Origin of the sequence: Acinetobacter wanghuae, assembly GCF_009557235.1 — a bacterium.
Lineage (GTDB): Bacteria > Pseudomonadota > Gammaproteobacteria > Pseudomonadales > Moraxellaceae > Acinetobacter > Acinetobacter wanghuae.
Genome location: NZ_CP045650.1, coordinates 2,074,703 through 2,132,373, shown reverse-complemented (window position 1 = coordinate 2,132,373; position 57,671 = coordinate 2,074,703). Strand labels below are relative to the sequence as shown.

The following is a 57,671-nucleotide window of genomic DNA, read 5'->3' as shown; positions in this document are numbered from 1 at the left end:
AAGCAATGTTTAGATAACATGCCGTCTGGTGCATATAAAGCAGATCATCCACTGGCTGTTCCACCACCAAAAGACAAGACACTACAAGATATTGAAACCTTGATTACGCACTTCTTAAGCGTATCTTGGGGTCCTGTCATGCCAGCAGGTGAAGCATCTGTGATGGCGGAAGTGGTGAAAGGTGCGTCGAACTACTACTTGACTTCAGACAAGTCAACGATGAGTTACCGTACTCGTATTCGTACACCAACCTTCACGCATTTACAGCAAATGCCTTCTGTGATTAACGGCAGCTTAATGTCTGACTTAATCATTTATTTAGCGACCATTGACGTCGTAATGGCTGACGTGGATCGCTAAGGGGTAATCGCATTATGATGATTTTGACTGATAAAAAACCACGTGTGAATGTTGAAGGGATTTTGACTGCGGAAGAAATTCACGATATCGAACATCACATTGGTCATTACCCATACCCACGTGCGGCATGTTTAGATGCACTTAAATGTGTACAACGCCGTAATGGTTGGGTCGATGACGCACAAATGAATGCCATCGCGCAAATGCTTTCAATGAGCGTTGCCGATTTGGAAGGCGTGGCGACATTCTATAACCGTATTTACCGTCAACCTGTTGGTCGTCACGTGATTTTATTATGTGATTCGATTGCGTGTTTCTTGATGGGTGCGGAAACTTTGGCAGAAGCATTCCAACGTGAACTCGGTATCTCGTTTGGTCAAACCACCGCTGATGGTCGTTTTACTTTACTTCCGATTTGCTGTTTAGGTAACTGTGACAAAGGTCCAACCTTAATGATTGATGAAGATACGCACGGTCTGGTTGAAGTGACTTCAATTAAACAGTTATTGGAGAAGTATGTATGAATACTGAACCAAAACCAATTTATGGCGACGGTAACCCAGAAACGCATCCACTGACTTGGCGTTTAAGTAAACAAGCCAATGTTCGCAGTGCAGATGACTATGAAGCTTTAGAAGGTTATGCGGGCTTTAAAAAAGCACTCACAATGCCGCCTAAAGATGTACTTGATGTCATTAAAGCTGCAACTGTAAAAGGTCGTGGTGGTGCAGGCTTCCCAGCAGGTATTAAATGGTCGCTCATGGCGCCAAACGACAATTCAGGTCCACGTTACCTGATTTGTAATGCCGATGAAATGGAACCGGGTACCTTTAAAGACCGTTTGTTGATGGAAGATCTTCCACATCAATTGATCGAAGGGATGTTGATTGCGGGTTATACGCTAGAAGCAACACACGGTTATATCTTTATTCGTGGCGAATACATTGAGGCCGCTCAGTACTTAAATGAAGCACTTGAGCAAATTCGTGCCAAAGGTTACTTGGGTGAAAACATCCTAGGATCTGGTTGGAGCTTCGATTTACACGTGCATACGGGTGCGGGTCGTTATATTTGTGGTGAAGAAACTGCATTGATTAACTCGCTTGAAGGTCGCCGTGCAAATCCACGTACTAAGCCGCCATTCCCGCAAGTGGCAGGTGCTTGGGGGCGTCCTACGATTGTCAACAACGTAGAAACCTACAACAACTTACCTGCAATCATGCTGCGTGGTCCTGAATGGTATATCGGTTTATCTGCGGGTAAATCGAAAGATCCAGGCACAAAAATTTACGGTGCCTCAGGTAAAGTGAAATTCCCGGGTCTTTGGGAGCTTCCATTTGGTACGACTGCACGTGAAGTGATTGAAGAACATGCTGGTGGTATGCGCGACGGTTTAAAACTGAAAGCATGGTTACCAGGTGGTGCATCAACTGACTTCTTGGCAGCAGAACATATTGATTTGCCAATGGATGCTGAAACCATCATGAAAGCAGGTTCACGTTTAGGGACATGTTTGCTCATGGTGGTGGATGAAACCCAATGTATGGTGTCTGCAACACGTAACTTAGAAGAATTCTTTGCACGTGAATCATGTGGCTTCTGTACCCCTTGCCGTGATGGTTTACCTTGGGCGGTGAAAGCGCTGAAAGCATTGGAAAATGGTACAGGTAAACAGGAAGATATCGATCACTTACAAGAACTAACTCGTAAGTTGTGGATTGGTAAGACTTTCTGTGCCCATGCGCCGGGTGCAATGGAACCGCTTATGGGCGCTCTCAAACATTTCCGTGGCGAATTTGAAGCGAAAGTCGTAAATGCGGCCGCTCAAGTTAGCAACACCGAACAAGTTTAAGGAATTCGACTATGGCTACAATTCATGTCGATGGAAAAGACTACGAAGTAAATGGCTCGGAAAACTTGCTACAAGCATGTTTGTCTTTGGGTCTGGATATTCCATACTTTTGTTGGCATCCATCCTTAGGTTCTGTTGGTTCTTGCCGTCAATGTGCCGTCAAACAATACGCGAATCCAGAAGATACGCGTGGACGTTTGGTGATGTCATGTATGACGCCAGCTTCTGACAATTCCTATATTTCGATTGAAGACAAAGAAGCAACGGAATTCCGTGCATCGATTGTTGAATTCTTAATGACCAACCACCCACACGACTGCCCAGTCTGTGAAGAAGGTGGTCACTGTCATTTACAAGATATGACAGTCATGACACAGCACGATCGTCGTCGTTACCGTTTCACTAAACGTACGCATTACAACCAAGAGCTTGGTTCGTTTATTGCGCACGAGATGAACCGTTGTATCGCATGTTACCGTTGTGTTCGTTACTACAAAGACTACGCTGGCGGCACAGACTTTGGTGTCTATGCGAATGCATCACGCGTTTACTTTGGTCGTCCAGAATCAGGTACATTAGAATCTGAATTCTCAGGTAACTTGACTGAAGTCTGCCCAACAGGTGTATTCACCGACAAAACGCATTCAGAACGTTATAACCGTAAGTGGGACATGCAGTATGCGCCAAGCGTATGCCAAGGCTGTTCTTCGGGTTGTAATATTTCTCCGGGTGAACGTTATGGTGAGCTGCGTCGTGTCGAAAACCGTTTCAACGGTGAAGTGAACCAATACTTCCTATGTGATAAAGGTCGTTTCGGTACGGGTTATGTGAACCGTGAAGATCGTCCGCGTCAACCACAGTTCCGTCAAGGTACAAACGTTGAAACTGTGTCTGTAGATACAGCGCTTGATACTGTGATTGCAAAAATCCAAGGCAAAAAAGTGTTGGGTATCGGTTCTCCGCGTGCATCGCTTGAATCAAACTTTGCACTTCGTGAATTGGTGGGTCAGGACAACTTCTCAACAGGTTTATCTCAAAAAGAGCAAAACTTAGTTGAGCTTGCAGCGTCTATTATGCAAACCGAGGGTGTTTACAACCCAGGTATGCGTGAAATCGAAAGCTACGATGCTGTATTGATTTTGGGTGAAGACCTGACACAAACTGCGCCACGTATGGCTTTATCTGTTCGCCAAGCTGCGAAAAATAAAGGCAAGGAAATGGCGGCAGAGCGCCGTACGCAAGAATGGTTGGCTGAACCTGTTCAGCGTATTGCCCAAGATGCGAAATCTCCGATTTACATTTTGGCTGCAACACAAACACGTTTGTCTGACGTTGCGACAGGTGAGGTTGTTGCTTCTCCAAACGACATTGCGCGTTTAGGTTTTGCAGTTGCTGCAAGCATTAAAGGCGAAAGCGTTCTTGGTTTAGACGATGATGCGAAAGCATTTGCACAAACCATTGCAGATACCTTAAAAGCTGCGAAAAAACCACTCATTATTTCGGGTACAAGCTTACAAGATCCAGCGATCATGGAAGCTGCTGCACAAGTGGCGCAAAACCTTGGCAATGCAGGCTTAACTTTGACTGTTCCTGAAGTGAACTCAATGGGCTTGGCAATCTTCGGTGGCAACAGCCTTGAGCAAGCATTTGCACAAGACTATGACACTGTTGTGATTGTGGAAAATGACCTTTATCGTCGTTTACCTGCTGCACAAGTCGATGCTGCACTTTCAGGCAAAGAAGTGATTGTTCTTGATCACTCAGAAACTGAAACTGTGAAGAAAGCGAATATCGTACTTTCTGCTGCAAGCTTCGCCGAAGGTGATGGTACGGTTGTATCGCAAGAAGGCCGTGCACAACGTTTCTATCAAGTGTATGACCCGAGCTACTACAAACCAGAACTTGCGATCAAAGAATCTTGGCGCTGGTTGCATGCCATTGAAACTGGCGTGAAAGGTCAAGCGATTGCTTGGACCGTGCTTGATGATGTGATTGAAGCAGTTGCGAAAAATGTACCTGCGTTAGAAGCAATTCAAGATGTAGCACCAGATGCAGGCTTCCGTGTACATGGCTTAAAAGTGGCACGTGAACCACGTCGTTACTCCGGTCGTACCTCTATGCGTGCGCCGTTGTCGATTCATGAGCCGAAACAACCAACCGATAAAGATTCTGCATTAACATTCTCGATGGAAGGTTATGTCGGTAATCAAACACCGTCTGCGCTTGTACCATTTGCATGGTCTGCGGGTTGGAACTCACCACAAGCTTGGAATAAATTCCAAGAAACAGTGGGCGGTTCATTGAAAGGTGGTGATTCAGGTATTCGTTTATTTGATCGTTTGGCAAAACGTCCTGCACGTAGCTATGTCGCACCTGCGCCTGTACTTGTAAACGCTGAAAGCTTCCGCTTAGTGCCAATGCACCACATCTTCGCGTCTGGCGAATTTACCCTGAAAACACCAGCCATGGAATCGCGTATTCCTGAAGCGGTCTTTGCAGTCGGTGAACAAGATGCAACACGCTTGAACTTAACAGACGGTCAAAAAATCACTGTGAAAGCAGGTGAGGCTTCAATCGTTCTTCCAGTGCAAGTGATTGAATATTTACCAACAGGTTATATTGGTTACCCAATTGGTCTAGCACCAACGGTATCTCTTGCAGAGCCTGTATCAGTCGCGGTAGGAGTGTAATTCATGGAACAAGAATTAATCCGTCAAACGCCGCTTTGGGCTGAAAACTGGCCAATCGCCTATTCAGTTCTGCAAGCAATTGTGATCTTACTGGTTGTGGTATTGATCGCTGCGTTGATGTCTTTTATTGAACGTCGTCTTTTAGGTTTGTGGCAAGACCGTTACGGTCCGAACCGTGTAGGTCCGGGTGGTATTTTCCAGATCGTTGCCGACATGCTCAAAATCATGTTCAAAGAAGACTGGACACCAAAATTTGCTGACAAATTAACCTTCCGTATGGCACCTGCAGTTGCGATGGCAACTGCGGTATTGTCGTTTATGGTTATTCCGGTTTCACCATACTTAGGTGTTTCGGACATGAGCATTGGTCTGTTGTTCTTTATGGCAATGGCGGGTCTTGCTGTGTATGCAGTATTGTTTGGTGGTTGGTCATCAAATAACAAATATGCATTACTCGGTGGTCTACGTTCTGCTGCTCAAACCATTTCTTATGAAGTGTTCTTGGGTATTTCCTTGATGGGTGTGGTTGCAATTGCAGGCTCATTCAACATGCGTGAAATTGTAGAAGCACAACGTGATGTATGGTTTGTGGTTCCTCAGTTCTTAGGTTTCCTTATCTTCATGGTTGCGGGTGTTGCGGTAACGCATCGTCACCCATTTGACCAACCAGAAGCGGAACAAGAATTGGCGGAAGGTTACCATGTCGAATACGGTGGTATGAAATGGGGTATGTTCTTCGTTGCCGAATACGTCAACGTAGTTCTCATCTCTGCTTTAATCGTGACCTTATTCTTCGGTGGTTGGCTTGCGCCATTTAACCTTGAACTTTCGTTCATTCCACCTGCATTCTGGTTCATTATCAAAACAGCATTCTTTGTAATGATGTTTGTATTGGCGCGTGGTTCTTTAATGCGTCCACGTTATGACCAAGTGATGAACTTTGGTTGGAAAATTTGCTTGCCACTCGCGTTGGTTAACCTTTTGGTGACTGGTGCTGTGATTCTGATGAATCATACGGCCTAAGACAGCAGGGAGAACAAAATGTTTAAATTTCTAGCTGGATTCGGGTCAATCGTTCGTTCGTTGTTTATGGTGTTTAGCCATGCAACGCGCAAACGTGACACCATTTTATATCCGGAAGTGAAAGCTGAAGATATCGTGCCACCACGTTTCCGTGGTCGTATTGTATTGACACGTGACCCAGATGGCGAGGAACGCTGTGTGGCATGTAACCTCTGTGCGGTTGCTTGTCCTGTCGGCTGTATCTCACTACAAAAAGCAGAAAAAGAAGATGGTCGTTGGTATCCGGAATTCTTCCGTATTAACTTCTCACGTTGTATTTTCTGCGGTATGTGTGAAGAAGCATGTCCAACGACTGCCATTCAGATGACACCTGATTTCGAACTCGGTGAATATGTTCGTCAAGACTTAGTCTATGAAAAAGAACATTTACTGATTTCAGGTCCTGGTAAATATCCTGACTATAACTTCTACCGTGTAACAGGTATGGCTGTTGCAGGTAAAGACAAAGGTCAAGCGCAACGTGAAAGTGCGCCGGTTGATGTACGGAGTCTATTACCATGATGTGGCCGTTTTATTTGATGGCACTTGTGGCCATCGTCTCTACGATTCGTGTTGTCACTAACACCAATCCAGTACACGCATTACTCAGCTTAATCGTGTCGCTTCTTGCTGCAGCAGGCATGTTCTTAATCGTGGGTGCGCCGTTCGCGGCTGCACTTGAGATCATTGTTTATGCAGGCGCGATCATGGTGTTGTTCGTGTTCGTGGTCATGATGCTGAATCTTGGTCATCAAACTGTTGAACAAGAAAGCAAATGGTTGACATCATCTGCTTGGGCATATCCTGCACTCATGAGCTTCTTGATGGGTCTGATCCTTGTATGGACACTCAACTCGGATTACACACAAGCCACTCAGGTGATGGGTGTTGAAGTGGTGGGTCCTAAAGCTGTGGGTACAGCACTCTTTACTCAGTACTTACTATTGGTTGAAGTTGCTGCGATGTTATTGCTCGGCGCGATTGTCGCTGCATATCATCTTGGTAAACGCGAACCAAGTGCAGAAGAGGACACGGAATAATGGGCAACATCCCTTTAGAGCATGGTCTGATCGTTGCATCAATTCTTTTTGCACTGGGTTTTTACGGTGTGATGGTGCGACGCAACCTACTATTTATTTTAATGAGCCTTGAAATCATGATGAACGCTGCTGCACTCGCGTTTGTTTTGGCAGGGAGTGCATGGGCACAGCCAGATGGTCAAATCATGTTTATCTTGATCTTGACGCTTGCTGCTGCTGAAGCATGTATTGGTCTTGCGATCGTCCTTCAGTTCTATCATCGCTTCCATCACTTGGATGTGGATGCTGCTAGTGAGATGCGCGGATGAGTTATTTATATCTAACAATTTTATTCCCGCTCATTGGTTTTGTCCTTTTAGCGGCAGGGCGTAACAAACTTCCTGAATCTGTAGCTGCGATCATTGGTGTCGGTGCTGTTGGCCTATCCGCTTTATTTGCTTTAATTGCAGGTATTGATTTTAATAACAGCGGTGCAGTTGCCAATGTTCAACATCTTTGGACATGGTTCAATGTGGGTGGTTTTGCACCAGGCATGAGCTTGCACCTTGATGGTTTATCTTTACTGATGCTTGGCATGATCACGGGTGTGGGTTTCTTAATTCATATCTTTGCATCGTGGTATATGCGTGGTGAAGAAGACTTCGCACGTTTCTTCTCTTACTTTAACCTGTTCGTTGCAAGCATGTTGCTTCTCGTTCTTGGCGATAACTTAGCGTTATTGTTCTTGGGTTGGGAAGGCGTAGGTCTATGTTCTTACCTATTGATTGGTTATTACTACCAAAACCCACAAAATGGTTTGGCAGCAATCAAAGCATTTACAGTGACACGTGTCGGTGATGTCTTCTTACTTATCGCGTTGTTCTTGATCTACCAACAGTTCGGTACTTTAAATATTGCAGAAGTGGTTGCTGCTGCGCCAACAGTTTTGGCTCAGAGCTCTTCAATTGCAATTTGGACTGCACTTATGTTGTTCTTGGGTGCTGCAGGTAAATCTGCACAGATCCCATTACAAACATGGTTGGCAGATGCAATGGCAGGTCCAACACCTGTATCAGCATTGATCCATGCTGCAACAATGGTAACCGCAGGTGTTTATCTCTGCTGCCGTATGTTCACTGTATTTGAACAAGCACCTGAAGTCATGGTGTTTATCTCAATCACAGGTGCGGTAACCTTGATCGTTGCTGGTTTTGCGGCACTCGTTCAAACAGACATCAAACGTATTCTTGCTTACTCTACAATGAGTCAGCTCGGTTATATGTTCATGGCTGTCGGTGCTGAAGCATACCAAGCGGGTCTATTCCACATGCTTTCTCACGCATTCTTCAAGGCATTATTATTCTTGTCTTCAGGTGCGGTGATCCTTGCTTACCATCACGAACAAAACATCTTTAAAATGGGTGGCTTGTTCAAACATAACAAATTCCTATTTGCATGTTTCGCGATTGGTGGCGGTGCGTTGGCAGCAATTCCATTCTTAACTGTGGGCTTCTTCTCAAAAGACGCGATTCTTGGTGCAGTGTGGGTTGCAGGTCAATCAGTTGCAGTTTATGACTGCTTGTACTGGACAGGTGTTGCGGGTGCGTTCTTAACCTCTATTTATACATTCCGTTTAATCTGGGTTGTATTCTTTGGTAAAGAAAACACGCCATATCACAAAATTTCAGGTGCCTCTTACTGGTTGCCATTGGGTATTCTTGCCGTGCTTTCAACTTTCGTTGGTGCAGCATTAAAAGCGCCTGTAGAAAGTATTCTTAACGCAGCGCGCATTCCTGCCTTCAACGTGCCTCAAGCACTTGAACATGGTATGCACTCTGCTGAATACACAGCGGTGGGTATTGCACTGGTTGGCCTAGTCATTGGTATCGTGTTATTTGCCTTTGCTTATAAAGCAGTGAAATCTTTTGCAGCCACTTGTTTTGGTGCAGGTTTAGTCAATATCTGCAAAAATGCCCTCGGTTTCGATGCATTGTATGACTTGATCTTCGTGAAACCTTACTTGTTCTTCGCAAAATTGTTTGGTCGTGACCCGATTGATAGCTTATGGCTCGTGCTTCCTGCATTAGTGAAAGGTGGTCATAGCTTTACAAGTTCACGTCAAACAGGTTCATTGCGTGAATACGCATCTAGTATGGGGCTCGGTGTCGTTGTCCTACTGATGATCTTGCTCGTGATTCAGGTAGTGGGGAAATAAAATGGAAGCTCCAAATAATTTAATTTTACCCGCACTGATCCTCATTCCGTTCATTGCAGGTTTTATCTGTTGGTTGGTCGATAAACTCGACCAACATCTACCGCGCTACATTGCTTTAGCCGGTATGTTATTAACTTTGGTTTTAACCATTGTTTTATGGCAAAACGGTAGCTACCAGTATGCGCTTGGTGGTGCTGCACCTTCTTGGGCTGCTGAGTTTAGATTGCCTTGGATTCAAACCCTCGGTATTAACATTCACTTAGCTGTGGATGGTTTATCGCTTCTCATGGTCGGCTTGACTGCACTACTTGGTGTATTGGCAGTGGGCTGTTCTTGGGGCGAGATTCAAAAGAATGTTGGTTTCTTCCACCTAAACCTTTTATGGTCTTTGGGTGGCGTAATCGGTGTCTTCCTTGCTATTGATTTGTTCTTGTTCTTCTTCTTCTGGGAGATGATGCTGGTTCCAATCTACTTCTTGATCGCACTTTGGGGTCACAAAGGGGCAGATGGCAAGTCACGCGTTTATGCAGCAACTAAGTTCTTTATCTATACCCAAGTTGCGGGTTTAATCATGCTCATTGGTATCCTTGGTCTTGTGATCGCAGGCTATACCATGACGGGTCAAATCGCATTTGACTATAACTACTTATTAAAAGTAGCCAATACCATTGATGCGCAAGTGCCAGGTCTGGCATATGCATTGATGATCTGTATGTTTATCGGTTTTGCGGTGAAACTTCCTGTGTTCCCATTACACGGTTGGTTACCCGATGCGCATGCGCAAGCACCGACAGCAGGTTCTGTCGATCTTGCTGGTATTTTGATTAAGACTGCAGCGTACGGTTTACTCCGTTTCGTGATTCCATTCTTCCCAGCGGCTTCTGCACAATTTGCAGACATCGCGATCATTCTCGGTTTAATCGGTATCTTCTACGGTGCTTGGTGTGCTTTCCAGCAAACCGATATGAAACGTTTATTGGCGTATACGTCAATTTCACATATGGGCTTTGTCTTACTTGCGATTTACGCAGGTAACATCTTAACCTTCCAAGGTTTGATGATTATGATGTTGGCACATGGCTTGTCGTCTGCTGCATTGTTCATTATGTGTGGTCAAGTGTATGAACGTCTTCATACGCGTGATTTACGTTTGATGGGTGGTATTCGTGGTCAATTCCCATACCTTGCATTCTTCTTGATGTTCTTCGTTGCAGCACTTGTGGGTATCCCGGGTCTAGGTAACTTTATTGGTGAATTCCTGATTTTAATGGGTTCATTCAACTCATTCCCTGTGTTCACCATTCTTGCGGCAATCAGCTTAGTCTTTGCGGGTCTTTACGGTTTAATCCTGATCCACAAAGCTTTGTTTGGTACACCAAATGAAGCGCAAAAAGAACACTATACAAATCCGTTGAAAGATCTAGGTGCACGTGAAGTGGTGTTATTACTGCTTTGTGCAATTGGTCTACTTTGGCTTGGTCTATATCCACAAAGCTTCCTTGATGTGTCTAATTCAAGCATGGCGTGGTTGGCAAATAGCTATATTCCAGTGTCTGAAGCAGTTGACGTTGCCGATCAAGTCGCGACTCAACTTGAAAATGTGGAGATCCAATAAGCCATGAACTTCACAATGTCTTTTTCTGAGCTTATGCCTTTAGTCCCTGTGATGATCGTGGCTTTAACTGCGATCGTTGTGATGTTGCTGATTGCCATTAAGCGTAACCATAACCTTGTTGCAACAACAACGGTTGTGGGGTTAAACCTTGCAGCGTTCTATATTGTATTTGTGGTGATTGCAGGGCAGTTTGCACCTGCAAATGTGATGAATTTATTCATCGTTGATCCATTTACCATGCTGTATCAGTTCGTGATTTTGGTGGCTGCGCTTGCGTGCAGCACCTTGTCACACGCGTATATCGAAAGTTATAAAGATAACCGCGAAGAACTGTACCTCTTGATGTTGGCATCTGTAACAGGTGCTTTACTGATGGTTGCAAGCACGCATTATGCATCGTTCTTCATTAGCCTTGAGTTGATGTCGATTCCTGTCTATGGCTTATTGGCGTATACACATCAGCGTTCTCAGTCGCTTGAGGCGGGTATTAAATACCTTGTGCTTTCAGCAACAGCATCTGCGATGTTGCTCATGGGTATGGCGTATGTATATGCATACACAGGTTCTTTAAGCTTCGCTGCTGAACCGGGTAAATTGTTCACTGCATTCAGCCAACCCGCTGTAGTGATTGGTCTTGCGTTAATTGTATTTGCTGTGGCATTTAAATTATCGCTTGCACCATTCCACAAATGGACACCGGATGTTTATGCAGGTGCGCCAGCGCCAATCGCGACGTTCCTTGCGACTGTCGCGAAAATTGCCATGATTGGTCTGTTCCTTCGTTATGTGTTGTCTTCAGGTTTAATCCTTGCAGACAGCTTCGTCACGATTATTACAGTGATTGCGGTACTTTCAATTCTTGCAGGTAACTTACTTGCAGTGAAACAAGTGAATTTGAAACGTATTCTTGCGTATTCATCAATTGCTCACTTCGGTTATGTATTGGTTGCGATCGTATCTGCGCGTAATACTGACTTTTTACAAGTTCAAGGTTTTGTAACTTTCGAATCTGTAAACGTGTATGTGATTACTTATGCATTAACGACCATTGGTGCATTCGGTGTTGTGACACTGATGTCGAGTCCGTATAACAATACAGATGAAGCGGGAAGCCTTGCTGAATACCGTGGTCTATTCTGGCGCCGTCCAGTATTGACTGCTGTACTGACCGTCATGATGTTATCGCTAGCAGGTATTCCATTGACTGCGGGCTTCATCGGTAAGTTCCTTGTGATCAAAACTGCCGTTGCAGGTGAATCTTGGTTCCTTGCTGCGATGGTAATTCTTGGTTCGGGTATTGGCTTGTACTACTACTTACGTGTGATGGTTGTGTTGTATATGACACCGCCTGAAACACCACGTCTTGACGCTGTGAATCATTGGGGTCAAAAAGTGGGTGGTATCATGGTATTACTTGCTGCGCTTGCCGTACTCGTGATTGGTGTGTATCCAGATCCAATTATTGCAATCTCTAAATTTGCATTCTTTGCGATCTCACCTGAGCTTCAACAGTTCATTTACACTTTGGTTCAAAGTGGGATTAACTAATTAATCGAAAGATTAAAGCGTTATTACAAAAAAGCCTCCATCATTGGGGGCTTTTTTATTTATACAAAAGTCAAAATGCCCTTATAATAGTCGAAGTTTAATTTAACCTTTTAGGTGTTCTCCCGTGGCTATCCATGAAATTCGTCATCCGCTCATTCGACATAAACTCGGTTTACTTCGTCGTGCAGACATCAGCACTAAAAACTTCCGTGAGCTTGCTCAAGAAGTAACAATGCTTCTTACTTATGAAGCAACGAAAGATTTACCTATGGTTGAACATGAAATTGACGGTTGGAATGGCGCAGTCAACGTAGACCGCATTGCAGGTAAAAAAATCACAGTTGTGCCTATTTTACGTGCCGGCATTGGTATGCTGGATGGTTTCTTAAACCTGATTCCAAGTGCAAAAGTATCTGTTCTTGGTCTAGAACGTGACGAAGAAACTTTAGAAGCACGTACTTACTACAAAAAATTAGTACCTGATGTGCAAAACCGTCTTGCAATGATTATTGATCCAATGCTTGCAACAGGTTCATCTTTGGTTGCTGCAATTGATGTATTAAAAGCAAGTGGCTGTAAAGATATCCGTGTCATGGTTTTGGTTGCAGCACCTGAAGGCATTAAACGCGTTGAAGAAAAACATCCTGATGTCATCATCTTTACTGCATCAATTGACAATGGCTTGAACGAAAATGGTTACATCGTTCCTGGTCTTGGCGATGCAGGCGATAAAATCTTTGGTTCAGTTCAAAAAGATTAATCACTGAAGATCAATTAAAAGAGGCTTCATGCCTCTTTTTTTATATAATATTCTTAAAGCAGTTTTAGAATAGGGCAGCAGCATGAAAGAGAAAGACGAATTACATCAGGGCAAAGTGAAACAATATGACCCTGCAAAAGGTTTTGGTTTTATTGGCACAATCGAGGGAGATGTATTCTTCCACATCTCAGATTTCCCTGCCGATTCAGGCGAGCCAAAACGCAATGAACGGGTGAAATTTGCTGTAGTTGAAAATGGCGATAAATTTAAAGCCGTTCGCATCCAGCGTGTTGAAGATACTTCAGCTAAAGCGAAAAAATCGAAAATTTCGAGCCACAATAAGTCAATTACATCGGCATTATTGAATAACTTACGTGGTTAAAAAACTGGGCAGACTTTTGTCTTGAAAAACCTAATGTCGTGATTTAAAAAGAGACTTTTGAGTCTCTTTTTTATTAGAATAACAATAGATTAAAAAATAATGAGATTGATCATGTTCCAAGAGGGGAAAGTGAAAACCTATCACGCAGATCGTGGTTTTGGTTTTATTCAAATTGAAGGTGAAAAAAAGGATTTATTTTTTCATATTAAGGATTTTCCGAATAAAAATATCCCGCCTGAAGTTGGTGAGGCACTTAAATTTAGAATTGTTGAAGAGAATGGGAAACTTAAAGCAGATCACATTGTCCGCCTCGATATTCAATATCAACAAGCAAACTCAAATGTCATCGGTCAGTATGATGATTTACCGGTACAGGCGTCTTCACGTTATGGCACAACCAAAACTTCCATGACATCTAAAATCATCACGATTGTTGGCTTAATTGTTATCGTGATTTTATTGGGATTGATCTATAACAAATACCAAACCTATAAAGCACAAAAGCAACAACAAGTAGAGCAACTGATGTCACAACAACAAAAAATTGTGGCAGAGCAACGTGCAGCAGTTGGTGAGCTTAAAAATGTGGGTTTATCTGAGCAAGGCAAAAAGAATTTAGAAAAATCGACAAATGCGCCAATCACAGCAGCATCGCCAACATCGACGTCGGTTTCTTCACCCTATCGATGTGATGGAAGACAACATTGCTCACAAATGAATTCACGCGCTGAGGCAGAATGGTTTGTACGTAACTGTTCAGATAATAAGATGGATGGTGATCGAGATGGTATTCCATGTGAAAATGATTCACGTTGGTAATTTATAAAAAATCCAATAAAAAAGCGCCATCTAGGCGCTTTTTTATGATCAAGACTTATTTCGCATCACAGAATTTCATAAATGCTTTAAGTCCAGGACCTTGGTACTTCTGACGATGTACCAACATAAACAGTGGGCGTGCCAATTGCCAGAATGGCGTTTCTAAAATGACCAATTGTCCTTTTTCCAATAAAGGCTCAATTGCAAGTTTAGAAATACATGACATCCCAATACCGCCTGCCACAATTTTTAAAATCGCTTCGTTATGACCGAGGGTCAAACGAATATTGGCATCTGGTACATCTTTTAAAATCGCGTTATCGAACACTTCACGTGTGCCTGAACCTTCTTCACGTAAAATCCATTCGACAGATTTAAAGTCTTCAGGAGTTAAAGCACGATCGAGTTGAGCGAGGGGATGATTTGGCGAACAGCAGACTGCCAGTTCATCATCACGCCAATGAATGCATTGCAATTGTGGAAGATGGCAAGAACCTTCGATTAAAGCCAAATCCAATTGGAATTGATTCACCGCTTCAATCATTTGGCGAGTATTACCAACTTGAAGCTGTAAATGTGCTTGTGGCTGAACTTGTAAAAAATCCGCCATGAGATCAGGCATTAAGTAATCTGAAATCGTTAGGGTCGCGCCCAAACGTAAGTCGATACTTTGAAGCTCACCTTTAGCCGCTTGTTCAAATGACTCACAACGTCCTAAAATTTCAAGGGCTTGTGGTAATAAGAAACGACCGAGGTCATTGAGTTGTAGACGTTTACCTAAACGGTCAAAAAGTGGAGCACCTAAACCGTCTTCAAGGTCCGCCAAAGCCATACTCGCAGCACTTTGAGTGAGTTTTACTGCATCGCTTGCCTTCGTTACGGTACCTTCTTGAGCCACTGCTACAAAAACAGCCAACTGGCGTAAAGTCATGCGCATGAATATAGCCTTAACATTTAAAAAATATTAATAAAATATGCCATCATGCTACCATGAGCGGAGTCTTTCATGCCACGTTGAAATCATGTCAATTGAGAAATTTAGTCTAGAAAAAGTTTTATCTGTACATCGTTGGACCAATAATCTGTTTAGTTTCACCATGACGCGCCCTGCACATTTTAAATTTACGGCAGGTCAATTTGCCCGTATTGGTTTAAAAGTGGGAGATGAATTGGTGGTTCGGGCATATTCTGTGGTGTCATCGCCATTTGATGAAACATTAGAATTTTTCTCCATTGTCGTGCCAGAGGGTGCATTTACCTCGAATTTACAGCATCTTAAAGTTGGTGATGAACTGTACTTAGAAAAAATCCCCTATGGTTATTTAACACTTGCCCGTTATCAGTTGCCATTGCCGAAAGATTTATGGTTATTGGGCACAGGAACAGGTCTTGCTCCATTCTTGTCCATGCTGCAAGATTTTGAAACGTGGCAGAACTACCAAAATATTCATTTGGTCTATAGCGTCCGTACCACTGCTGAGTTGGCCTATCTTGAGCGTATTCAAGAGATTGCAGAGACTTTTGGCGAAGGGCATAAGGGATTTAAATTTATCCCGATTATTACCCGTGATCCAAATGCTGCCTTACATGATCGATTGCCCGTATTGATCGAAAATGGTGAACTTGAAAAAGCTGCAGGTCTGCAATTTAACGCCGAAACCACGCATATTATGCTGTGTGGTAATCCTCAAATGGTTGAGGACACCAAAGAAGCCTTAAAAGCCCGAGGACTCAGCATGAACCGCCGTGGTGAAGGAAATATTGCAGTTGAAAATTATTGGTAACAGTAAGAGCGCGTATTAACTCGGTTTAATACGCTTTTATTTTGCACAATAAAGCGCATGCAAAGTTTGTATAAGCTTTAATACTTTTTCATCAACGCATCGATAATAAATATATTTGCCAATGCGTTCGGTACCGACCAAGTTGGCATTTCTTAAAATGGTCAATTGTTGCGATAAAGTTGGTTGATGAATCTGTGTACGTTCTTCAATTTCTTGTACATTGAATGCATGTTCCATTAATACACATAGAATTTTTAATCGGTCAGGATTAGCCAGAACTTTCAGTTGACTACTGACCGCATCGACTTGATCAAAGTTCATCTTTAGTGGCATATATCATAATCCAATACGAGAAGTGAAAAAAAACAAGATAATATTATATAATAATATATAATATATTTAAATAGAGTATTGAGTAATGCTATGCATGAATATGGGTGGTCATTGTTTGGTGGAATGTTACTTGGGCTTTCAGCTGTCGGGTATCTGTATATTTTTGGGCGTATAGCGGGCATCAGTGGTTTGATTGCACAATTTTTAAATCCCAAACAAATATTTCAAACCCCAGCAATCAGCTTTTTAGCGGGTCTTTTTACTATTCCGTTTGTGTATCAAGTTTTTATCCAACCCGACATTGTACTGACAGCGAGTCCATGGTGGATGGTCATTGCTGGTCTATTAGTGGGGTTTGGCACACGCTTAGGTTCAGGTTGTACCAGTGGACATGGGATTTGTGGCATAAGCCGTTTATCTGTGCGCTCTATGGTTGCCACATTCAGTTTTATGTTGGCGGGATTTATCACAGTTTATATTTTGCGTCACCTGATGGGAGTTGCCTAAAATGAAACATGTCTTATCCTTCGCATTAGGTGGCTTATTTGCTTTAGGACTGATGATTTCAGGCATGGCAAACCCTGTCAAGGTATTATCTTTTCTTGATCTATTCGGTGAATGGGATCCGAGTCTGGCATTTGTGATGATGGGTGCGATAGCAGTGGCTTTTGTTCCTTTTCAAAAAGCGGTTCAATCCAATACAGCGCAAACAGTTTATAAAACGTCCATACAATTGCCGAGTAATCAGCAGATTGATCACAAATTAATTATGGGAAGTCTGTTATTTGGTATTGGATGGGGCATTGCCGGCATTTGTCCTGCACCTGCGCTCACATTGATTGGTTTGGGACATTATGAAGCGTTGTATTTTTTGATTGCGATGTTTATCGGCATGTTGCTGCATCAACGCTGGATGGGAGAAAAATAAATGACTGTGCAAGCATCAGTAAAAGCATTCTTTGATGAGGTCAGTCATACCTTTAGTTATGTCGTGACCGATCCTGAAACGCAAGTCTGCGCAATTATTGATAGTGTTTTGGATTATGACGCTGCTTCAGCACGTACGATGACAACCCATGCCGATCAAATTATTGAATTTATTGAGCAGCATCAGTTACAAGTCGCGTGGATTCTTGAAACGCATGTGCATGCAGATCATTTGACTGCAGCACAATATTTAAAACAGCGACTCGGTGGCAAAATTGCGATGAGCCACAAAATTACGCGCGTTCAGGAAATCTTTGGTCAGATTTATCATGTGGATTATAAAGGCTTTAATTGTGCGCAGCCTTTTGATTATTTATTTGCGGATGAAGAAGAATTTAACATTGGACAATTGCAAGCACGTAATATTCCCACACCCGGCCACACACCAGCATGCTTAAGCTACCTTATCGGGGATGCTGTCTTTGTCGGAGACACTTTGTTTATGCCAGATTACGGCACAGCGCGTTGTGATTTTCCACAGGGGAGTGCCAGTGAGCTGTATGATTCTGTGCAAAAAATTTATGCACTTCCAGAGCACTATCGCATCTTTTTATGCCATGATTATTTACCTGAGTGTCGTCAAACGTATCAGTGTGAAACGCAAGTCAAAACCCAGAAAGCGCATAATATTCATTTGAATAAACACACAGACAAGCTTGAATTTATAGAGATGCGCAGTCAACGCGATGCCACACTCAGTATGCCAAAATTAATGTTGCCGGCGATACAAGTGAATATGCATGCAGGTCATTTTCCTGAACCTGAGGCCAATGGGGTTCGTTACCTGAAAATTCCGCTGAATTATTTTAAATAATGTAGTCACAAAAAAAGAGGAGATGACATCCTCTTTTCATATGAAATTCAGATTTTAATTAATGCACAAGCATATCTAAAGATTCACGGATTTCTTGCAGCGCAGTTTCTACATCTGAGCTAAGCCAAGTTGGTTCAAAGAAACCTGAATAAAATTCAATACGATCCACAGGTACAACCAAACGTACCGGACATTCTTCTTCAAGCAAGCGCCATGGAATAATCGGTACTTCGTTATCAAGCCAAGCTGAAACATTGCGCACATCGATCACCATTGCATTGACGCAATCTGGAAAAGGCATCACTGACATTTCTTCTGTGCGACGACGGAAAAATTCTAGATCTTGCCAACGCAGTACAAAACTTGGTTTGCTAAATTCAATAATTCCAATCAGATGCTGATCACGAGTGTAATGTAAAGCACATTGATAAGTGACGTCGGTGTCTAAATCAAGCGATACACTTTTTTGACTATACGCCATAAAGCTCAGTTGCATAAAAAATGAGGTGGATAATTATAGCGCATTTCGCTTGGATTAGGCAGGGATTGAGGTCGGGTGAAATGTAGCAAGCTTTTACAGATATTAACTACGTTTATGGTTCATTGAATAGATCAAAAGCAGAGACAGAAGACTAGATCAATATTTACACGTATTCACCATGTCACCATGTTTTGTCACAGAGTCTGTTTTTTAGCGTTGCTATGATAATGATCTATATATTTATAAAAAAAGTGAGGAAGGTCATGGTCGACGACTTGAATAAAACATCACCTTCGCATCGTCCAGATGGGGTGCCGAATAGAAAACGAATACCAGTCTATATTCTGATTGTGGTTGGGATATTTTTATTGGCAGTTTTACTTTATATGTTTGCAGATATGAAGCCTAGCCGAAGCGATGCGCCTCCAGGGCATCCAAATCCCGATGCTCAACCGGCAACCATGAACAGTACTACAACGGGTGCACCAGGCGATGAAAAACGAGCATCTCAATAAATTAAATACTCATACAAGCTCTGGTTGGTAACTGGGGCTTTTTACAGTTGAGCTAGCTACTTTGATTTGCTCGATCTAAAAAAGGACAGCTGTATTTCACGTTTTATAAGACTAAATTTCGTATAACAACCACTTATTCAATCAATACAAACAATAGTTTGCTGATAAATAAAAAACAAATGAGGACAACCTATGAATGATTATATCCAAGGATCGCGTGGCGGTTTTAATGCCATGTATTATTGGGATCAGTTTCATCCCATTATCAGTGCAGTTGTCATTTTATTAGTGGGTTGGGTGATTGCCTTACTGGTTGCTGCAGGCATTAAAAAAGTGCTGCAGAAATTGGGCACCAATCGACATTTAAGTACGGCGACAGGGCATCGTTCCAACATTGAAAATATTGTCGCCCGAATTGTGTTTTGGCTCATTTTAATTATTGCCGTCATTGGTGCGTTGAATGTACTGAATCTGACCAGTATTAGTGGTCCATTTAGCAATATGATTCAACAGTTCTTACTGTTTATTCCACAACTTTTAGCCGCTGTTGCGATTGCCTTTATAGGTTGGATCGTTGCCAATTTGGTGAAAGTCGGCTTACAAAAACTGCTCAATCGTACTCAAATTGATGAAAAATTAAGTGCTGAAGTCGGTGTTAGTCCAGTCAGTGAAAATATCAGTGAAATTGTGTATTGGTTAATTCTATTACTATTCCTACCGATTGTACTGTCTATTTTGGGTTTAAACGGACTGCTATATCCAATCCAAAATATGGTCAATGACGTCGTCGGCTACTTACCGAATATCTTCATTGCGGGTGTAATTGTTTTTGTGGGTTACATTCTTGCAAAAATTATTCGCGGTATTGTGGAAGGGCTCATTCGTAGTTTAAATCTACAACAGCAAGCTGAGAAAGTCGGCATCTTCAAGAACTCAAACGTGGCGCAAGTCATCGGTTCATTTATTTTTGCTGTCATTATCATTACTTCATTAATCATTGCATTTGAAGCGCTTGGTATTGAAGCGATTTCACAACCTGCAACAGCAATGTTGTACCAAGTGATGAATGCGATTCCACAAATTATTGCTGCGGCTTTAATTCTGATTATTGCGTATATCGTGTCTAAATTGATTGCCAATTTAGTGACCGATGTCGTTGCTGGTACGGGTGTTGATGATATTCCAGCGAAACTGGATATTCAGCGTTTCTTTGGTGAAACCAAAGTTTCAAAAGTAATTGGTTGCTTAATTATTCTATTCACGATGTTGTTTGCTGTATCTGAAGCTGCAAACCGCCTTGGTTTCGACCAAGTGAGTGAATTAATTGCAATGTTCATCTACTTTGGTGCCAATATCCTGCTGGGTGCTGTCATTCTTGTGATTGGATTCTGGCTTGCCAATATTGTGGCAAACATTGTGCAACGTGGGGAATATAACAGTTCACGCTGGTTAGCCAACTTAGTTCGTGTTTTAATCATGGGCTTAGTGGTTGCGATGGGTTTACGTGCCATGGGCATTGCAGACTCTATTGTGAACCTTGCTTTCGGTCTGACACTAGGTTCTGTGGCAGTGGCATTTGCCTTGGCATTTGGTTTAGGTGGTCGTCAACCTGCGGAACGTCTTCTGACTGACCTGATTGATAAAGCCAAGAAAGAAGCAAATGAGCCGAATCCAGCGCAAACCAAAGCACCCGAAGCATTTTCGACTGTCGCTAAGCCTTTATCCAATACTGCGGATATTCCGGCAAAAGAACGAGATGCAACACCGAATGCAGTCAATGTAGATCCGAATGAATCTAAAGCGAATAATCCATTTGGTTCAACTGGCGAAGTTGAGCCGAAAGTTGATATTAATCCAACAGATCCATCATTAAAGGATGACCCGAAATAACCTGTTTTTCATGCTTAAAATCGACCACGCTTATGTGGTCGATTTTAATTTGAATCTACATTTTAATCATTGCAGGAGAGATTTGATGTCTTCTAAAAAGCCCAACACACTGTTAGCACCTTTAGCCATTGCAGGGATTACCATTGGATTTTTAGGTGCTGCCTATAAATTTATTTTTGTTGATTCAAAGCGGCATAGCCATATGTCTAAGGAGAAAACTCAGGATCAAACACCTCAAGATCCGCCATCGAAATTTGACGAGTCGACAGAGTAATGATTCCTTCTTGATTCTTAGCGTATTTTTTGAATATATTTATCTTTCAGTTTTAGAAAATTGAAAACCAATAACATTCAATAAAAAGGAGTTTAGAAGATGGAGTTTTCTAAATTATTCAATATGCTTCGGCATAGGGTCGCGAATACACAGCAAGATCAATGTCCGACTCATATTCAACACGCACTGATTAAAATGAATATGACGATTGATCGTTTAAATCAAACGACCAATCTCAGCTTATTTAAAACAGATTATTTAGATTAAACCTGAAAACCCATTACACATATTCTGATGCGGCATGTGCTGATGACCATGCCCATTGGAAGTTAAATCCACCCAAATGCCCAGATACATCTAAAATTTCACCAATAAAGAATAAGCCTTTTTGCTTTTTACTTTCCATGGTTTTAGATGACACTTCAGTGGTGTCGACACCGCCTAAGGTGACTTCTGCGGTTCGGTAACCTTCAGTTCCCGACGGTTTGACTTCAAACTGATGAATACGCTTGGCAATATGTTCAAGTTTTTCATCGCTTAAATTACCAATTGCAGTTTCAGCCATGTCTGCCCAGATTAATGCTTGTAGCTCAAGCACGACACTCTTTGGAAAATATTCAGTCAATAAAGTTCTTAATAGGACTTTCGGTTGGCTTTGTTTTTTGGCTTTAAATAATTCGTTTAAATCAACACTTGGTAAGAAATCGATACTAAAACTTTGACCGACATTCCAGTAGTTCGACAGTTGTAATGAACTTGGACCGCTCAGACCGCGGTGGGTAAACAATAATGCTTCGGTAAAGCTGTTGAGATCATTAGAAAGCGTTGCTTCAACGGCATTCCCGCTTAAGCGCGTTGTTACTTCTTTAAAACCATCTGAGAATGTGAAGGGCACTAAGCCTGCACGAGTCGGATAAACATGATGTCCAAACTGTTTGGCAATCTCGTAACCAATGGCAGAACCGCCTAAGGTTGGAATAGACAAACCACCCGATGCCACCACCACAGATTCCACTTCAAAATAACCCAATGACGTTGCGACTTGAAAACCTTGCCCATCTACAGCATTCACGGCTTTGACATCACAATTGGTTTTTATGTCGACCAAGCCCGTTTTATCGCATTCTGAAAGGAGCATCGACAAAATTTCTTTTGCACCATTTAAGGTAAATAATTGTCCATGTTTGCGTTCTTCGTACTCAATGCCATATTCGCAGACCAGACCAATGAAGTCCCAATTGGTATAGCGCGTCAATGCTGAAATCACAAAATGCGGATTATGCGAGATGAAATTTTCAGGCTCAACATAGAGATTGGTAAAGTTACATTTACCGCCACCCGACATCAGAATTTTTTTACCGACTTTATTGGCTTTTTCCACCACAACAACACGACGACCGCGCTGCGCTGCCATATAAGCGGTCATTAAACCTGATGCACCGGCACCAATGACTAAAACATCGTATTGCTTGGAAGACATGAAACGCTCAAAGGAGAATAAAAGAGGGCATTATAGACAATTTTTAAGGCACTTGATGCAAAAATTGAAATGGCAAGATGCTTGTACAAGGACGTACAGATTCGGATGAAATTGATTGTGTGATGGCACTGCCTCAGGCATATTAAAAAATAGTCATGAATGAAAAAAGACAACAACAGGAGACGGGTATGCAAGATACCGCAAATTTAAAACAACATAATTTAATTACTTATATTTTGTATTTGCTTGGTTTTGTATTTGGTGGCTTGACCAATATTATTGCCATTATTATGAACTATTTAAAACGCGATGAATGTCGGGGAACTTGGCTTGAAAGCCATATTGAATGGCAAATTAAAACCTTTTGGGTCACCTTAATCGGCTATATCGTGGGCTTCGTGTTGAGCTTTGTTTTAATTGGTATTCCGATTCTTATTGTGGTGTTGGTCTGGCATATTTACCGTATTGTCAAAGGACTTATGGCACTCAATGACAACAAAGCCATTACTTAATGCGTGACACACAAGGGCAGGTTAAAACGATTGCCCTTGTAAGCCCCCAGAATGAATGACTAAAATTTTACGCGCTTGCAAGCGACCTTTTTGAATCAGATCCGTTAAGCCCATCAGCATTTTTCCCGTATAGATTTGCTCTAGGGGAATGTGATATTTAGCTTCAAACGCTGTAATAAATTGCATAAGTTCAGGCGTGGTTTTGGCATAACCGCCGCAGCAATAATCATCCACAATGGTCCAATTCGTTTTAGTGGTCAGTTTGGCAACATCATCATTTAAAAATAAGCCTTTTAAAGCCGAAAAACCCAAAATCTGTTGATGGGGCTGACTTGCTTCAATTAACCCCGTGATTGTGCCGCCTGTACCCACTGCACAGCAAATCAGATCAAACACAGCATCGCTTGGTTTTAAAATTTCTTTGCAACCTTGAATGGCAAACTGATTTGTACCGCCTTCAGGAATAAAATAAGCCTGAGGAAACTGTTGTTCCAATTCAGCTACAAAATCAGGCTGTTGCTTACGTCGATATTCTTCACGACTCACAAAATGCAACTGCATACCCAAATCTTTAGCGGTTTTTAAGGTGTGATTCAGCGCTTTGGACTTTAATTCTTCCCCACGAATAATCCCAATACTGTCAAAGCCGAATTGCTGTGCTGCAAACGCCGTCGCTGCAATATGATTAGAATATGCGCCACCAAAAGTCAGGACTTGTTTTAAGCCTAATTGTTGTGCGTTGAGAAAGTTATATTTGAGTTTATAAAACTTATTGCCCGAAATCTGTGGATGTACCAAATCCAACCGTCGAATGCTTAAGGTGGTATCAGCAATACAAATGTCTTGGTCAGGTATCTGGTGAGCAAAAGGGTCGAACATAAAATGAGGGAAATTGATGTGGTTGGGATAATCACGAGAATATCACACGATCTTGATCAAATGATTTGCGACAATATTTTTGCTGTTATTTTGGTCAGTTTTGCTATGCTGATAGGAAGGGAATGATCAGGAAGAATAAAATGAAAATCCGATCCTTAATTTTTATAAGTATGTTTGCTGTGTCGTTCACAGCATGCGATCCAATAGACAACCGCAATACGCCACAAACGCGTAGCATGATTATAGGCGGTGTGCCTGTACATGACCGTGATTATCAATTATTAGCAGATCAAGTTGCTATTCAAAAGCAACCTGTAATGCCGTTACCAGCAGATCCTTTAAAGTAAAAAAATCAAGCGATCAGTAATACAGAAGGTGCATTCGTGATGATAGGATGCGCCTTTTTTTGTTCTGAAATATCAGGTTTTGCATAAAAATCATACTTTTTAATATTGTTAGTAAATAATTTTACTGATATCGATTTTTGTAGAGAATAATTTGGTCAATTGATACTTTGTTGGCTAAATATAGGGAGATATTCAGAGCCTTAGCTTGTAAAATGCCTGCCAAATATCATGGTAGGTGGTCTTGTGGAATCATTTTGGATTTTAGGTTCAATCGCTTTTGCGCTGATGTTGGGTGCAATGAGTCCTGGACCAACATCAATTTATGTTGCTAAAAATTCAATTGCGATTTCACGTCAGCATGGTTTATTTACAGCGCTCGGTACAGGTACAGGTGCTGCGATTTTTGGATTGTTGGCTGTACTCGGTTTACAAGCCTTTTTGTTGGCTGTGCCGTCTGCGTATTTAGCGCTTAAAATTTGTGGTGGTTTATATTTACTTTGGATGGCATATAAAATTATTAAACATGCCAAAGAACCGCTTGCATCAGAAGAGATTGCTGGCAAACAAATGTCTTATCGCCGTGCATATACCACGGGTTTAATTACCCAATTGTCTAATCCTAAAATTGCGATTATTTTAGCCAGTATTTTTACAGCACTTTTACCTAAAGACATTCCGTTGTATTTCTATTTTGTTTTGCCATTACTTTGTTTTTGCATTGATGGCGGTTGGTGTTCGTTGGTTGCCGTGGCTTTGTCGGCAGAAAAACCACGAGCAGTTTATTTAAGATTTAAAAGTAATTTTGACCGTGCAGCAGGTGCGGTTATGACAGTGCTGGGTTTAAAACTCATTTTTGGGATGAAGTGATTTTCTAATTTCACTAGCCCTCATCCAAGCCTTCTCCCAGAGAGAGAAGGCTTAACATTATGCTTTTAGTCTTTAAAATGCACCGGCATCCAGTGATAGCTTGTTCCATCTTTAGAATAAATATGACCAAGCCCCGGGAATGGTAAATGCGGTGCTGCAATCAACTGTCCATCTTTGGCATATTCAGCAAAATGCTTTAAACGTGTTTGCACTGCAGTTTGTGGGTCGATATCAAACTCAATCGCTGTTTCAGGTTTATCAAACTGTAAGGTATGTGAATGCACGATGTCGCCAATAAAGACCACATCCTGACCATCCGCTTTAAGTTTAAAGCTGTAATGTCCCGGTGTATGTCCAAAGGATGGTTTAAATTCGATATCGCCAAAGCGCAATGACTTATCTGAAAAGACCTTAATCTGTTCGGCTTTTTCATAAGGGGCAAGTGCCGCTTTGATTTTTTCAACCGTCCCTAAAAAGCCTGCTTGTTTTTCTTTTGGTAATTTTTTAACGGTATTTGGATTCAGCCAATAGTCATATTCCGTTTTTGAAATATGCAGGGTGGCATTTGGATAATTCGCCACACTATTGTTTGAGATCCCGCAAACATGGTCAGGATGTAAGTGAGTCAGGAAAATGCTATTCACTTGTTCAGGCTGATATCCTGAAGCTTTGAGGTTGTTGTAGATTGAACCTAAGTGTGCGCCAAAGCAGCTTGCAGCACCGCTGTCGACCATGAGTAGTTGATTGCCTGTATTGATGAGAAAGGCATTGACTGAGGTTTGGATACCTTTGTCGTTTACTGCTGCGTATTTTTTAAGAATATCGGTTTTTTCACTGTCATTTAAGCCTTTAAACATGGATGGGTTTAAGTAGTTTGTACCATCGAGTAGGGCGGTGATTTGGATATTGCCGATTTGATGATGGTAGTAGCCAGCGACTTGTTTTTGCGTTGGGATGGTGGTGGGTTCAACTGCTTGGGTTGTCAGGGCTGTGGTGCTTAGGGCGAATGCTAGGAATAGGGGTTTTAAAGTTTTCATGGTATTGCCTATAAATTATAATTAAAATATATTTTCTCTTATAACAGCATAAGAGAATAACAATGAATGAAATTAATAAAAAAATTTTAGAAATATGGAAGGAAAATTTTAAAAATGAAAGTGGGAAACATCCTTGTCCTATTTTCTATAAAAAATTTACCCCAGAAGACAAAGATAAAATATTATTCATAGGTATGAATCCATCCTTTAAAGACGAGTACGTAAGAGGTGCAATTACTAATTCTAAGGTAAAAGTAGGATTTGAAGATATTTATAACTGGTCAGCCCACGATGATGAATATATCAATCAAATCAATTTATTGGATTCTTGGGCGTATCAAAAAAATGATAACGAAAAAACACAACATTCTTATTTCAATAAGTTTGAGCAATTACTCCCATTTGAAAATAATGATAAAAAATTGGCATGGAACCATATTGATTTATTTTTCTATAGAAAGACTAGCCAAAAAGATTTTAAACAAATGATTCTTGAGAAGGGTGGAAAGCTAAACTCTTTCGGAGAAGCTCAATTCAAATTATCCACAAGGTTAATTAAGGAATTACAACCTTGTTTAATTGTTGTGGTTAATGCATTTGCATCAGAATTAATAAAAGAACAAATAAATTTAGGTGATAGTGCCGATTGGGGAATTACCTTTGATGAAGACAAGGGATACGATTTACTAAGCTGGAATGAATGTTCAAAAGATGTACCTATATTTTTTAGTTCAATGCTAACAGGTCAACGAGCATTAGATAATCATTCTTTTAAAAGACTACAATGGCATGTAAAACAGGCTTTGAAAGATAAAAACATAATTTGATAATAATAAAAAAGCCCCTACAACGTAGAGGCTTTTTCTTATCTAAGACCTAAATCTTAAGACACTTTATCACCCGGTTTAGCACCAGTTTCAGGTGAAATTACCCAAACACCATCGCCATTACCGGCAGCTAAAACCATACCGTTAGAAATACCAAAACGCATCTTACGTGGAGCAAGGTTTGCCACCATCACCACCAATTTTCCTTTAAGGTCTTGAGGCTCATAGAACTCACGAATACCGCTAAATACGTTACGTGGCTCAGCTTCACCAACATTTAAAGTGAGTTGTAAAAGCTTATCAGAACCTTCAACGTGAGCCGCTTCAAGAACTTCAGCCACACGTAGGTCAACTTTCATAAAGTCTTCGATACCGATAATTTCAGCTTCACCGACTTTAGGTTCAGCTTTCTTCTCTTTGGCTTTCTCTTTTTTCTTTTCTACTTTTGGTGCTTCAGCAGGTGCAGCTAAAGAATCTTTAGATGCATCGACCATTGCAGCTACTGCTTTAGGATCAACACGTTGCATAAGCGGTTGGAACAATGCAATTTCATGACCGACTAAAATCATTTCACGAGAAGCGAAGTCGAAAGATTCCAATTGCAAGAAGTCTTGAACTTGTTTTGCCAGTGTTGGAAGTACAGGCGCAAGGTAAACTGCCAATTGACGGAATAAGTTAATACCAACAGAACATACGTCATGCACTTGTTGTTCTTCGCCTTCAATTTTCGCAAGTGCCCAAGGCTTTTTCTCATCAATATATTGGTTGGCTTTGTCCGCAAGCGCCATGATTTCACGAATGGCAGCAGAGAATTCACGTGACTCATATTGCGCAGCGATTGAAGCACCCGCATCAATGAAGCTTTGCACCAATTCAGGCTCTGCACACGTTGCAGACAATTTATTGTCAAATTTAGTGTTAATGAATTTCGCACAACGACTAGCGATGTTGACTACTTTACCGACAAGATCCGAGTTTACTTTCTGAACGAAATCATCAAGATTTAAGTCAGAATCTTCAACTTTGTCCGAAAGTTTAGATGCGAAGTAGTAACGTAGGTATTCAGGGTTTAAATGTTCAAGGTAAGTTTCTGCTTTAATGAACGTACCACGAGATTTTGACATCTTCTGACCATTAACAGTCAAGAAGCCGTTGACGAATAAACCTGTTGGGGTACGGTAGTTTGCACCTTCAAGCATTGCAGGCCAGAACAATGCATGGAAATACACGATGTCTTTACCAATGAAGTGATATACCTCATTTTTAGAATCTTTTTTCCAGTAATCGTCAAAGCTTAATTCTGGACGCTTGGTTTTAATATAGTTTTCAAAGCTCGACATGTAGCCAATTGGCGCATCGACCCAAACGTAGAAGTATTTGTTTGGCGCATCTGGAATTTCAAAACCAAAGTATGGCGCATCACGTGAAATGTCCCAATCGTTTAAGCCATTTTCAAACCATTCATCCAGTTTGTTGGCAATCGAAACAGGTAGGCGACCTTCGTCACGTGTCCATTTTTGCAGGTATTCACCAAAGTTAGGCAATTTAAAGAAGTAATGGTCTGATGATTTCTCAATCGGTGTTGCACCGCTTAATGTTGATTTTGGATTGAGTAATTCAGTTGCGTTATAGGTTGTACCACATACTTCACATGAGTCGCCGTATTGATCTTCCGCTTTACATTTTGGGCATGTGCCTTTAATGAAACGATCCGACAAGAACATGCTTTTTTCAGGGTCAAACAACTGCGTTACAGGACGAACAGCAATGTTGCCTGCTTCACGGTTTTTGATATAAATCTCAGATGAGCGGTTTTTATTTTCTTCGCTGTTGGTCGAGTCATAGTGGTCAAAGTGCACACCAAAACCATCAAAATCACGCATATGTTCTTTTTGCACATTGGCAATTTGCGCTTCAGGCGTAATACCATTTGCTTCAGCACGAAGCATAATCGCTGTACCGTGAGCATCATCCGCGCAGACATAAGTCACATCATGACCCATTGCACGCATCGCACGTACCCAAATATCAGCTTGGATATAACCAAGTAGGTGACCCATATGGATCGGGCCATTGGCGTATGGAAGGGCGTTGGTGACTAAGATATTACGCACGGATATGACTCTCTCATTCGTATATTATGCAAGGTGGATGATTTTACCTGAGATCAGCAAAACTTGCATAAGGCTTTTGGTGAATTCTTTAAAAATGCTGATCGCTTAAACATAAGTATCATTAAAGTTTGATAATCTGTTTATATATCAATGAAAATAACAACAGATAAAACAATGCTAAATTTTTTTAAAAGAGTATTGAAAGTATTTACATATATTGTGGTCATCCCATGTCTGTTTATGATCTTGAGCTTAACGATTAAATTCAAAATAGAAGATGATCGGCGCTATCAAGAAAGATGGAATCAATCCCTTAAAGCTGATCGAGAACAGTTCCCACATCTAGCAGATCCCATTTTTTACTTTAGCCGTCGTCATGGTGGTGATTGGGGGGCATCGGTGATGGTTTATCCGCTGAATGAAAAAACCAAACGAGCATTCCTAAAGCAATGGCAGCTAAATAAAGCAAAGTCTGTTGAACAGATTGAGTGCATTAGACCAACGGTGAAGAAACGTTGGAAGACATGGCATTCTAATATCCATTATGTGGTCTCAGATCCATGGTTGCAGTTGCTGAGGCAAGAAAGATTTCGAGATTCATTTATCGTATTTGGTTCAGACCAATATCTTAAAAATGTAGAACAAGCTTGTCAGGAGCCTATATTTAAAAAGCTTGAACAAGCTGCTCCACGTTATGGTAATCCTGATTATTGGGCGGTTATAGAAGAACAAAGGCTATTATTTAGTGTGAAGCACTTTTATTAAAGGTCACGCAATAAAGTTAAGTTAAATCGTTAAAACTTCTGACTTAAGAATGCCAGTGTGCGTGGATTCGTGGATAATAGCTTTATTGCATTGATGAAAAGAGTAAGCCGTCCATGAATGATTATGACGACTATGAAGACGACCAACCTGTCACGCGTATTAAACAAAATGCCGCGAGTCAAAAACAATTGGGTCAGCAAATTTTAAAAGATGCCGCACAATATCTTGAAGAGATCTCGGCCGACGAACATACGCTGCTCATCAAAACTTTAATGGATTTATCAGCGCAAGATGCCTACTTCCAAGTGCTTGCCGATGAACTTGATCAACCGATTGGGGCTAAGTTTGCCAATGATGCATTAAACCTCATGCATTTTTGGCCGATGATCCATCAATTTGAAGCTATTGAGCAATTTGACTTGCTCGATATGATTAACAGTGAATATTTTCAAACCGAAATACTCAAAGCTTTTGATGCCTTGGAAATTGATGAAGAGATCAAAGCCAAGCGCCGTTTGGTGCTGCTTGAAAGCTTGAAAATGTACAAACTTGGCTTCTATACGGGTTGTATTCCAAATGTCTATGCACAGCTTGAAGGCATCTTGACTGATATTTTACTCAAGACAGGCTTCTTAAAACAGAACGGTACCAAGTTTGTCGATGTTTATAAAATTGTGCCGGGTTTAAAAGCAAACGAGATTAAAAGCTTGTGGCATAAGTCAAAAATTGCGATTGAATTGAATCCGTACTTTGCCGAACTTGCGGCTTATAAAATGGACTCAAGCTCGAATGTGACCATGACGCGTCATAATATGCTGCATGGCACAGATGTAGAAAACTTTAACCAAGCACGTAGTTTTATCTTATTTATTTGGTTGTTCTCTGCGGTCAGTTTCATGAGTACCGTCAAAGCCTAAGCAAAACGACAAATCTCTTGGTCAAATGCAGATGCTATACATGCAACATTGTGTAGCATCTCTGTTGCAAAATGCAGTTTTCACATGAATTGGCTCGGAATTGCGCTATACCTAATAGGGAAATGAAGTGAACTTGCGACGGAGTATTTTGCATGAGTAACAATAAGCATTTAAATGAAATAAAAGAGCAGGCACAAAAAACAGGTCATAAGCTGAGTGAAACAGCGTTAGAAGCACAGCATGCGGTTGAAGAAAAAGCCGACACTATTAAAGAAAATGCCAAAGAAACAGTTGAAGCTTTAAAAGACAATACCGAAGATACAACTTCTGATTCAGCATCAAACTTGGCGCACTTAAAGGAAGAAGCGAGTGCTAAATTGGATGTCGCGAAAGAGAAAGCACAAGATCTGAAGCATGATGCACTTGATAAATTTGATGATCTGAAGGCACAAGCGACGACCAAATTTGGTGAGCTGAAACAAAAAGCCAGTGATACGTTGGCTAAATTTAAAAAAGACGATCAGGCTTAACGCCAGTGAAATTAAAAAAACCAAGCAAATTGCTTGGTTTTTTTTATGCAATATCGGCATGCAAGAAAAAGCAATACTTAACCTTCGGTTAAAACCTCGTTAAACTAAGCCATTCAGATGACTATTCACAGTTTTGGAGTAACCTATGTCGTGGCTTTCTTCGCTTAAATCGGTTTTTAAACCTTCGCAAGAGGTAAACGAGGAAGCGGTTCAGCAGGTACTACAAAACTACGTTTTGCCAAATTCGAGTAATGCTTTAAAAAATCGAATTACACAGGTGAACGTACAAGGTGCGGTGCTGCAAATTACCATCAATACACTGCCAAGCGAAAAAGACCAACTGCAACAAATACATGATGAACTTGCCGATGCCTTAGAAAAATGCGGTATTCAAGAATTGAATATGCATGTGATTCAACAAAAAACAGGTGGTCACGGCAAAGAAGGCGGCTGTGGACACAATCATAGCGAAGGCGAAAGCTGTTCAAGCCAAAAAGCTGAACCTACATCTGCTAAAAATAACTTACCGCCTGTGGTGGATGCTTCAGCAAGCGTGCCGAAAACAGCAGCTAAAGCAGAACAAACGACAGAAGTCGATGCAAATAACCCCCCAATTCAAAAACCTGCACCACAGCAACGTGATGTACCAAAACATCCACGCATTAAAAATGTGATTTTGGTGTCATCTGGTAAGGGTGGAGTGGGTAAATCAACGACGACTGTGAACCTTGCACTGGCTTTGCAGCAAATGGGTTTAAAAGTAGGGGTATTGGATGCTGATATTTATGGTCCAAGTATTCCGACTATGCTGGGTAATGCTGGTCGCACGCCAATGATAGAAGCAGAACAATTTGTACCTATTGAAGCCTATGGCATGGCGGTACTGTCGATTGGTCATTTAACAGGGGATAACAATACCCCTGTGGCTTGGCGCGGTCCAAAAGCGACGGGTGCTTTAATGCAATTGTTTAACCAAACCTTGTGGCCTGATCTTGACGTTTTGATGATTGATATGCCACCGGGCACAGGCGATATTCAATTGACTTTGGCGCAGCGCATTCCGGTAACCGGTGCGGTGATTGTGACCACACCACAAAACGTGGCACTGCTTGATGCGACCAAAGGCATTGAACTCTTTAACCGTGTACAAATTCCGGTCATGGGCGTGATTGAAAATATGTCGACTCATGTCTGCTCAAACTGCGGTCATGAAGAGCAAATCTTTGGTACAGGCGGTGGTGATCAACTTGCTGAACAGTATCAAATCCCATTACTCGGACGTTTACCGTTAAATGCATCTATACGTGAAAATGCCGATTTAGGTAAACCATCCGTCATTGCAGGTGATGCAGCAGCAGAAAGTTACTTAGCGATAGCAGCCAAAATTGCCGCGCAATTACCAAAAGTTGAAAAAGACCAATCACGTATTTTCTAATGCTGTAAATTTGCTTTGGTACGTTTCAAGCCTGTTTCGACAGGCTTTATTTTTATAGAGCTATATTTTAATTTTTAAATTTACAACGCATCAAAATCGCATTGATTCATCTTTAATATCTCTACCCATCTGAATGCAAATCAGGACGCTGCTCACCTGACTTATTTTCATTAAGCGTGTTTTCAGTTAAAGTACATCTAATCTTGAATTTAAGCTTTTTGGATAGAAATTAAATGGCTATTAAGTCTGATCGTTGGATTCGCGAAATGAGCGAAAAACACGGCATGATTGAACCGTATGCAGAAAACCAAGTTCGCCTCGATGAAAATGGTGAAAAACTCATTTCTTATGGCGTATCAAGCTATGGCTATGATGTACGTTGCGCACGCGAATTTAAAGTGTTTACCAATGTTCATTCGGTGATTGTTGACCCGAAAAACTTTGATGATAAAAGCTTTATCGATATCGAATCTGATGTGTGTATTATTCCACCAAACTCATTTGCTTTAGCACGTACGGTTGAATACTTCCGCATTCCACGTAATGTATTAACGGTTTGCTTGGGTAAATCGACTTATGCACGTTGCGGTATTATTGTGAACGTCACACCGCTTGAACCTGAATGGGAAGGTCATGTGACATTGGAGTTCTCAAATACAACCAACTTGCCTGCGCGTATCTACGCGGGTGAAGGCGTGGCACAAATGCTGTTCTTCGAATCAGATGAAGTATGTGAAACCTCGTATAAAGACCGTGGTGGTAAATACCAAGGTCAAACAGGCGTCACTTTGCCAAAAGCATAAAATTGTTAAGATATTGAATAAACGGGGCATTTTGCCCCGTTTCTTTTTTTGAGATTTCATTCATCGGAAACTTGTGTTTTTTAGTCGGTTGACTTTGGTATCTGGATTAAAAATAAGCATAATAGATGCTGTATATCTATAAAAATAGATGCGGAATGCGTCGTATAAATTGAATGGCGAAGGCTGGGAAGCTAGCAGGATAGAGATGCGGAGCATCATAAAAGAAGGAAGTTAGAAATGACAGAATTGGTACGTTTTCATCGTTTTCGTAGACGTTATTTAGCTTTAACCATTGGCTTAATGATGCTCCCTACTGCACATGCTATGCAGGAACTCTCTGATCATTCACTTTCTGATACAACCGGTGAAGGTGTTGCACTTGTTTTAGATAACTTCAAGATGGTATTTCAAGGACCGAATGATATTTCTAAAAATTCAACTTACAACGCTATAGATCCTTATAAGAAACCTGAAGCATATGACACTGGCTTTATTCGTATTATTCCAACGGGTGGTAGTTATCAAAAAGAATTTTCAAAATTATATGAACAGGAATATCAAAAAGCGTATCAAGCGCAATATGCGACTTCTAAAGCGAATGTTTATAACTCTTCTTTGAATAATGCTGCTCAAAAAACAAATATCTATAATCAGCAGCTGGTTTTGGCTAAAGCTGAGGTAAGGAATTTACGCTATACGGATTTTAAAAATTTTGAGACATCTAGAGCCACTCCAGATACGGTATATTCCCAGCGTATACAATATTATCTGGATAATAAATACAGCAATGTATGGAGTTATGGAACATGGAGTAAAGAAAGAAAGGAAGCTGCCGCTATAGCAGATGCAAATGCAGATTTGAAGACAACAGCATGGATCAACGAAATAGAAAATAGAGTCACAGCAAAAATTAATAATGAAGCTGATTTCTTAGCCAATGCAAGAACAAGCTTGCTTATGCAGAATTATGCTGCACAGCAAGTTGATAGTGATGTTAAAAATGTTTTGGATACAGCTGAGAGCCGGTCAAGTTTGCGTACAAAGGCTGTCGCTGCTTTTGGAAACACTAAGAATAAAGCTGATGTATTTATTTACGGTCTTGCGCTTTCAGCGTCGAATAGTGATTTAAATCAAAGATTCAGTAATAGTGGATTTAATTGGGGGACCGCAGAAAATCCTTGGCTTTTTAGGGCGGGTACAGAAAAAGGCGTACGCCAATTTGAGAATACACCAGGAGATGTAGGGTATTTAGCTCTTGAGGCTCCATTGCTTTCAACATTATCTCCTAATGTGTTTAAAATGGGATTCTGGGCTGATTTATTTTCAAGGAGCTGGAATTCTGATTATTTAGTAGATGAAGCAACAGGAGCTCCGATAGATAGCAGTGATTTGTCTGCAAACTCGAGATTAAGGCTTCAATTTGTAGCAAATGGATTGTCAATTGACGGTACGCAATTGAGATTGTTCCAAACAATGGAAACAAAGAATGCCGAGAACAGTCAGTATAATTCGACTTTAGGTATGGCAAGTATTTTAAGGCTAAATACAGACTTAACTCCAAGCAATGTTAGCTTTACTGCGCTTAATAATAATAAAGCAATTCGTATCAGTACCGCTGAACAGGAGCCTGCAGTTACGCCAGCAGCTGCTACGCCAGCATTAAATGGTGGAACAGCACCACTGTTTAATAAGAATGAAGGATTATATTTGTACAGTCCTAATATTAACTTAGTACTGGGTAATATGTATCAGCCATTTATTATTGGGTCTGATACCAATAATATTATTTTAGAAATAACAAGAATCCCAAATATTCCTGAAATATATACTAAAATTTATAATTATTACTCAGACACTGATAGTGCTAATAAAAATATCACAGTTGACTCTAGTACAGGAAAGGCTTCTCTTTCAGTCAAAAATCCTGAAACTGGTACTACAGGCATATATGAGATTTCAGGTTCAACATGCAGTGTATATGAGTGCGGTAAAAATATTTCTATTGGCGGTGCAACATATCAGAGCAGTGCGGCAACTCATAGCAGTATTACAATTGGTACAGCAGCATATGATGCATCTACTAAGCGAATTAATGCAGGAACAGGAAGCAATGCAACAGGTATCGTTTTTAAAAACTTATCAGGTAGTCCAGTTAATCTTGGTTCTGTTGCGATAGATGGGGTTCTTATTCAGCATTTAAAGATTAAAACTACAGGATTATAAGGATGAAGATAATGATCAATAAATCTTATTTTACTGGATTATTTTTTTTAACTGGCATAGCGCATGCTACATTAACAAATTTAGATTCATCTCAAATGCAAAATACTTATGGTCAAGGCGGCGCTGATCTAAGCTGGACACTATCTTTAAATCACCGCTACGCGAACGAAATGTCTTTAACAGACATTTGGGGGGTAAATAATCAAGGCGATAAGGAAGTTTATTATGGATATAGCTGTAAAAATGATATTCAGTGCCGATTAGCATTTTCGCCAAATAATCATAAAGATGAAAATGAAAATCAGAAATGGCTAGTTTTTAAAAAGATTCAAGGAACAGTGCAAATTGATAGTTTTGCTATTGAAGGCTCTACAATAGTTTATGCTGATCCAGCCTTAACTCCTAAGACGGCTTTAAATGTTAGATTTAGTGATGCAAACCCTATAAAAATAAGAAATTTAGGATTTGAAACTTTAAGTATAGAAACTGATGAAAATGGAGGGAAAACAGAAAAAGATAAAGGCTATATGAAGCTGTCTAAGTATGAAGATACTTTTAAGACGTTCTATAAGAAGACAGATGGAACTTATGCGGATGATGGACAAACCCTTTCTATAGGAACTTTTGATAAAGGGCGTGAAAAAGGATTTATGGGCGTTAATATGCATGGGAATTTGCATATGTCCGGTGATTTAAAGATTTTTGGTTTTAATTGCACAGGCAATGCGAATGCGCGTTGCTAATTATTGATACTTTCAAAAGGAAATTGGAGTGAGAGCAATAATAAAATTAAATTTTCTCGTAGCTTGTATCTGTGCAGCCAATCAAAGTTATGCACTGCAAGTAATGTCTGATCAAACACTTAGTTCGGTCACTGGTCAGGATGGAATTAGTATTACTCATGAAATGTCGAGAGCGAATATAGATCAATTAAATTGGGTAGATTATTCGGAAAATGGAAAAACTCCAATTAAATTGGGTCTGCATGATGTTCAAATCAGTGCGAATGCTGGTAACACATCAATTCTATCTAAAATAGATTTTGATGTGGGAAGAACTGAAATCAGTGAAAGTAGAGATGGTGTTGGTATAGAGTTTTCAGCAAGTATTTCACCTTTTGTTTTAGCTGCATCTCAGATTATGTTATGTCCATCTGAATGTATTATTGAAAGAGATATCAGTGGTGAAATTAGAAGAGATGATAAGACAGGAAAAATTATTTATAAAAATTCAAGTAAACCACAGAATTTGGGTAGCTTGAGTATTTCAACAACATCTCCTCTTGAAGTTTATTTAAAAACAAAAAATGGACTATTTAATCAGAATGATAGCGCCCATTTAGACTTTAGACTACAAAATGCTAGTATTTCATATGGTCAGAATGGGCAGAATCTAACACTGAAAGATTTTAATTTTAATCTGAGTGCCGATGGATACATGTTCATTGATCCTGATAATGGGATTATTTTGGAAACACGTGATGCCGGGAATTTTGTTGAATTAAATCGTGTAAAAGATAATGAGTTCGCAGGAAAGACAAAGCCAGGAGTAAATATTGATCTGCGTTATGGTGAAGATGGAACACAAGGAAATTTAATCCGTCTTGGTGCATCTGGTGCTTTGACCAATGGTAAGATTATGCTCAATGCTAAGCAAGAAGGTGCTTCATCATTCCATGTTATTAATGGTGGTGTAAAAAGTACAATTGCTGACAATGAAGGCTACGATTTTACTCAAGGCGGTGGTTTGCATTTGGGGATGTCTGCAGATTTTACGCGCGCAGATAAAGATAAAACAACAGTAAGTGGAAAAACGCCCACTACTTTTGAGTTAGGCCATACGGGTACAGGTAGTTATGCTATCGAATTCTCTAATCTCACTCGCTTGAATGTACGAACATCTGAAGCTGAAGGTGCACCTTTAAGTACAGCTAATGCTTATATAAATTTTGGTGATATTTATATAAATACAGTAAACACGGATAATTTAGGATTCGCTGTAAATGATCAGATTAAAAATATATTACAATTACCTGATAATAAAATAATTTATAATCCCTCACCCACTATAGATCCTCAAACTATGACACTTATTGCTGTGCGTGGTATGGATTTCCAAGCAATTGCTCGTAAAGCAAGATTTATTTCTGATAATTCTTTACCTGAGAATAATGCCCCAGAAGGTACATGGGGTATCGGTATACCTATATATAATTTGAATGCCAATTTAGGGTTATTTGAAAAAAAATATACCAATAAATTAGGAAATGAAAAGAGTGGATTAGGTTTTGACTTAGCTATGTCTACGGATGGATATTATTATGATAGTGAAACTGGAAATTCCTACACTACATCCTTATTGGTTTTAGATGGTGAAAAGCGTACATTAAAAGACAGTGATGGTGTGCCTTTGAAGGATACAAGTGGTAAAGTCCTTCAAGGTGAAGAAGTGAACTATTATGCAGGTCTGAGAAATATTGACTCTTATATTAAAGCCAATGGTGTCATCGGTTTTGAGGATAATGGAATATATATTAAAGCAGATAACTTACTATTTGCTGCAAAAGCTGAGATTGCAATAGGGCAACTTCCAGGGTCTCTATATAATTGTGGCGGTGAATGCGGTAAGAAAATCGTACCAATCGATAATTTCGGTCGTAAAGATGATGTACTTGCTAGTATTGCATTTAAATTAGACGGCGATGGCAAACTCTTTATTATTCCAGGTATTGAAAGTGCTTCAGCAACACCTGATACCAATTATTTGAAGCTAAAGGCAAATTTTCAGTTTACACCTCTATTAGCTGATGAAAAGAATGATGCAGAAAATCTTGGAAGCTATATCAGCATCAGTAATGAAGATTCAGTGAATGTATCGAGTATTAACTTAAATAAGATGCAGGGTGATGTTGGAGCTGAAGCGCGTGTACGTATGAAAAAAGATACAGCTGTTTTAGATAGTCAAGTTAGTTTTAATCGTTTAGGAAATGAAAGTACTATTGGAAAAGCTTTTACTGCAGAGGTTGCACTGTCACCTAGCGTAGGGAAAATGCAGAAAATTGGAGATATTGCGTTTACTGGAGGATCAATGCGCAGCACGCTTGGCATTAAGCCACGTTAAAAATAATTAAAAATCAGGGAAATTAATATGAAAATTTTAGTATTAGCTGCTTTAAGCATGTTTGCAGTTTCTCATTCGTATGGGATGATTGCTTTAGATGATCAATCATTGTCCAAAGTCGATGGGCAGGCTTTATTAAATTTGCAGTATCAATCAGGGACGAATAGTACGGACTCGATGGGAATTAGTTACGATCAATCCAATATAGGTTTTTATAAGCTTGGTCTAGATGCAGAAATGGAGCTGAACGCTAATATTAAGAGTCTACAGTTGGGTTGCGGCTATGCAAATGCAGCAGCGAAATCATCTCAGGCGTGTGATATCAATATTGATAATATTGCATTAAGTGGCTTAGTGAAAAATGCAGATGGAACAATAAAAAGCGATTATACATCTGATGAGCGTGCTGCTACATCGGCGGTTATTACAAACCCTTTTATACAATTTGCGATTAAAAATCCTACTTTAGCTTCAACTAGAGAAGTTTTGGGTTTTAGAGTAAGCGCTGAAAAAATTGCTGGTCTAATGACACTTGGTACGGAGAATAGTTCAACGCCGAATGGAATTAAATCTTTTAGTGGTTATATGAAAACCAAAGAAGCTTCTGGAACAGCAATTACTAATGAACGACATATGATTTATGACAAAAATACATTCAATTACCCTATTAAAGGTAAAGTCTCAGGATGTTTAATAGGTGACTCTTGTTCTTCAGGTCTTGAAATTAGTTATGAGTCAAATGGATACGATCTTATTTTAAAATCAGCCTATGCGCCATTTACTATCAATTCTACTCAAGTATCGGGCTCAAGAATGACCAAAGTCGATCTTAAGGGGTCAGGCACTGTTGGCCAATTAGACTTCTATGGAGATTTAACAGCCCAAGTCTTAGGTCTTTTGAATTTAGATAAAGTTGTAACTGGTAATATTACAGGGTTAAAAACTGATATTTCGGTTTCCCAAGATTTGGGGTTAATCCATGCCTTATATTTAAATAATGCAGCTTCCTTGTCTTTGCAGCAGGTTAACCTTTTATGGCCAGGTGCTTCAGCTGGGGCCAATAAAGGCTGGTGGCTTGCAATGGAGGATGAGGTTGATTTAGGAAGTTTAAGCCCAACAACAAATGTAGACATTTCAAATGCTGTATTACAGCAGACCATTGCCGGTATCAGTAAAAATTTAACTGATAATCCTCGAGCTTGCGGTAATCTGCTATCAGGCTGTATTGGAGGAAGCACGCTTGGTGTTGGAAATATACCGCTTACAACATCTTTAGATTTTCCTCTAGTTAATTTAACACTGCAAGGTCAAAATTTTAAATCCAATTGCTTCGGCGGTCTTAAATTCTGCTAATAAAGAATCCAAGATATAAAAAATCCCGCATGTCGCGGGATTTTTTGCATCTAAATCAAATTATTTAGCAATTTTCGCCAATAATTCTGCTTTCGAAATATTGACTGATTCAGCATCACGGCGACCTTTATATTCAAACGTACCGGCATCCAAACCTTTTTCACCAATCACAATACGGTGTGGAATACCCGTAATTTCAAGGTCAGAGAATTTTACGCCTGGACGTTCATCACGGTCATCCAGTAACACGTCACAACCTGCAGCTTGAAGTTCAGCATATAAGCTTTCTGCTGCTTCTACAGTACGTGGTGACTTGTGTGCATTCATTGGCACAATCGCAACTTCAAACGGTGTAATCGAGGTCGGCCAAATAATGCCTTTTTCGTCAAAGTTTTGTTCAATGGCAGACGCTACCACACGTGTTACACCAATGCCGTAACAACCCATAGTGACTACAGTTGGTTTACCATCTTTACCCAAGACTTTACAGCCTAAAGCTTCAGAGTATTTTTGCCCCAATTGGAAGATATGACCGACTTCAATACCACGTTTAATTTGTAGAGTGCCTTTACCATCTGGAGAAGGATCGCCTTCTACCACATTACGTAAGTCGTAAACTTCAGTGAACTGTGCATCACGTTCCCAGTTGACACCGGTTGCGTGTTTGTGAGCAATATTTGCACCGGCAACAAAGTCTGAAAGCACAGATGCAGCACGGTCAACAATTACTATCACACCTTTTTCAACAAGACCTTGAGGACCCACGAAACCTGCAGTTAAGCCAAGCTTTGCAAGCTGTTCTTCAGTTGCAAATGCAAGTGGCGCTGCAATTAAAGGATGTTTTTCAGCTTTAATTTCATTGAGTTCGTGGTCACCACGTAAGAATAACGCCACGACAGGAGCATCTTTACCTTCTTCCGCAACACCTTGTACAAGGAGTGCTTTAACAGATTGAGCTGCATCTGTCCCTAAGAAGTTTGAAACTTCTGCGATGGTTTTTTGATTTGGCGTATCTACAACTTTGAGTTCTTGTGTTGGAGCTGCACGCTCACCTACAAGTACTGCTTCTGCCATTTCAACGTTCGCTGCATAGTCAGATTCAGTTGAGAATGCAATATCATCTTCACCGCTTGATGCTAAAACGTGGAATTCGTGTGAACCTGAACCACCGATTGAACCGGTATCGGCTTGCACAGGACGGAAGTTCAAACCTAAACGAGTAAAGATTTTGCAGTACGCCGCATACATATCGTCATAGGTTTTTTGTAGAGATTCTTGATCGATATGGAAAGAATACGCATCTTTCATTACGAATTCACGTGAACGCATCACACCAAAACGTGGACGAATTTCATCACGGAATTTAGTTTGAACTTGGTAGAAGTTTGCAGGTAATTGCTTGTAGCTTTTAAGCTCATTACGTGCAAGGTCAGTAATTACTTCTTCGTGTGTTGGGCCAAGTACAAAGTCATTGCTGTGACGATCTTTAAAACGTAATAGTTCAGGACCATATTGCACAAAACGACCTGATTCTTCCCATAGTGATGCAGGCTGAGTCACAGGCATCAATACTTGAAGTGAGCCAACACGATCCATTTCTTCGCGAATAATCGCTTCAACTTTATTTAAAACGCGTACACCCATCGGCAGCCAAGTGTATAAACCTGAAGCCAATTTACGAATCATACCGGCACGAAGCATGAGCTGATGAGAAATAACTTCAGCATCGTTTGGGGTTTCTCTTAACGTTGCAAATAAAAAGCGACTCGCGCGCATGGAAACTGTCCTAAAAAATTAAGCGTTAAAGCAGAGATTATACAATAAAAAATGAGGTGAACATTGATCCATGTCACCTCATTAAGCTGGATTAAATTATGACATGATTTTACGGGCTTGGCGCGACATAAAATTCTTAAAGTCATCTAAATAGGTAAAGATCACAGGAACCACCACCAAGGTCAGTAGGGTCGAGGTAATCACACCGCCAATCACGGCATGTGCCATCGGTGCGCTTTGTTCGCCGCCTTCGCCTAAACCTAAAGACAGCGGCACCATGCCCATCACCATCGCACTTGTGGTCATTAAAATCGGACGGAGTCGCGTTTTACCCGCTGCAATAATGGCATCATAACGATCTTCGCCACGATCCATCGCTTTTTTAATAAAGTCGATGAGGAGAATCGCATTCTTGGTCACAAGCCCCATTAACATAATAATCCCGATAATCGAGAATAAGTTCATGGTGGAGTTAAACAAGAACAATGCCAAGAACACACCAATTAAGGACAGTGGCAGTGATGCCATAATCGATGCAGGGTGGATAAAGCTATTGAACTGTGAACCGAGCACAATATAAATAAATACAATCGACAGGGTAATTGCCGTTAAAGCATAGCCTGCCGATTCTGCCATGTCTGCATTCGAGCCTTGTGTATCAAAGCTATAACCTGTAGGTAGCTCAAAGGTTTCTTGCATCGCACTAATATCCGTACCGATGTCACCTGAAGGACGTCCAGAGGTATTGGCTTTAATGAGTACTTCACGGGCAAGGTCACGACGGTTAATTTGCGAAGCACCCAGTTTTTCTTCAAATTTTGCTACGCTAGCAAGTGGTGTGAGAATAGGTTGACCATTTGCATCTGTTTTAGATGATGTCACATACATATTTTGCAAATCACTCGGTAAAGTACGTTTACTTTCTGCTAAGCGCAGATTGACATCGTAGGTTTCACCTTTTGGATCTTGCCAAGTGGTGACATCATCGCCCGCAATGAGTGGGCGTACCGCATTGGCAATTTGATTGACGGATAGACCTAAATCACTCGCCAACACCCGATTAATTTGCATATCTAGTGTTGGTTTTGGTTCTTTGAGTGAGGTTTCTAAATCAACCACGCCATCAATTTTTGCCATTTCCAGCATAAAGCGATCTGAGATTTTTTGCAGCTCGTTTAGATCAGGACCTTTAATTGAAATCATAATCGGTTTTTGACCGCCCGATACGGTTTCATCCGCAGAGGCAACTGAAGTCACGCTGATGCCGGCAATACTTTTAAGACGTTCACGGAATTCGTTGTTAATATCACTTAAGCTTTTTTCACGCTCAGTACGCGGGGTCACGGTCACACGAATACTCACATGATTTTTACCACGATCAGTCAATCCATTAATGACACCATAAGTGCCACGGGTATCTGGATGTTGACGAATCACCTGTTCAACTTGTTGCAGCTTAGCTTGCGAATATTCCAAGGTTGCATCGACAGGGGTTTCAAACTTAATTCGAATTTCACCTTTATCGGGTACAGGCACAAACTCTGTTCCAATCATTTTGGATAAACCCAGCGCACCAAAGAGTGATGCCACCGCAATCACAATCGTGATGAAACGGAAACGAAGTGCAAGTTTAAGCAGCTTTTCGTAGACGTGGCTTAAGTTATCCAGTTTGCTCGAGATAAAGTTAAAGAAGCGTTTTAAAGCACTCGGCTTTTTATTGGGATCCGGTTTCTTTTCTGCCCAATGTGCAGAGAGCATCGGGTCAAGGGTAAAGCTGACAAACATGGAAATCAGTACGGCAGCACTGACCGTCACCCCAAATTGATAGAAGAAACGCCCAATAATCCCGCCCATAAATGCCACAGGTAAGAACACAGCAACAATCGTCAAGGTTGTTGCTAAAACAGCAAGTCCAATTTCTTTCGTCCCATCTAGGGCTGCGGTCGTATGGTCTTTGCCCATATCGGCATGACGCACAATATTTTCTCGCACCACAATTGCATCATCAATCAGCAGACCAATACTGAGTGATAAGGCAAGTAAGGTCATCATGTTGATGGTAAAACCAAATGCCCAAATAAAAGTGAGCGTGCCAAGTAGGGCAATCGGCAGCGTTAATCCAGTAATTGCTGTAGAACGGAATGAGCCTAAGAATAACAGTACAATCAGTACGGCAAGCACAGCACCTTCAACGATGGTGCGCGCCACATCGGCAATACTGCCACGAATACTTTTAGATGAATCCACGACCACTTTTAGTGATGTGCCTTGCGGAAGTTGGCTTTTGACGGTGTCTAAGGTTTTATAGGTGCGATCGACTACTTCAATAACATTGGCATCTGAGCTTCTTAAAATATCAATCGCAACAGCTGCTTTGCCATCTAAAAAGGCAGCAGACTCAAGTTCGGCTTGAGTGTCTTTTACATTTGCTACTTGTTTGAGGAAAATAGGTGCGCCACTTTTATTGGCAACAATTAAATCACCAAAACCAAGCGGATGTTGGACTTTAGAATTAATCTCAATCACCAGTTCCGAATTGTTTGATTTTAGCGTACCGCCCGGAACTTCAATATTTTCAGATTTAAGGGTGTTAATGACACTGTCAATGCCAATGCCGTAGGCTTGTAATTTTTGTGGATCGACTTCGATGCGGATTTGCCGTTGTGCATCACCCAATAAATTCACTGTACCGACGCCTGCAACCGTTCTCAGTTGCGGAACCACACGTTGATCCAAATAAGAGCTGAGTGATTTAAGATCCATATTATTGGATTCAAATACAATCGACATAATTGCATTTGAGGTCGGATCGTAACGCTCGACAATGGGATCTTGAATTTCATCGCGAAATTCTGCGGTTACTGATGAAATTTTATCGCGAATGTCTTGTGCTGCGGTGGTCGATGAGACATCCAAATTAAATTCGGTGGTAATCATCGACAAGCCTTCACTCGATTGTGAAATGACTTGTTTTAAACCGGAAATGGTATTGATCTGATCTTCAAGCTTTTTGGTAATTTCAGATTCAACTGTTTCAGGCGATGCACCCGGATAATTGGTATAAATCACGACGAAAGGAAAATCCACATCGGGGAATTCTTCCACGCCCATACGTTGCCATGATGCTAAACCGAGTACCATCAAACAAAACATCATCATGATGGTAAAGACTGGGTACTTCACACTGATTCGAGTCAACCACATATCAAAGATCCTGTTTGATTATTTTTGTTTTGAGTCAAGTGTGACGGTTTTTTTGATATCAGCATCGGTAAATTCGAGACGACTGACGTGGTCGCCTGTTTCTAATCCTCTAACCACCGCAATATTGTCTTTGTAGCGTTGCTCTAATAGTTCAACTTGAACTTTCATGATTTTATTTTGACGCACAATCCACACATAGGGTTGTGACTCAATATTTTTGACCAGATCGAGTGGCACAATTTGTCCCGAAATTTTCTGTGAACTCATGATGTTACCATCAATAAATGAACCAATGCTCAGTGAACTCAAGGTTTCTTTTGGCGTAGCAAAGAATTCAATTTGACGACTGGCTTGATCAGCAATTGGGGAGATTCGGCTAATGACCGCAGTTAAACGATTTGGATTGCCCTGAATTTGATATTCCACTTGATTGCCAACACTGAGCGCGCTTTGCATATCGCTTGGTACTTTGGCTTGAATCTCAAGTTGATTGGTATCTACAATTTCAAATAAGGTTTGCCCGATTGCAACGGTTTGACCCGGTTCAACTTGGCGCGCAGTGATCACACCACTGATTGGACTTTTAATGAGACCATCTTGATCCGCTTTGAGTGCGATATCGACATTGGCTTGTTGGGCGCGGGCATTTTCAAGTTGTGCTTGGTAATCGACACGGCTTTGTTCATATTCAACTTTGGAAATAAAACCTTGATTGAGTAAACGTAGTTTACGTTCCATCATCAATTTCGCTTGGTTGGCTTGCGCTTGTGCTGAGGCTTTATTGGCTTGGGCTTGGGCTAAACGTGCTGCATTGTCCTGATTATTCAGTCTTAGTAAGATTTGCCCTTTTTGAACTTTGTCACCGACTTGTGCATTGACGTTAGTTGCAGTTGCGCTTACTTGGGCTTGAATGCTGCTTTGATTGACTGCACGTATCGTCCCAGTGAAGGCGGTCATTTGCACAGAGTCACCCGATTGAACTGCAACTAAATCTTGGGCAATTAATTCAATATTTTGTGGCTCTGCTTGTTTTTGAGTGGGTTCTTTCTGACCACAGCCCGTGAGGGCAAAATTGAAGCTTAAAATTCCGACAATCAAAGCCAAGCGAGAGGATTGAAGCAGGTGAAACATGGTGTGCGATTTAAGTTGCATAAGAGTCCTTTATAGCGCCGTCTATAAAAGCCCGAATTGACTGGATTATTCGAGTGCTTTTAAGCGACTGATTATTCTGTCGTATTCGGCTTCTAAATTTCGATAGCGACTTTGTAAAGATTGAATATTTTCTTTTTGCTTTGTAATGTTATTTTGGTTGGTTTGCAGCGTAAGCTTTAAGTGCTCAGGGGCAGTCTTTCCTTTTCGCGCAAACTCACGTTCTTGACGTACAAACATGACGCGATCGGCTTGTAATTGTTTGAGTTGGTCTTGCTGAAAAACCAATTGTTTTTTAATTTGGGTAAGTGCTTCCTGTTTTTTCTGCGTCGCAGTATGACTATTATTATAAGCACGTTTTAGTTTGCTATCTTCGGCTTTGCGCTGTGCCTGAATAGCACGTTGAGGTGCTTGTCGAATATCAGCTTCGACATTATAGGGGCGTGCGCGTTGAATCACTTGCATGTTTTGATCGAGTGCTTCATAGCCAAAACGGATATGGTTAGGTGTCACATTGGTGCTGATATTTGCCACACCTTTGCTGTCATAATAGCGATACCACTTGGCTTTTTTTTGAGCATCTGCGTAACTCAGCGTTGTCTGTAAAGTCAACGTGATGAACAGAAGCACACCTCTTAGATACTTATTTTTATCAATGCAAGCAAGTTTTTCTGCAAACTGACTCATCATTGGCACCCCAATTTAAAGTTGACTAAATTACTTATTTTAAAGTAATAATAATGATATATTAGACTGAAACCGCTCAATTAAAAACTAGTGTAAGTCAAAAATAAATCAATGAATATTATAAAATGTGAAGTTGTTGTTAAAAAAAACCTTTTATGTCGACTTGCGTGGAAAATGTGCGTTGATAATGCCTTGTGAGGTATGTTAAAAATAATCATCATTCTTAATAAAATAATGCTATAAGCGCTATTGTTAATAGTCCTTAAAATGAGAAGGGTCAAGAAATGGACGATAAATTCCAAAATCTAAAAGTCATGGTGATTGATGACTCAAAAACCATTCGTCGTACAGCGGAAACTCTTCTTCAGCGTGAAGGTTGTGAAGTCGTCACTGCAGTGGATGGTTTTGAAGCACTATCAAAAATTGCAGAATCGAGTCCAGATATTATTTTTGTCGATATTATGATGCCACGTTTAGACGGTTATCAAACGTGTGCACTCATCAAAAATTCTCAAAATTACCAAAATATCCCTGTGATTATGCTATCGAGTAAAGACGGTTTATTCGATCAAGCGAAAGGTCGTGTTGTGGGTTCGGATGAATATTTGACTAAACCATTTAGTAAAGATGAATTGCTTAACGCAATCCGTAACCATATTAGTGCTTAATTTGATTTTTTTTGGGGGAAAAGCATGTCACGTATCCTTATTGTAGATGATTCACCTACAGAAACGTTCCGTTTTAGAGAGATTTTAACTAAACATGGATTTGAGGTAGTCGAAGCATCGAATGGGGCAGATGGTGTGACCATGGCGCAGTCGGAACTACCTGATCTTGTCTTAATGGATGTGGTGATGCCGGGTGTGAATGGCTTTCAAGCAACACGTCAAATTGCACGAGGCGCAACCACTAAACATATTCCGATTGTGATTGTAAGTACGAAAGATCAAGCGACTGACCGTGTTTGGGGTAAACGTCAGGGCGCTGCAGATTACTTAACGAAGCCAGTCGATGAACAACAATTAATTGATGTAATTAAGCAGCACCTCAATGCAGGATAGGCGCTATGGCAGCAAATGGATTTATCGAGCTACTTCGTATAGCAAAGCGTGGTAATAAAAACTACGTTTCTAACGAAAATGAAGTGAACCGATGGTCAGGCATTGCTTTTGAGATGATGGGGCAATATTTTGTTGCTCCGCTGGGGGAAGTATCCGAAGTGATCTATCCTCCAAAATATACGCCAGTACCGAATACTCAAGCTTGGGTGGTGGGACTGGCGAATATTCGGGGAAGGCTCTTATCGGTGTCGGATTTGGCACATTATGTTTCAGGTCACAAGAGCCAATTTACACCGACTCAAAAAGTATTATGTATTAACCATAATGATCAGTATGTCGGTTTAGTGGTTGATCAAGTTTTGGGGATTCAACACTTTAATAAGAAAAGTTTCTTTTCAAAAAATGCTGAATTGGATGAGAACCTACAAGACTATTGTCGTGGTTTCTTCCATCAACATAGCCAACAATGGCATGTGTTTTTATTCAGTCAATTGTTGCAAAATCCAAAATTCATGAATGCATCTATAAAATTTATAAATTAATTGTTGCGCGAAAGTAAAAAAGGCGTAATCGGGGGAGAGGCTGGATGGGCTTTAAGCTTAAAAAGAAAAATGCAGGTGAAAGCGGGGCGCGTAAAGGCAGCAATGCTTTTTTAGCAAAAATTCAGGCGCAAACAGATCAATTGTCGCGTGTATTTGGGGATAGTGAAAAATCTAAACCACTGATTTATGGCGCAGTGGGCTGTTTAATTGCGGCGACCATTATCTTATTGTCTCTTTTCTATATTATTCCTCGTGCCAATGAATTGACCCGTAGCTTGGGTGATTTGCGTCTGTTGTCACAAACCATTTCACGTCAGGCAACAGAGGCAACTGCGTCTGGCACACCTGAAGCCATGAAGAAATTGACTGAATCACAAAAGTCATTTACGGATAACTTAAATACAGTAAAAAGTATTCATGCCAATAATGATGCACTTCAAGCTGTGGATCAACAATGGAATGAAGTATCAAAAAGTATTGATTTGATTTCCTCACAACAAAAAATTATTAACCAGTTATATGACACCAATATTGCCATTGGTGAAGCGATTCCAGGGATTCAGGCGGAATATAACTTGATGGTTGACCAAATGGCACGTCAAGATATGCCATCGAGTCAGGTGGTGATTGCGAAAAACCAAGTATTCATTGCGGAACGTATTTTACGTTCAATTAGCTTGGTGCTGACAGGTACCGATGGCTCTCATGAATCTGCAGATGACTTTAGCTCAGATACTGAAACATTTGGTTCATATTTAAATGCGCAACTCACAGGTTCAAGTGAACTTGGGGTGGATCGTATTTCAGATCCAACCTTACGCGAATCATTAGAAGGCATTAAATCTGAATATGATGGTGTATTAAAATCTGCATCAGCAACGATTTTGCAAAACTCCACACAAATTGTAAAAGTACGCCAAGCATCGGCTTCGATTTTTGCTCAATCGGATGCCTTACTTGAAAACTTAAACAAACTATCAAGCAATACCGGTCTTAAAACTGCGATTCCAGCATTGCTGTTGATCTTATTCCTGACAGGCTTTTTGATTTGCGTATTCAAATTACTGTCTTTACGTGGCGTATCGGATAAACAACGTGTAGGTCGTTTACAAGAAGAATATGACCGTAACCAAAACGCAATTTTACGTTTACTCGATGAGATTGCCGATCTTGCAGATGGTGACTTACGTTCGTATGCAACGGTATCGGAAGACTTTACTGGTGCGATTGCCGATTCGATTAACTTTGCGATTGATCAACTGCGTGACCTAGTTTCGCGTATTACCGAAACATCGCAAGAAGTTGCACAATATACTGCCAATACTCAGGGCATTACCAATCAGCTTGCCGAAGCCTCTGAACATCAGGCACAGGAAATTGCAGGTGCCTCTGCCGCAATCAATGAAATGGCAATGTCGATTGACCAAGTATCTGCCAATGCTGAAGAGTCAGCGGTGGTTGCAGAGCGTTCAGTACAAATTGCTGCGAACGGTGCTGATGTCGTAAACCGCTCTATTGAGGGGATGGACACGATTCGTGAACAGATTCAAGAAACCTCAAAACGTATTAAGCGTTTGGGTGAATCATCTCAAGAGATTGGTAACATCGTTGCCTTAATTAACGATATTGCCGACCAAACCAACATCTTGGCATTGAATGCAGCCATTCAGGCATCGATGGCAGGTGAAGCAGGTCGTGGTTTCGCGGTAGTTGCCGACGAAGTACAGCGTCTAGCAGAGCGTTCAGCATCTGCAACGAAACAGATTGAAAGCTTGGTTAAAACCATTCAGACAGATACCAATGAAGCGGTAATGTCGATGGAACAAACCACATCTGAAGTGGTACGTGGTGCAAACTTATCTAAGGATGCGGGTGTCGCACTGGATGAAATTCAAACAGTATCAAATAACCTTGCGAAATTGATTGCCAACATTTCGGATGCGGCAAAATTGCAGTCTGCATCGGCGGGTCATATTGCAACGACCATGAATGTCGTACAAGAAATTACCTCGCAAACCACGACAGCAACCTTCGATACAGCACGATCTGTATCTGAGTTGGCAAACATGGCTGATGCATTACGTGAATCTGTATCTGACTTTAAATTACCAGAATAAAGCGATTAAACCGCGCTAAAAATGTGCCTTAATTCAGGTTAAGGCACATGCAAATACAGATAAAGCGTTGAGAAAATGTCCTGACATTGAGAGAGGGTTCTCGCGTGCTGGTCATCATTAAGTTTGCGCAAGCCATTGGCTGCAAGACGTAAGAAGCCTGAGCTATGAAAGAAATATTAAAAAATTTAGTAGAAACGACATTGCTTCCCGAAGATGAGTATTTAACTCAAGATGCAGAGATTTTAGATATTTTTGTTGAGGAGTTAGAGGAAATCTTTGAAGAGCTGAATGCTATATTTCCACAATGGTTATCGAACCCTGATGACCCAGAAATTCTTGCAACAGTACGTCGCCATTTTCATACCTTAAAAGGTTCAGGACGCATGGTGGGCGCAAAGGTTGCAGGCGAACTGGCTTGGGCAGTTGAAGATACCTTAAATCGAGTTAAATCAGGCGCAATTCCGTTAACGCCGACTGTGCAACAATATGCCAAAGCGGCATTGAACGTCTTTCAATATACGCTTTACCCAAGCTTCAAACAGGTTGCAAGCCTAACCATTGATGTGCGCCCATTGGTGCTTTTAGGTCAACAATTACAAAAACAACAAAGTCCTGAACCTTCGCTCGAAGAGTTGCTCAGTCTTGCCGACACGTTAACAGCTGAAGGGCAATTGACAGGCTTAGAATGGGCAAGTACTGAAGAAACTGCAGCAGCTGCCGTTCATACTGATGTGATTAATGAACCAACAGAAGTATCTGTAGCAACTGCTGATGCGCATTTTGCTGCGAGTGATGTTGAAGAAACACTAGCGATCTTCCTTGAAGAAGCGGAAGAGCACCTTGCAACGATTACTAAATTCTTAAGTAATACAGATGAAAAAACTCAAGATTATAATGGGCTGATTCGAGCGCTGCATACTTTACGTGGTAGCTCGTCTATGGCACATATTGATGAAATCTTTGATGCCAGTTCTAAAGTTGAAAACCTATTTAAAAACTTAGTCCAAGATGAAATTAGCTCAAGCTCTAAAGAAACGGGACTCTTGCAGCAATATGTTGAATTTGTCAGTGATTATTTACATATTCTGCCTCAAGGTAATACTGAAAAATTGCATCAGATTTATCAAACATTTGACCGTATTTGGAATGATTACGGCTTTGCCAATGATGAATCAAATGCAGTGCTGCAACCGCAAGGTATTGTCAGCAAACTCATCGAACTGAATATTGACTTATTGCTCGATGCTGAATTTGAATTTGATAGCCGTATTCAAGATGAATATCCAAACTATGTTGAGATTCTTAGTCAAGAAGCTGCGGAATTATTGCAACATACCGATAACCGCGCATCGCAAGGCATTTATGATTTCACCGCAGATTTAAAATTAGCTTATGATGCATTAATCGTTAAACCACAATTGCTGAGCGGCAATTATGTGTACGAGCTATTTGCGCAGGCACATCAAGAATTTATTCATTTATTCGATACATTAGCCGCTGGTCAACGGGTCATTTTAACTGAAGAAACACAGAACTTACTCAGTGAATTGGTAGCTTATATTCAGCAAGATATTGAAGTTTTTGCTGAGTCAGATGTTGCAGAACATGCAATTGATACAGACGAGAAACAGGATGTTTCTGAAGTTGCATCATCTGTTGAAATGCCGACTGCCGCAGGGGTCGATTTCGCTGCACTCAACCAACGTATTGCATCAGATCGTGCACAACAAGATGCACCTGATGCCAATCGTGACTTTGATGGTGATCTTGTTGATATCTTCTTAGAAGAAGCGGATGAACTATTGGTGGGTATTGATCAGGACTTAAATACATGGTCAAAAAATCACGTTGATACCACTTCTTTAAATAATTTAATGCGTTATTTGCACACCTTAAAAGGTGGCGCGAATATGATTGCCGCATCGCATATCGGTTCAATTGCGCATGAACTAGAAAGTATTTATGAACGTGTTATTCGTAAGCAAATTCCAGTTACATCTACACTCATTCAAATTATCCGTTTAGTTCAAGATAATATTTCCGATCGTATTCAATCCATTCGTGATGATTTAGTTGATTATCCTGCTCCGGCAGCAATTGATATTTTGCAAAATATCCAAGGCATTGTAGATGGTCAGTCCACGGTTCATGTGGCAGCTCTCGAACAAACGATGTCAGAAGTCGTGGTTGAAGCTGAAAGTGCTTCAGTAACTCCAGATGCCTCAACAGAAGAGAATGTGACAGCGCTAGAGTCGATAGATGGTGTTCACACGCTTTCAGAAGCCGTTGATCTTGAGACCAATGAGGCTAATGACGTACTTAACGAATCTGTTGCTGAGCATACAGAACAGGATGCTGAATTTGAAGTAACGACAAAAGAAGTGTCACCTGCATTTGAAAATAAAGCGGTACTGAGTGAAGAAGAGGAACTTCAATCGATTGTTGAAGAAACCTTCTTAGAAGAAGCAGAAGAGATTTTAGCCAATACTGAGAAGCTCCTTAATCAATGGTTTGATCAACGTAGTGACCGAAGTTTATTACTTCAATTACAACGTGCAGTACATAGTATTAAAGGTGGCGCACGTATGATGGCGAATGAAACCATCGCCACCATTGCTTATGAGCTAGAGACCACGTTTGAACAGTTTGCAGTACATCATTTCAATTCAAATGCATACGATGCCTTATTATTAAAAACGCTTGAATGGTTAAAGACAGCGATCTTTAAACGCGAGTATGACAATTTTGAGCATATTCGTTCGGCATTAGAAGCGATTGAATATGTCGATGTGACTGCGCAATTGCCAGAGCGTTTAACCAAAACTGAAAGCCTTTCTGCGAGCACGAGTTTCGAATTTGTGCAGGGTGATGGTTCAGAACCACCAAGTATGCTCGGTGAATGGTCAGAATCGAATAATACCGATAGTAACAATGAAATGATCCGAATCTCGGCAGATTTGGTCGAGAAAATGATTGATCTTTCTGGTGAAAATGCGATTAACCGTTCACGTATTGAGATGGATCTTGGTCAGCTCGGGAATACCTTGAACGAGATGGAACTCGCGATCAAACGTCTTGCTGATCAGTTACGTCGTATGGATGGTGAGTTAGAATCACAAATTATTGCGAAACATGGCAATGAAAATTCACGCTATGCTGATTTTGACCCATTAGAAATGGATCAATATTCATCTTTGAATCAATTGTCAAAATCATTGGCGGAATCTGCGTCGGATTTGGTGGACTTTAAAAGTACGCTGTCTAATAAAATTCGTGATACCGAAGGTTTATTGTTACAACAATCGCGTATTCAGGCTGAAATTCAAGAAAGCTTAATGCGTACCCGTTTGGTGCCGTTTGATCGGATGCTACCACGATTACAACGTATTGTGCGTCAAACATCGACCACACTTAACCGTCCAGCAGAATTAATCGTTCAAAATACTGAAGGTGAATTAGACCGTACCATTCTTGAACGCTTAGTCACACCATTTGAGCACATGCTACGAAATGCGATTGACCATGGTATTGAGGACACAGCAGAACGTATCGCTTTGAACAAGCCAGAAGTTGGTTCAATTGTGCTCAATATTAGCCGTCAAGGCACCGATGTTATTGTCTCCTTTAGTGATGATGGTAAAGGGATCGATGCAGAACGTATTCGTGAAAAAGCCATCAGTTTGAATTTAGTTCAACCTGAACAAGCGATTGATTCAGAAGAGCTATTACAATTTATTTTCCACCCAGGTTTCAGTACTGCAAAAGCGGTGACTCAAATTTCAGGACGCGGTGTGGGTCTAGACGTTGTCCAAAGTGAAATTAAATCACTGGGTGGGCATGTTTCAATTCAATCCGAATTGGGTAAAGGCACAACCTTTACCATTCGTGTACCGACAACGGTTGCGGTCAGCGATGCCTTAATGGTCAAAGCGGGCGATCAACAATTTGCAATTTCGTTGGCACAAATTGACCGTATTGTACGTATCGCACCATCGACCTTAGAAACCTATTTCAATAGCAAAGAAGACTTCTTTAAAATTGATGGGCAAGATTATAAATTACGTTACGTGTCCGAGTTCGTTTCCAATCAACCGATTCCACGTCTAAACAACGTTATGCATTCTTTGCCTGTATTGTTAATTAAAGGCAATCATGGACAAACCACTGCTTTATTGGTGGATCAACTCGTCGGTTCGCGTGCACAAATTGTGGTGAAACCAATTGGGGTACAGTTTGCCAATGTCGGCGTGGTTGCAGGCGCAACGATTTTGGGTGATGGTCAAGTTTGTCTGATTCTCGATGGACAAAATGTGGCGCGTCAGATTCAAGCAACGCAACGAATCAAACACCATATTGATCAGCGTGAGCAACGTTCAAGTGATTCACGCCGTTTAGTGATGATTGTGGATGACTCAGTGACGGTACGTAAAGTAACTTCACGTCTACTTGAGCGTCAAGGTTATGATGTGGTGACTGCCAAAGATGGTGTCGATGCGATTGAGCAACTTGAAAATATTAGACCAGATTTGATGTTGCTCGATATTGAGATGCCACGTATGGATGGTTTTGAAGTGACCAATTTGGTTCGCCATCACGAAATTCATCGCGATTTGCCGATTATTATGATTACTTCAAGAACTGGTGAGAAACATCGTGAACGTGCATTTAACTTGGGCGTAACGCACTATATGGGTAAACCATTCCAAGAAGCTGAATTATTGGCAAATGTGCAAGATTTAATTGCTGAAAAACAGGGCTAAGATATGAGTCAAGCATTGGTTTCAATACATACTCACGACAAAATCAGTCAGCAAGAGCTTCAGCATCTGATTACGGTTTCAACTGGATTTATCGATGCGTATATCATCGATTGTTATGGTAAAGAACCGATGTTATTGCCACAAAATATTGTGTTATCTGCACTCGATAGTGATCGACAAGTCCAATCAGTAGAATGGCATGAAGCTATGCTGCCAGTCTATTCAGTCAGTGAGCCTAGCGATAAAAATGGCGTGGCACTCGTCATTGAAGGTGATGAGATCACTCAGCGTTTTGCTCTCATGTGCAATGAAATGCCGAAAACTGTACGTATTCGTATTTCGGAAGTTGTAGATGCTGATCTAGATGTGAAAGATGCTGCAATCTTTCAATATGTGCGCATGGGTGAAAAAATTTATCATATTCCGAATATGGCACATATTCAGGCATCGATTGGGCTGTAAGTCACTTTAAAGGAATCGTCAGTTATAAAAAAGGAACGCCATGGCGTTCCTTTTTTGTTTTACTCTCAAACTTGATTAAGCCAAAAGTCCTTCAAGAATTTGTTCATAAATTTCAGCCAAAGGCTCTAACTCATCAATATTGACATGTTCATTAATTTGATGAATTGTGGCATTTAATACCCCCAGTTCAAGCACTTGTGCGCCTGTCGGTGCAATGAAACGACCATCTGATGTACCACCTGATGTTGATAGCTTAGTTTCAATGCCAGTCACATTGCGAATGGCATTTTTTGCAGCATTTACCAATTCGCCAACAGGGGTCAAGAACGGTAAGCCTGAAAGTGTCCAAGAAATTTCATAATCTACGGCATGACGATCTAAGATTTCGAGCGTGCGCGCCTTGAGTTCATCAGCAGTCACTTCGGTTGAGTAGCGCCAATTACAGAGCAAATTCATGCTACCTGGAACAACATTGGTTGCGCCTGTACCCGCATTAATGTTGGATATTTGGAAAGAGGTCGCAGGGAAGTATTCATTACCGTTGTCCCAAACGGTCTCACATAACTCTGCAAGCGCTTTTGATGCCGTGTGAATCGGATTAATTGCCAAATGTGGATATGCCACATGACCTTGTTTACCTTTTACAGTGATGTTGGCATTGAGTGAGCCACGACGACCATTTTTCACAATATCGCCCAGACGGTTGGTACTTGACGGTTCACCGACTAAACACCAATCGATTTTCTCGTGACGTGCTTCAAGTGTTTCAATGACTTTGACTGTACCATTAATAGATGGACCTTCTTCATCAGAGGTAATGAGATAAGCAATAGAACCTTTATGATTGGGATGTTTTTCAACAAAGCGTTCAGTGGCCACCACCATTGCTGCCAATGCGGTCTTCATATCGGCACTACCACGACCATACAGCTTACCATCACGGATTTCAGGTAGGAACGGATCTGAATTCCATGCTTCTAAATTTCCTGTAGGCACAACATCCGTATGACCGGCAAAACAGAACACAGGTGCTTCGGTGCCTTTACGTGCCCAAATATTATCAACATCTTCAAAACGCATAGATTCGATATTAAAACCGACTTTCTTTAAACGTTCCGCCATAATATTTTGGCAATCGTGGTCAATCGGCGTTACAGACGGTTGGCGTAACAGTTGTAAGCTTAAATCGAGAGTCGCAGAAGAGGTCATATGAAATACATAAGTCGATGAAATTGTCGGCTCTATAATAGGCGAATCTATACGGATTTGTGAACGTTAGACATAAAAAAACCCTATTTAAATAG

53 protein-coding genes (1 of these 53 cut by a window edge) are annotated in these 57,671 nt (G+C 40.9%); 41 read left to right on the top strand and 12 right to left on the bottom strand.

The annotated features are described in order from the left end of the window. From nuoC to GFH30_RS10065, 14 genes are all read left to right on the top strand, one after another. Window positions 1–360, top strand: the 3' end of a protein-coding gene (gene nuoC, locus GFH30_RS10130) for an NADH-quinone oxidoreductase subunit C/D (protein WP_153372301.1). Its footprint begins 1,428 nt before the window's first position; the window shows 360 of its 1,788 coding nt (coding positions 1,429–1,788); the start codon falls outside the window, past its left edge; its stop codon occupies window positions 358–360. A gap of 14 nt (window positions 361–374) precedes the next feature. Next, window positions 375–884 carry an NADH-quinone oxidoreductase subunit NuoE gene (gene nuoE, locus GFH30_RS10125; protein WP_153372299.1) on the top strand — a complete coding sequence of 170 codons (510 nt, stop codon included), beginning with the start codon at window positions 375–377 and terminating at the stop codon, window positions 882–884. After that, a complete protein-coding gene (gene nuoF / locus GFH30_RS10120) occupies window positions 881–2,212 on the top strand; it encodes an NADH-quinone oxidoreductase subunit NuoF (protein WP_153372297.1) in 1,332 nt (443 codons plus the stop codon). The genes nuoE and nuoF overlap by 4 nt, the downstream gene beginning before the upstream one ends. An 11-nt stretch (window positions 2,213–2,223) precedes the next feature. Next, complete coding sequence (nuoG, locus tag GFH30_RS10115) at window positions 2,224–4,902, top strand: NADH-quinone oxidoreductase subunit NuoG (RefSeq protein ID WP_153372295.1); 2,679 nt, start codon at window positions 2,224–2,226, stop codon at window positions 4,900–4,902. 3 nt (window positions 4,903–4,905) lie between these two features. After that, a complete protein-coding gene (gene nuoH / locus GFH30_RS10110) occupies window positions 4,906–5,925 on the top strand; it encodes an NADH-quinone oxidoreductase subunit NuoH (protein WP_153372293.1) in 1,020 nt (339 codons plus the stop codon). 18 nt (window positions 5,926–5,943) lie between these two features. Beyond that, window positions 5,944–6,486 carry an NADH-quinone oxidoreductase subunit NuoI gene (nuoI, locus tag GFH30_RS10105; protein ID WP_153372291.1) on the top strand — a complete coding sequence of 181 codons (543 nt, stop codon included), beginning with the start codon at window positions 5,944–5,946 and terminating at the stop codon, window positions 6,484–6,486. After that, window positions 6,486–7,004, top strand: coding sequence for an NADH-quinone oxidoreductase subunit J (gene nuoJ, locus GFH30_RS10100; RefSeq protein WP_171500994.1), 519 nt, complete (start codon window positions 6,486–6,488; stop codon window positions 7,002–7,004). The genes nuoI and nuoJ overlap by 1 nt, the downstream gene beginning before the upstream one ends. After that, window positions 7,004–7,312: an NADH-quinone oxidoreductase subunit NuoK gene (gene nuoK, locus GFH30_RS10095; protein ID WP_004280769.1), complete on the top strand. Its 309-nt coding sequence runs from the start codon at window positions 7,004–7,006 to the stop codon at window positions 7,310–7,312. The genes nuoJ and nuoK overlap by 1 nt, the downstream gene beginning before the upstream one ends. Then, the gene (gene nuoL, locus GFH30_RS10090) at window positions 7,309–9,198 is read left to right on the top strand and encodes an NADH-quinone oxidoreductase subunit L (RefSeq protein ID WP_153372287.1); all 1,890 of its coding nucleotides are present in this window, start codon (window positions 7,309–7,311) and stop codon (window positions 9,196–9,198) included. The genes nuoK and nuoL overlap by 4 nt, the downstream gene beginning before the upstream one ends. Before the next feature lies 1 nt (window position 9,199). Next, window positions 9,200–10,813 (top strand): NADH-quinone oxidoreductase subunit M, encoded by a 1,614-nt coding sequence (gene nuoM / locus GFH30_RS10085; protein ID WP_153372285.1) that lies wholly within the window; start codon window positions 9,200–9,202, stop codon window positions 10,811–10,813. A gap of 3 nt (window positions 10,814–10,816) precedes the next feature. Then, window positions 10,817–12,361: an NADH-quinone oxidoreductase subunit NuoN gene (gene nuoN, locus GFH30_RS10080; protein WP_153372283.1), complete on the top strand. Its 1,545-nt coding sequence runs from the start codon at window positions 10,817–10,819 to the stop codon at window positions 12,359–12,361. A gap of 124 nt (window positions 12,362–12,485) precedes the next feature. Further along, window positions 12,486–13,121, top strand: a complete 636-nt coding sequence (gene upp, locus GFH30_RS10075) for a uracil phosphoribosyltransferase (RefSeq protein ID WP_153372281.1) — start codon at window positions 12,486–12,488, stop codon at window positions 13,119–13,121. Between the two features lie 82 nt (window positions 13,122–13,203). Continuing rightward, the gene (locus tag GFH30_RS10070) at window positions 13,204–13,503 is read left to right on the top strand and encodes a cold shock domain-containing protein (protein ID WP_153372279.1); all 300 of its coding nucleotides are present in this window, start codon (window positions 13,204–13,206) and stop codon (window positions 13,501–13,503) included. A gap of 111 nt (window positions 13,504–13,614) precedes the next feature. Next, the gene (locus GFH30_RS10065) at window positions 13,615–14,322 is read left to right on the top strand and encodes a cold shock domain-containing protein (protein ID WP_153372277.1); all 708 of its coding nucleotides are present in this window, start codon (window positions 13,615–13,617) and stop codon (window positions 14,320–14,322) included. Window positions 14,323–14,377: 55 nt separating this feature from the next. Here GFH30_RS10065 and gigC read toward each other — a convergent pair whose 3' ends face one another. Then, window positions 14,378–15,259 carry a LysR family transcriptional regulator GigC gene (gene gigC, locus GFH30_RS10060; protein ID WP_153372275.1) on the bottom strand — a complete coding sequence of 294 codons (882 nt, stop codon included), beginning with the start codon at window positions 15,257–15,259 and terminating at the stop codon, window positions 14,378–14,380. A gap of 85 nt (window positions 15,260–15,344) precedes the next feature. Here gigC and GFH30_RS10055 point away from each other — a divergent pair, with 85 nt between their 5' ends. After that, on the top strand, window positions 15,345–16,106 hold the full coding sequence (locus GFH30_RS10055; RefSeq protein ID WP_153372274.1) for a ferredoxin--NADP reductase: 762 nt from the start codon (window positions 15,345–15,347) through the stop codon (window positions 16,104–16,106). 36 nt (window positions 16,107–16,142) lie between these two features. On the opposite strand, the gene GFH30_RS10050 is transcribed toward GFH30_RS10055, so the two are convergent. Next, window positions 16,143–16,439, bottom strand: a complete 297-nt coding sequence (locus GFH30_RS10050; RefSeq protein WP_153372272.1) for an ArsR/SmtB family transcription factor — start codon at window positions 16,437–16,439, stop codon at window positions 16,143–16,145. Window positions 16,440–16,529: 90 nt separating this feature from the next. On the opposite strand from GFH30_RS10050, the gene GFH30_RS10045 reads away from it, so the two are divergent. From GFH30_RS10045 to GFH30_RS10035, 3 genes are read left to right on the top strand one after another with little or no spacing between them, the layout of a single operon-like run. Further along, window positions 16,530–16,946, top strand: a complete 417-nt coding sequence (locus tag GFH30_RS10045; RefSeq protein WP_153372270.1) for a YeeE/YedE family protein — start codon at window positions 16,530–16,532, stop codon at window positions 16,944–16,946. Window position 16,947: 1 nt separating this feature from the next. Further along, window positions 16,948–17,367 (top strand): DUF6691 family protein, encoded by a 420-nt coding sequence (locus GFH30_RS10040; protein WP_153372268.1) that lies wholly within the window; start codon window positions 16,948–16,950, stop codon window positions 17,365–17,367. Then, window positions 17,368–18,240 (top strand): MBL fold metallo-hydrolase, encoded by an 873-nt coding sequence (locus GFH30_RS10035; protein WP_153372266.1) that lies wholly within the window; start codon window positions 17,368–17,370, stop codon window positions 18,238–18,240. It begins immediately after the preceding gene. Window positions 18,241–18,298: 58 nt separating this feature from the next. Here GFH30_RS10035 and GFH30_RS10030 read toward each other — a convergent pair whose 3' ends face one another. Then, entirely contained in the window at window positions 18,299–18,721 is a 423-nt protein-coding gene (locus GFH30_RS10030; protein WP_153372264.1) for a hypothetical protein, read from the bottom strand. Between the two features lie 263 nt (window positions 18,722–18,984). Between GFH30_RS10030 and GFH30_RS10025 the strand changes: the two genes are divergently transcribed. The 4 genes from GFH30_RS10025 to GFH30_RS10010 all read left to right on the top strand — a co-directional run bounded on the left by GFH30_RS10025 (window position 18,985) and on the right by GFH30_RS10010 (window position 21,667). Then, entirely contained in the window at window positions 18,985–19,236 is a 252-nt protein-coding gene (locus GFH30_RS10025) for a hypothetical protein (RefSeq protein ID WP_153372263.1), read from the top strand. Between the two features lie 192 nt (window positions 19,237–19,428). Next, window positions 19,429–21,126, top strand: a complete 1,698-nt coding sequence (locus GFH30_RS10020) for a mechanosensitive ion channel (RefSeq protein WP_153372260.1) — start codon at window positions 19,429–19,431, stop codon at window positions 21,124–21,126. A gap of 85 nt (window positions 21,127–21,211) precedes the next feature. Next, window positions 21,212–21,400: a hypothetical protein gene (locus GFH30_RS10015; RefSeq protein WP_153372258.1), complete on the top strand. Its 189-nt coding sequence runs from the start codon at window positions 21,212–21,214 to the stop codon at window positions 21,398–21,400. A 99-nt stretch (window positions 21,401–21,499) separates the two neighbouring features. Then, window positions 21,500–21,667, top strand: a complete 168-nt coding sequence (locus tag GFH30_RS10010) for a hypothetical protein (RefSeq protein WP_153372256.1) — start codon at window positions 21,500–21,502, stop codon at window positions 21,665–21,667. Between the two features lie 13 nt (window positions 21,668–21,680). Here the strand turns inward: GFH30_RS10010 and GFH30_RS10005 are convergent, their stop codons facing one another. Continuing rightward, window positions 21,681–22,880 carry a BaiN/RdsA family NAD(P)/FAD-dependent oxidoreductase gene (locus GFH30_RS10005; RefSeq protein ID WP_153372253.1) on the bottom strand — a complete coding sequence of 400 codons (1,200 nt, stop codon included), beginning with the start codon at window positions 22,878–22,880 and terminating at the stop codon, window positions 21,681–21,683. Window positions 22,881–23,068: 188 nt separating this feature from the next. Between GFH30_RS10005 and GFH30_RS10000 the strand changes: the two genes are divergently transcribed. Beyond that, window positions 23,069–23,392, top strand: coding sequence for a DUF4870 family protein (locus GFH30_RS10000; protein ID WP_153372251.1), 324 nt, complete (start codon window positions 23,069–23,071; stop codon window positions 23,390–23,392). Between the two features lie 21 nt (window positions 23,393–23,413). Here the strand turns inward: GFH30_RS10000 and GFH30_RS09995 are convergent, their stop codons facing one another. After that, entirely contained in the window at window positions 23,414–24,271 is an 858-nt protein-coding gene (locus GFH30_RS09995; RefSeq protein ID WP_153372249.1) for a 1-aminocyclopropane-1-carboxylate deaminase/D-cysteine desulfhydrase, read from the bottom strand. Window positions 24,272–24,393: 122 nt separating this feature from the next. On the opposite strand from GFH30_RS09995, the gene GFH30_RS09990 reads away from it, so the two are divergent. Both GFH30_RS09990 and GFH30_RS09985 read left to right on the top strand, forming a co-directional pair. After that, a complete protein-coding gene (locus GFH30_RS09990; RefSeq protein ID WP_319923557.1) occupies window positions 24,394–24,618 on the top strand; it encodes an NF038215 family lipoprotein in 225 nt (74 codons plus the stop codon). Window positions 24,619–24,861: 243 nt separating this feature from the next. Further along, window positions 24,862–25,485: a LysE family translocator gene (locus tag GFH30_RS09985; RefSeq protein ID WP_153372245.1), complete on the top strand. Its 624-nt coding sequence runs from the start codon at window positions 24,862–24,864 to the stop codon at window positions 25,483–25,485. A 65-nt stretch (window positions 25,486–25,550) separates the two neighbouring features. Here GFH30_RS09985 and GFH30_RS09980 read toward each other — a convergent pair whose 3' ends face one another. Then, window positions 25,551–26,522: an MBL fold metallo-hydrolase gene (locus GFH30_RS09980; protein WP_153372243.1), complete on the bottom strand. Its 972-nt coding sequence runs from the start codon at window positions 26,520–26,522 to the stop codon at window positions 25,551–25,553. A 62-nt stretch (window positions 26,523–26,584) separates the two neighbouring features. Between GFH30_RS09980 and GFH30_RS09975 the strand changes: the two genes are divergently transcribed. Beyond that, window positions 26,585–27,349, top strand: coding sequence for a hypothetical protein (locus GFH30_RS09975; RefSeq protein WP_153372241.1), 765 nt, complete (start codon window positions 26,585–26,587; stop codon window positions 27,347–27,349). 56 nt (window positions 27,350–27,405) lie between these two features. On the opposite strand, the gene metG is transcribed toward GFH30_RS09975, so the two are convergent. Further along, complete coding sequence (metG, locus tag GFH30_RS09970) at window positions 27,406–29,463, bottom strand: methionine--tRNA ligase (protein ID WP_153372239.1); 2,058 nt, start codon at window positions 29,461–29,463, stop codon at window positions 27,406–27,408. A gap of 150 nt (window positions 29,464–29,613) precedes the next feature. Here metG and GFH30_RS09965 point away from each other — a divergent pair, with 150 nt between their 5' ends. The 9 genes from GFH30_RS09965 to GFH30_RS09925 all read left to right on the top strand — a co-directional run bounded on the left by GFH30_RS09965 (window position 29,614) and on the right by GFH30_RS09925 (window position 40,609). After that, window positions 29,614–30,228 carry a hypothetical protein gene (locus tag GFH30_RS09965; RefSeq protein ID WP_153372237.1) on the top strand — a complete coding sequence of 205 codons (615 nt, stop codon included), beginning with the start codon at window positions 29,614–29,616 and terminating at the stop codon, window positions 30,226–30,228. Window positions 30,229–30,341: 113 nt separating this feature from the next. Continuing rightward, window positions 30,342–31,145 carry a hypothetical protein gene (locus tag GFH30_RS09960; protein WP_153372235.1) on the top strand — a complete coding sequence of 268 codons (804 nt, stop codon included), beginning with the start codon at window positions 30,342–30,344 and terminating at the stop codon, window positions 31,143–31,145. A gap of 152 nt (window positions 31,146–31,297) precedes the next feature. After that, window positions 31,298–31,675, top strand: a complete 378-nt coding sequence (locus GFH30_RS09955; RefSeq protein ID WP_153372233.1) for a hypothetical protein — start codon at window positions 31,298–31,300, stop codon at window positions 31,673–31,675. Between the two features lie 145 nt (window positions 31,676–31,820). After that, complete coding sequence (gene apbC, locus GFH30_RS09950) at window positions 31,821–33,110, top strand: iron-sulfur cluster carrier protein ApbC (RefSeq protein WP_153372231.1); 1,290 nt, start codon at window positions 31,821–31,823, stop codon at window positions 33,108–33,110. Window positions 33,111–33,343: 233 nt separating this feature from the next. Next, complete coding sequence (gene dcd, locus GFH30_RS09945; protein ID WP_153372229.1) at window positions 33,344–33,913, top strand: dCTP deaminase; 570 nt, start codon at window positions 33,344–33,346, stop codon at window positions 33,911–33,913. 237 nt (window positions 33,914–34,150) lie between these two features. Further along, window positions 34,151–36,136, top strand: a complete 1,986-nt coding sequence (locus GFH30_RS09940) for a hypothetical protein (protein ID WP_153372227.1) — start codon at window positions 34,151–34,153, stop codon at window positions 36,134–36,136. A gap of 11 nt (window positions 36,137–36,147) precedes the next feature. Beyond that, a complete protein-coding gene (locus GFH30_RS09935) occupies window positions 36,148–36,879 on the top strand; it encodes a hypothetical protein (protein ID WP_153372225.1) in 732 nt (243 codons plus the stop codon). A 28-nt stretch (window positions 36,880–36,907) separates the two neighbouring features. Next, entirely contained in the window at window positions 36,908–39,256 is a 2,349-nt protein-coding gene (locus GFH30_RS09930) for a DUF6160 family protein (protein WP_153372223.1), read from the top strand. 27 nt (window positions 39,257–39,283) lie between these two features. Beyond that, window positions 39,284–40,609, top strand: a complete 1,326-nt coding sequence (locus tag GFH30_RS09925; RefSeq protein ID WP_153372220.1) for a hypothetical protein — start codon at window positions 39,284–39,286, stop codon at window positions 40,607–40,609. A 60-nt stretch (window positions 40,610–40,669) separates the two neighbouring features. Here the strand turns inward: GFH30_RS09925 and GFH30_RS09920 are convergent, their stop codons facing one another. The 4 genes from GFH30_RS09920 to GFH30_RS09905 form a co-directional block, all read right to left on the bottom strand. Next, window positions 40,670–42,385: a proline--tRNA ligase gene (locus GFH30_RS09920; protein WP_153372218.1), complete on the bottom strand. Its 1,716-nt coding sequence runs from the start codon at window positions 42,383–42,385 to the stop codon at window positions 40,670–40,672. A 96-nt stretch (window positions 42,386–42,481) separates the two neighbouring features. Then, window positions 42,482–45,589, bottom strand: coding sequence for an efflux RND transporter permease subunit (locus GFH30_RS09915; protein WP_153372216.1), 3,108 nt, complete (start codon window positions 45,587–45,589; stop codon window positions 42,482–42,484). A gap of 18 nt (window positions 45,590–45,607) precedes the next feature. Next, on the bottom strand, window positions 45,608–46,741 hold the full coding sequence (locus tag GFH30_RS09910) for an efflux RND transporter periplasmic adaptor subunit (RefSeq protein WP_153372214.1): 1,134 nt from the start codon (window positions 46,739–46,741) through the stop codon (window positions 45,608–45,610). Between the two features lie 45 nt (window positions 46,742–46,786). Further along, on the bottom strand, window positions 46,787–47,425 hold the full coding sequence (locus GFH30_RS09905; protein ID WP_153373443.1) for a hypothetical protein: 639 nt from the start codon (window positions 47,423–47,425) through the stop codon (window positions 46,787–46,789). Window positions 47,426–47,709: 284 nt separating this feature from the next. On the opposite strand from GFH30_RS09905, the gene pilG reads away from it, so the two are divergent. The 6 genes from pilG (at window position 47,710) to GFH30_RS09875 (ending at window position 56,367) form a co-directional block, all read left to right on the top strand. Next, window positions 47,710–48,093: a twitching motility response regulator PilG gene (gene pilG, locus GFH30_RS09900; protein WP_153372212.1), complete on the top strand. Its 384-nt coding sequence runs from the start codon at window positions 47,710–47,712 to the stop codon at window positions 48,091–48,093. A 24-nt stretch (window positions 48,094–48,117) separates the two neighbouring features. Continuing rightward, the gene (locus GFH30_RS09895) at window positions 48,118–48,486 is read left to right on the top strand and encodes a response regulator (RefSeq protein ID WP_153372211.1); all 369 of its coding nucleotides are present in this window, start codon (window positions 48,118–48,120) and stop codon (window positions 48,484–48,486) included. Window positions 48,487–48,491: 5 nt separating this feature from the next. Further along, window positions 48,492–49,028 carry a chemotaxis protein CheW gene (locus tag GFH30_RS09890; protein WP_153372209.1) on the top strand — a complete coding sequence of 179 codons (537 nt, stop codon included), beginning with the start codon at window positions 48,492–48,494 and terminating at the stop codon, window positions 49,026–49,028. 44 nt (window positions 49,029–49,072) lie between these two features. Continuing rightward, window positions 49,073–51,145 carry a methyl-accepting chemotaxis protein gene (locus tag GFH30_RS09885; protein ID WP_153372207.1) on the top strand — a complete coding sequence of 691 codons (2,073 nt, stop codon included), beginning with the start codon at window positions 49,073–49,075 and terminating at the stop codon, window positions 51,143–51,145. A 164-nt stretch (window positions 51,146–51,309) separates the two neighbouring features. Then, window positions 51,310–55,905 (top strand): hybrid sensor histidine kinase/response regulator, encoded by a 4,596-nt coding sequence (locus GFH30_RS09880; RefSeq protein ID WP_153372205.1) that lies wholly within the window; start codon window positions 51,310–51,312, stop codon window positions 55,903–55,905. A 3-nt stretch (window positions 55,906–55,908) separates the two neighbouring features. Beyond that, window positions 55,909–56,367 carry a hypothetical protein gene (locus tag GFH30_RS09875; protein WP_153372203.1) on the top strand — a complete coding sequence of 153 codons (459 nt, stop codon included), beginning with the start codon at window positions 55,909–55,911 and terminating at the stop codon, window positions 56,365–56,367. Between the two features lie 75 nt (window positions 56,368–56,442). On the opposite strand, the gene dapE is transcribed toward GFH30_RS09875, so the two are convergent. Beyond that, window positions 56,443–57,576, bottom strand: coding sequence for a succinyl-diaminopimelate desuccinylase (gene dapE / locus GFH30_RS09870; protein WP_153372201.1), 1,134 nt, complete (start codon window positions 57,574–57,576; stop codon window positions 56,443–56,445). Between the last annotated feature and the right edge of the window lie 95 nt (window positions 57,577–57,671).

What these genes read in the sequence shown, in the direction of transcription:
- nuoE (WP_153372299.1), top strand. Translation starts at nt 375, where the DNA reads ATGATGATTTTGACTGATAAAAAACCACGTGTGAATGTTGAAGGGATT.
- nuoF (WP_153372297.1), top strand. Translation starts at nt 881, where the DNA reads ATGAATACTGAACCAAAACCAATTTATGGCGACGGTAACCCAGAAACG.
- nuoG (WP_153372295.1), top strand. Translation starts at nt 2,224, where the DNA reads ATGGCTACAATTCATGTCGATGGAAAAGACTACGAAGTAAATGGCTCG.
- nuoH (WP_153372293.1), top strand. Translation starts at nt 4,906, where the DNA reads ATGGAACAAGAATTAATCCGTCAAACGCCGCTTTGGGCTGAAAACTGG.
- nuoI (WP_153372291.1), top strand. Translation starts at nt 5,944, where the DNA reads ATGTTTAAATTTCTAGCTGGATTCGGGTCAATCGTTCGTTCGTTGTTT.
- nuoJ (WP_171500994.1), top strand. Translation starts at nt 6,486, where the DNA reads ATGTGGCCGTTTTATTTGATGGCACTTGTGGCCATCGTCTCTACGATT.
- nuoK (WP_004280769.1), top strand. Translation starts at nt 7,004, where the DNA reads ATGGGCAACATCCCTTTAGAGCATGGTCTGATCGTTGCATCAATTCTT.
- nuoL (WP_153372287.1), top strand. Translation starts at nt 7,309, where the DNA reads ATGAGTTATTTATATCTAACAATTTTATTCCCGCTCATTGGTTTTGTC.
- nuoM (WP_153372285.1), top strand. Translation starts at nt 9,200, where the DNA reads ATGGAAGCTCCAAATAATTTAATTTTACCCGCACTGATCCTCATTCCG.
- nuoN (WP_153372283.1), top strand. Translation starts at nt 10,817, where the DNA reads ATGAACTTCACAATGTCTTTTTCTGAGCTTATGCCTTTAGTCCCTGTG.
- GFH30_RS10070 (WP_153372279.1), top strand. Translation starts at nt 13,204, where the DNA reads ATGAAAGAGAAAGACGAATTACATCAGGGCAAAGTGAAACAATATGAC.
- GFH30_RS10065 (WP_153372277.1), top strand. Translation starts at nt 13,615, where the DNA reads ATGTTCCAAGAGGGGAAAGTGAAAACCTATCACGCAGATCGTGGTTTT.
- gigC (WP_153372275.1), bottom strand. Translation starts at nt 15,259, where the DNA reads ATGCGCATGACTTTACGCCAGTTGGCTGTTTTTGTAGCAGTGGCTCAA.
- GFH30_RS10055 (WP_153372274.1), top strand. Translation starts at nt 15,345, where the DNA reads ATGTCAATTGAGAAATTTAGTCTAGAAAAAGTTTTATCTGTACATCGT.
- GFH30_RS10050 (WP_153372272.1), bottom strand. Translation starts at nt 16,439, where the DNA reads ATGCCACTAAAGATGAACTTTGATCAAGTCGATGCGGTCAGTAGTCAA.
- GFH30_RS10045 (WP_153372270.1), top strand. Translation starts at nt 16,530, where the DNA reads ATGCATGAATATGGGTGGTCATTGTTTGGTGGAATGTTACTTGGGCTT.
- GFH30_RS10040 (WP_153372268.1), top strand. Translation starts at nt 16,948, where the DNA reads ATGAAACATGTCTTATCCTTCGCATTAGGTGGCTTATTTGCTTTAGGA.
- GFH30_RS10035 (WP_153372266.1), top strand. Translation starts at nt 17,368, where the DNA reads ATGACTGTGCAAGCATCAGTAAAAGCATTCTTTGATGAGGTCAGTCAT.
- GFH30_RS10030 (WP_153372264.1), bottom strand. Translation starts at nt 18,721, where the DNA reads ATGGCGTATAGTCAAAAAAGTGTATCGCTTGATTTAGACACCGACGTC.
- GFH30_RS10025 (WP_153372263.1), top strand. Translation starts at nt 18,985, where the DNA reads ATGGTCGACGACTTGAATAAAACATCACCTTCGCATCGTCCAGATGGG.
- GFH30_RS10020 (WP_153372260.1), top strand. Translation starts at nt 19,429, where the DNA reads ATGAATGATTATATCCAAGGATCGCGTGGCGGTTTTAATGCCATGTAT.
- GFH30_RS10015 (WP_153372258.1), top strand. Translation starts at nt 21,212, where the DNA reads ATGTCTTCTAAAAAGCCCAACACACTGTTAGCACCTTTAGCCATTGCA.
- GFH30_RS10010 (WP_153372256.1), top strand. Translation starts at nt 21,500, where the DNA reads ATGGAGTTTTCTAAATTATTCAATATGCTTCGGCATAGGGTCGCGAAT.
- GFH30_RS10005 (WP_153372253.1), bottom strand. Translation starts at nt 22,880, where the DNA reads ATGTCTTCCAAGCAATACGATGTTTTAGTCATTGGTGCCGGTGCATCA.
- GFH30_RS10000 (WP_153372251.1), top strand. Translation starts at nt 23,069, where the DNA reads ATGCAAGATACCGCAAATTTAAAACAACATAATTTAATTACTTATATT.
- GFH30_RS09995 (WP_153372249.1), bottom strand. Translation starts at nt 24,271, where the DNA reads ATGTTCGACCCTTTTGCTCACCAGATACCTGACCAAGACATTTGTATT.
- GFH30_RS09990 (WP_319923557.1), top strand. Translation starts at nt 24,394, where the DNA reads ATGATCAGGAAGAATAAAATGAAAATCCGATCCTTAATTTTTATAAGT.
- GFH30_RS09980 (WP_153372243.1), bottom strand. Translation starts at nt 26,522, where the DNA reads ATGAAAACTTTAAAACCCCTATTCCTAGCATTCGCCCTAAGCACCACA.
- GFH30_RS09975 (WP_153372241.1), top strand. Translation starts at nt 26,585, where the DNA reads ATGAATGAAATTAATAAAAAAATTTTAGAAATATGGAAGGAAAATTTT.
- GFH30_RS09965 (WP_153372237.1), top strand. Translation starts at nt 29,614, where the DNA reads ATGAAAATAACAACAGATAAAACAATGCTAAATTTTTTTAAAAGAGTA.
- GFH30_RS09960 (WP_153372235.1), top strand. Translation starts at nt 30,342, where the DNA reads ATGAATGATTATGACGACTATGAAGACGACCAACCTGTCACGCGTATT.
- GFH30_RS09955 (WP_153372233.1), top strand. Translation starts at nt 31,298, where the DNA reads ATGAGTAACAATAAGCATTTAAATGAAATAAAAGAGCAGGCACAAAAA.
- apbC (WP_153372231.1), top strand. Translation starts at nt 31,821, where the DNA reads ATGTCGTGGCTTTCTTCGCTTAAATCGGTTTTTAAACCTTCGCAAGAG.
- dcd (WP_153372229.1), top strand. Translation starts at nt 33,344, where the DNA reads ATGGCTATTAAGTCTGATCGTTGGATTCGCGAAATGAGCGAAAAACAC.
- GFH30_RS09940 (WP_153372227.1), top strand. Translation starts at nt 34,151, where the DNA reads ATGACAGAATTGGTACGTTTTCATCGTTTTCGTAGACGTTATTTAGCT.
- GFH30_RS09935 (WP_153372225.1), top strand. Translation starts at nt 36,148, where the DNA reads ATGATCAATAAATCTTATTTTACTGGATTATTTTTTTTAACTGGCATA.
- GFH30_RS09925 (WP_153372220.1), top strand. Translation starts at nt 39,284, where the DNA reads ATGAAAATTTTAGTATTAGCTGCTTTAAGCATGTTTGCAGTTTCTCAT.
- GFH30_RS09920 (WP_153372218.1), bottom strand. Translation starts at nt 42,385, where the DNA reads ATGCGCGCGAGTCGCTTTTTATTTGCAACGTTAAGAGAAACCCCAAAC.
- GFH30_RS09915 (WP_153372216.1), bottom strand. Translation starts at nt 45,589, where the DNA reads ATGTGGTTGACTCGAATCAGTGTGAAGTACCCAGTCTTTACCATCATG.
- GFH30_RS09910 (WP_153372214.1), bottom strand. Translation starts at nt 46,741, where the DNA reads ATGCAACTTAAATCGCACACCATGTTTCACCTGCTTCAATCCTCTCGC.
- GFH30_RS09905 (WP_153373443.1), bottom strand. Translation starts at nt 47,425, where the DNA reads ATGAGTCAGTTTGCAGAAAAACTTGCTTGCATTGATAAAAATAAGTAT.
- pilG (WP_153372212.1), top strand. Translation starts at nt 47,710, where the DNA reads ATGGACGATAAATTCCAAAATCTAAAAGTCATGGTGATTGATGACTCA.
- GFH30_RS09895 (WP_153372211.1), top strand. Translation starts at nt 48,118, where the DNA reads ATGTCACGTATCCTTATTGTAGATGATTCACCTACAGAAACGTTCCGT.
- GFH30_RS09890 (WP_153372209.1), top strand. Translation starts at nt 48,492, where the DNA reads ATGGCAGCAAATGGATTTATCGAGCTACTTCGTATAGCAAAGCGTGGT.
- GFH30_RS09885 (WP_153372207.1), top strand. Translation starts at nt 49,073, where the DNA reads ATGGGCTTTAAGCTTAAAAAGAAAAATGCAGGTGAAAGCGGGGCGCGT.
- GFH30_RS09880 (WP_153372205.1), top strand. Translation starts at nt 51,310, where the DNA reads ATGAAAGAAATATTAAAAAATTTAGTAGAAACGACATTGCTTCCCGAA.
- GFH30_RS09875 (WP_153372203.1), top strand. Translation starts at nt 55,909, where the DNA reads ATGAGTCAAGCATTGGTTTCAATACATACTCACGACAAAATCAGTCAG.
- dapE (WP_153372201.1), bottom strand. Translation starts at nt 57,576, where the DNA reads ATGACCTCTTCTGCGACTCTCGATTTAAGCTTACAACTGTTACGCCAA.